The sequence below is a fragment of the Streptomyces sp. DF42 genome, assembly GCF_058267695.1.
The window spans coordinates 1,365,811-1,423,481 of record NZ_CM177859.1 but is presented as its reverse complement, the minus strand read 5'-3'; the positions used below and the strand labels follow the sequence as shown (position 1 = coordinate 1,423,481).

37 protein-coding genes and 7 pseudogenes (2 of these 44 only partly in view) are annotated in these 57,671 nt (G+C 68.6%); 25 read left to right on the top strand and 19 right to left on the bottom strand.

Going from position 1 to position 57,671, the window contains the following annotated elements; genetic code table 11:
• Together ACYUED_RS06525 and ACYUED_RS06520 are read left to right on the top strand one after the other, a co-directional pair.
• Nucleotides 1-58: the 3' portion of a ricin-type beta-trefoil lectin domain protein gene (locus tag ACYUED_RS06525; protein WP_491294158.1), read on the top strand. Its footprint begins 1,058 nt before the window's first position; only the last 58 of its 1,116 coding nucleotides appear in the window; its start codon lies beyond the left edge, outside the window; the stop codon is at nt 56-58.
• A 1,400-nt stretch (nt 59-1,458) separates the two neighbouring features.
• Nucleotides 1,459-1,602, top strand: coding sequence for a hypothetical protein (locus ACYUED_RS06520; protein ID WP_491291357.1), 144 nt, complete (start codon nt 1,459-1,461; stop codon nt 1,600-1,602).
• Nucleotides 1,603-1,638: 36 nt separating this feature from the next.
• Here the strand turns inward: ACYUED_RS06520 and ACYUED_RS06515 are convergent, their stop codons facing one another.
• Nucleotides 1,639-2,313, bottom strand: a complete 675-nt coding sequence (locus ACYUED_RS06515) for a hypothetical protein (protein WP_491291356.1) — start codon at nt 2,311-2,313, stop codon at nt 1,639-1,641.
• A 2,148-nt stretch (nt 2,314-4,461) separates the two neighbouring features.
• Here ACYUED_RS06515 and ACYUED_RS06510 point away from each other — a divergent pair.
• The 4 genes and pseudogenes from ACYUED_RS06510 (at nt 4,462) to tnpB (ending at nt 25,042) form a co-directional block, all read left to right on the top strand.
• Nucleotides 4,462-22,158, top strand: a complete 17,697-nt coding sequence (locus ACYUED_RS06510) for an EndoU domain-containing protein (RefSeq protein ID WP_491291355.1) — start codon at nt 4,462-4,464, stop codon at nt 22,156-22,158.
• An 846-nt stretch (nt 22,159-23,004) separates the two neighbouring features.
• On the top strand, nt 23,005-23,445 hold the full coding sequence (locus tag ACYUED_RS06505) for a ricin-type beta-trefoil lectin domain protein (RefSeq protein ID WP_491291354.1): 441 nt from the start codon (nt 23,005-23,007) through the stop codon (nt 23,443-23,445).
• Between the two features lie 20 nt (nt 23,446-23,465).
• A pseudogene (locus ACYUED_RS06500) lies at nt 23,466-23,588 on the top strand (IS607 family transposase); the annotation flags it as partial.
• Entirely contained in the window at nt 23,585-25,042 is a 1,458-nt protein-coding gene (tnpB, locus tag ACYUED_RS06495; RefSeq protein ID WP_491291353.1) for an IS607 family element RNA-guided endonuclease TnpB, read from the top strand. The pseudogene ACYUED_RS06500 and the gene tnpB, both read left to right, overlap by 4 nt.
• Nucleotides 25,043-25,124: 82 nt before the next feature.
• Here tnpB and ACYUED_RS06490 read toward each other — a convergent pair.
• Together ACYUED_RS06490 and ACYUED_RS06485 are read right to left on the bottom strand one after the other, a co-directional pair.
• Nucleotides 25,125-27,050 (bottom strand): annotated as a pseudogene (locus ACYUED_RS06490) (glycoside hydrolase family 3 protein); the annotation flags it as partial.
• 272 nt (nt 27,051-27,322) lie between these two features.
• The gene (locus ACYUED_RS06485) at nt 27,323-28,519 is read right to left on the bottom strand and encodes a GH12 family glycosyl hydrolase domain-containing protein (protein WP_491291352.1); all 1,197 of its coding nucleotides are present in this window, start codon (nt 28,517-28,519) and stop codon (nt 27,323-27,325) included.
• An 861-nt stretch (nt 28,520-29,380) separates the two neighbouring features.
• Here ACYUED_RS06485 and ACYUED_RS06480 point away from each other — a divergent pair.
• Both ACYUED_RS06480 and ACYUED_RS06475 read left to right on the top strand, forming a co-directional pair.
• A complete protein-coding gene (locus ACYUED_RS06480; RefSeq protein WP_491294157.1) occupies nt 29,381-30,028 on the top strand; it encodes a TetR/AcrR family transcriptional regulator in 648 nt (215 codons plus the stop codon).
• A gap of 417 nt (nt 30,029-30,445) precedes the next feature.
• A pseudogene (locus ACYUED_RS06475) lies at nt 30,446-30,592 on the top strand (IS110 family transposase); the annotation flags it as partial.
• Nucleotides 30,593-30,881: 289 nt separating this feature from the next.
• Here the strand turns inward: ACYUED_RS06475 and ACYUED_RS06470 are convergent.
• Nucleotides 30,882-30,977 (bottom strand): annotated as a pseudogene (locus ACYUED_RS06470) (undecaprenyl-diphosphatase); the annotation flags it as partial.
• A gap of 15 nt (nt 30,978-30,992) precedes the next feature.
• Here ACYUED_RS06470 and ACYUED_RS06465 point away from each other — a divergent pair.
• The 3 genes and pseudogenes from ACYUED_RS06465 to ACYUED_RS06455 form a co-directional block, all read left to right on the top strand.
• Complete coding sequence (locus tag ACYUED_RS06465; protein WP_491291351.1) at nt 30,993-31,436, top strand: Mu transposase domain-containing protein; 444 nt, start codon at nt 30,993-30,995, stop codon at nt 31,434-31,436.
• A 94-nt stretch (nt 31,437-31,530) separates the two neighbouring features.
• Nucleotides 31,531-31,773 carry a transposase family protein gene (locus ACYUED_RS06460; protein ID WP_491291350.1) on the top strand — a complete coding sequence of 81 codons (243 nt, stop codon included), beginning with the start codon at nt 31,531-31,533 and terminating at the stop codon, nt 31,771-31,773.
• A gap of 24 nt (nt 31,774-31,797) precedes the next feature.
• Nucleotides 31,798-32,523, top strand: a pseudogene (locus ACYUED_RS06455) (ISAs1 family transposase); the annotation flags it as partial.
• A 348-nt stretch (nt 32,524-32,871) separates the two neighbouring features.
• Here the strand turns inward: ACYUED_RS06455 and ACYUED_RS06450 are convergent.
• A complete protein-coding gene (locus ACYUED_RS06450; RefSeq protein ID WP_491291349.1) occupies nt 32,872-34,122 on the bottom strand; it encodes a glycosyltransferase in 1,251 nt (416 codons plus the stop codon).
• Between the two features lie 111 nt (nt 34,123-34,233).
• Here ACYUED_RS06450 and ACYUED_RS06445 point away from each other — a divergent pair, with 111 nt between their 5' ends.
• Entirely contained in the window at nt 34,234-34,398 is a 165-nt protein-coding gene (locus ACYUED_RS06445; protein WP_491291348.1) for a hypothetical protein, read from the top strand.
• Between the two features lie 57 nt (nt 34,399-34,455).
• Here ACYUED_RS06445 and ACYUED_RS06440 read toward each other — a convergent pair whose 3' ends face one another.
• The 10 genes and pseudogenes from ACYUED_RS06440 to ACYUED_RS06395 form a co-directional block, all read right to left on the bottom strand.
• Nucleotides 34,456-35,169 (bottom strand): histidine phosphatase family protein, encoded by a 714-nt coding sequence (locus tag ACYUED_RS06440; protein ID WP_491291347.1) that lies wholly within the window; start codon nt 35,167-35,169, stop codon nt 34,456-34,458.
• 280 nt (nt 35,170-35,449) lie between these two features.
• A complete protein-coding gene (locus ACYUED_RS06435) occupies nt 35,450-35,710 on the bottom strand; it encodes a hypothetical protein (RefSeq protein WP_491291346.1) in 261 nt (86 codons plus the stop codon).
• Complete coding sequence (locus tag ACYUED_RS06430) at nt 35,707-37,104, bottom strand: class I adenylate-forming enzyme family protein (RefSeq protein ID WP_491294156.1); 1,398 nt, start codon at nt 37,102-37,104, stop codon at nt 35,707-35,709. The genes ACYUED_RS06435 and ACYUED_RS06430 overlap by 4 nt, the downstream gene beginning before the upstream one ends.
• Nucleotides 37,101-38,144, bottom strand: coding sequence for a ketoacyl-ACP synthase III family protein (locus tag ACYUED_RS06425; RefSeq protein WP_491291345.1), 1,044 nt, complete (start codon nt 38,142-38,144; stop codon nt 37,101-37,103). The genes ACYUED_RS06430 and ACYUED_RS06425 overlap by 4 nt, the downstream gene beginning before the upstream one ends.
• Before the next feature lie 340 nt (nt 38,145-38,484).
• Nucleotides 38,485-39,720 (bottom strand): acyltransferase, encoded by a 1,236-nt coding sequence (locus tag ACYUED_RS06420; RefSeq protein WP_491291344.1) that lies wholly within the window; start codon nt 39,718-39,720, stop codon nt 38,485-38,487.
• A 473-nt stretch (nt 39,721-40,193) separates the two neighbouring features.
• Nucleotides 40,194-40,874 carry an O-methyltransferase gene (locus ACYUED_RS06415; protein ID WP_491291343.1) on the bottom strand — a complete coding sequence of 227 codons (681 nt, stop codon included), beginning with the start codon at nt 40,872-40,874 and terminating at the stop codon, nt 40,194-40,196.
• Nucleotides 40,875-40,884: 10 nt separating this feature from the next.
• Entirely contained in the window at nt 40,885-41,763 is an 879-nt protein-coding gene (locus ACYUED_RS06410; protein ID WP_491291342.1) for a 3-methyl-L-tyrosine peroxygenase-related protein, read from the bottom strand.
• 56 nt (nt 41,764-41,819) lie between these two features.
• Entirely contained in the window at nt 41,820-43,361 is a 1,542-nt protein-coding gene (locus tag ACYUED_RS06405; RefSeq protein ID WP_491291341.1) for an HAL/PAL/TAL family ammonia-lyase, read from the bottom strand.
• 309 nt (nt 43,362-43,670) lie between these two features.
• The gene (locus ACYUED_RS06400; RefSeq protein ID WP_491291340.1) at nt 43,671-44,252 is read right to left on the bottom strand and encodes an ATP-binding protein; all 582 of its coding nucleotides are present in this window, start codon (nt 44,250-44,252) and stop codon (nt 43,671-43,673) included.
• 214 nt (nt 44,253-44,466) lie between these two features.
• Nucleotides 44,467-44,790: pseudogene (locus ACYUED_RS06395) on the bottom strand (transposase); the annotation flags it as partial.
• A 75-nt stretch (nt 44,791-44,865) separates the two neighbouring features.
• Between ACYUED_RS06395 and ACYUED_RS06390 the strand changes: the two are divergent.
• The 3 genes and pseudogenes from ACYUED_RS06390 to ACYUED_RS06380 form a co-directional block, all read left to right on the top strand.
• Nucleotides 44,866-45,183 (top strand): annotated as a pseudogene (locus ACYUED_RS06390) (IS6 family transposase); the annotation flags it as partial.
• A gap of 28 nt (nt 45,184-45,211) precedes the next feature.
• Entirely contained in the window at nt 45,212-45,484 is a 273-nt protein-coding gene (locus ACYUED_RS06385) for a hypothetical protein (RefSeq protein WP_491294861.1), read from the top strand.
• A gap of 169 nt (nt 45,485-45,653) precedes the next feature.
• Nucleotides 45,654-46,004 carry a group II intron maturase-specific domain-containing protein gene (locus ACYUED_RS06380; protein WP_491291339.1) on the top strand — a complete coding sequence of 117 codons (351 nt, stop codon included), beginning with the start codon at nt 45,654-45,656 and terminating at the stop codon, nt 46,002-46,004.
• Between the two features lie 69 nt (nt 46,005-46,073).
• On the opposite strand, the gene ACYUED_RS06375 is transcribed toward ACYUED_RS06380, so the two are convergent.
• Nucleotides 46,074-47,741, bottom strand: a complete 1,668-nt coding sequence (locus ACYUED_RS06375) for a cholesterol oxidase substrate-binding domain-containing protein (protein ID WP_491294154.1) — start codon at nt 47,739-47,741, stop codon at nt 46,074-46,076.
• Between the two features lie 274 nt (nt 47,742-48,015).
• Between ACYUED_RS06375 and ACYUED_RS06370 the strand changes: the two genes are divergently transcribed.
• From ACYUED_RS06370 to ACYUED_RS06355, 4 genes are all read left to right on the top strand, one after another.
• Nucleotides 48,016-48,201 carry a hypothetical protein gene (locus ACYUED_RS06370; protein WP_491291338.1) on the top strand — a complete coding sequence of 62 codons (186 nt, stop codon included), beginning with the start codon at nt 48,016-48,018 and terminating at the stop codon, nt 48,199-48,201.
• A 23-nt stretch (nt 48,202-48,224) separates the two neighbouring features.
• On the top strand, nt 48,225-48,545 hold the full coding sequence (locus ACYUED_RS06365) for a hypothetical protein (RefSeq protein ID WP_491291337.1): 321 nt from the start codon (nt 48,225-48,227) through the stop codon (nt 48,543-48,545).
• 6 nt (nt 48,546-48,551) lie between these two features.
• On the top strand, nt 48,552-49,370 hold the full coding sequence (locus tag ACYUED_RS06360) for a cytochrome P450 (RefSeq protein WP_491294153.1): 819 nt from the start codon (nt 48,552-48,554) through the stop codon (nt 49,368-49,370).
• A gap of 182 nt (nt 49,371-49,552) precedes the next feature.
• Entirely contained in the window at nt 49,553-50,650 is a 1,098-nt protein-coding gene (locus ACYUED_RS06355) for a cytochrome P450 (RefSeq protein ID WP_491291336.1), read from the top strand.
• Here the strand turns inward: ACYUED_RS06355 and ACYUED_RS06350 are convergent.
• Entirely contained in the window at nt 50,638-51,045 is a 408-nt protein-coding gene (locus ACYUED_RS06350; RefSeq protein ID WP_491291335.1) for a hypothetical protein, read from the bottom strand. The two genes, ACYUED_RS06355 and ACYUED_RS06350, sit on opposite strands and share 13 nt — an antisense overlap.
• A gap of 47 nt (nt 51,046-51,092) precedes the next feature.
• On the opposite strand from ACYUED_RS06350, the gene ACYUED_RS06345 reads away from it, so the two are divergent.
• Nucleotides 51,093-51,359 (top strand): hypothetical protein, encoded by a 267-nt coding sequence (locus ACYUED_RS06345; protein WP_491291334.1) that lies wholly within the window; start codon nt 51,093-51,095, stop codon nt 51,357-51,359.
• 76 nt (nt 51,360-51,435) lie between these two features.
• On the opposite strand, the gene ACYUED_RS06340 is transcribed toward ACYUED_RS06345, so the two are convergent.
• On the bottom strand, nt 51,436-51,600 hold the full coding sequence (locus ACYUED_RS06340; protein ID WP_491291333.1) for a hypothetical protein: 165 nt from the start codon (nt 51,598-51,600) through the stop codon (nt 51,436-51,438).
• A 109-nt stretch (nt 51,601-51,709) separates the two neighbouring features.
• Here ACYUED_RS06340 and ACYUED_RS06335 point away from each other — a divergent pair, with 109 nt between their 5' ends.
• From ACYUED_RS06335 to ACYUED_RS06320, 4 genes are all read left to right on the top strand, one after another.
• Nucleotides 51,710-52,459 carry a hypothetical protein gene (locus ACYUED_RS06335; RefSeq protein ID WP_491291332.1) on the top strand — a complete coding sequence of 250 codons (750 nt, stop codon included), beginning with the start codon at nt 51,710-51,712 and terminating at the stop codon, nt 52,457-52,459.
• Between the two features lie 110 nt (nt 52,460-52,569).
• Nucleotides 52,570-53,961 carry a cytochrome P450 gene (locus ACYUED_RS06330; protein WP_491291331.1) on the top strand — a complete coding sequence of 464 codons (1,392 nt, stop codon included), beginning with the start codon at nt 52,570-52,572 and terminating at the stop codon, nt 53,959-53,961.
• Entirely contained in the window at nt 53,958-54,467 is a 510-nt protein-coding gene (locus ACYUED_RS06325) for a cholesterol oxidase substrate-binding domain-containing protein (protein ID WP_491291330.1), read from the top strand. The genes ACYUED_RS06330 and ACYUED_RS06325 overlap by 4 nt, the downstream gene beginning before the upstream one ends.
• Nucleotides 54,468-54,564: 97 nt before the next feature.
• Nucleotides 54,565-56,316, top strand: a complete 1,752-nt coding sequence (locus ACYUED_RS06320) for a cholesterol oxidase substrate-binding domain-containing protein (RefSeq protein WP_491291329.1) — start codon at nt 54,565-54,567, stop codon at nt 56,314-56,316.
• Here the strand turns inward: ACYUED_RS06320 and ACYUED_RS06315 are convergent.
• A complete protein-coding gene (locus ACYUED_RS06315) occupies nt 56,280-56,789 on the bottom strand; it encodes a nitroreductase/quinone reductase family protein (protein WP_491291328.1) in 510 nt (169 codons plus the stop codon). The two genes, ACYUED_RS06320 and ACYUED_RS06315, sit on opposite strands and share 37 nt — an antisense overlap.
• Before the next feature lie 129 nt (nt 56,790-56,918).
• Here ACYUED_RS06315 and ACYUED_RS06310 point away from each other — a divergent pair, with 129 nt between their 5' ends.
• Nucleotides 56,919-57,671: the 5' portion of an oxidoreductase gene (locus ACYUED_RS06310; protein WP_491291327.1), read on the top strand. It continues 165 nt past the right edge of the window; only the first 753 of its 918 coding nucleotides appear in the window; its start codon is at nt 56,919-56,921; its stop codon lies off the right edge, out of view.

The following is a 57,671-nucleotide window of genomic DNA, read 5'->3' as shown; positions in this document are numbered from 1 at the left end:
CCGCTTGCAGTTGTGGGACTGCAATGGCCAGGACAACCAGAAGTGGAGCACCGGCTGACCGGTCCTCCACCGGGCAACGCATTGCCCGTACCCCTGCGGCCGTGACGTCCAGCGGCCGGCCCGGCCGACTGCGCAGCGAGCCGACCCCTGCACCTTGGGCGCCGCCAACAAGCGCACAACTGCACGCCCGAACTCGTCGAGTTTGGCAGGAATTCCTCTGGCTGAACCGTTTTCATCCTGAAAAACGGTTCACTGACGCGACCTCCACTCCGCCCCCCTCAGCCGCCTCGCGGCACACTTGGTCGCCCGCGGGGAATCGCCGCCGTCCGTTCACCTCTTCCACTTCGGTGGCGAGGCCTTCTGTGAGGACCAGCGGTCCCTGATCGCCAAGGCGTTTTCCCACGCGGATGTCCGCTCACGGGGTACGCGTCGGTCGACGCCGGCGTCCTGGTCGCTCCGGTCGAGGGCGAAACGCACGCGAGGGCGCATCGGGTGCATCGTCCGCAGAAGCTGCTGGAGATTGTGGACGAGCACATCGGTGAGCCGATCCGTGAACCGATCCGTGAGCCGGGCCGACCGGGACTGTCGCCGGCCACCGATCTGCTCCGGCGCCTGATGCCGGTCATCCGGTATTGCCTGGGCGATAGGGCGCAATGGGGTGGACTACGAGGACGATGCTTCCGTCAACCGGAAGTCCTGGTCCCCAGGGATCCGACCGCTTCTGTACTCAGCTGCCGGAAGACCGACGTCCTGCCCCTGGTTCTGGAAGGAGCTCGGGCAACTCCAGCTTCCCGTCACAGTGTTGTGTGACTGAAGCCCACGGGCCTCTCGGCATAGTGATCGCGGGCCTTCCTCTGCGCCTCCCCGAGACGGGGAGCGGATCCCGGGGCGGCGTACCCGCACAATCATGTGACGCCCGCTGGGCCTTGGTGCGCCGTGCGGTAGCAAGGGCCGGAAGGGAAAGCTGTTGGTCCCTTTCGGGCATGACTGCGGGCGTCCGCTGTCCGGATGCCCATGATGGAGCGCACATTGTTGCCAGCCTTGGCTTCAGACCTGTTTGACGCACCGCAGGAGGAGGTGGGATGAGTCACGCTACCGAGCGCGGCATGGCCCTCGAGCGCGGGAAGCCGAGCGCACACGTGGCGAGTCGCCTTTTCTCGTCATCGCGGCAGTGTGGCCGCGATGGTGGGCAACATCCTGCTCGCCCCAATGTGCTTTTCGACCGGACATGCGGCGATGAGCCGACGCGTGGTGAATACCGGCGCTTTCTTGCCTGCATTGCCCGTTGCGCCTCCTTACGTTCCTCGTGTTCGTCGTCCGTGACGGGCCATCAGTAACGGTCTGTCACTTTCCACCGGGCTTGGTCGATCACCACTATCGGAGCGGCGTCGACGCCAGTTATGATGCCGCTGTCGCCGTGGCGGAAAAGATCGCCTAAGCGGTGTACAAGGCCGATCCGTGCGGCTCGACTTCCTCGCCGATGAGGACCTGTCCACCCTCGCCACCCCGGAGGGTTGGGGTGTGTCGCTGATCGTGGTCATGGTCTCGGACGACCACTCGGCATCGCGAGGGAACTACCCAAGTGAGCCCCTCTTCGCGTGATTCATCAGGCGCAGGACGATGGTGTCGTCGACACTATCAGTACGAAGACGGTGACTTTTTATGGCGATCCACGCCTCTCCGTCGGTGAACAACATGCTTTTCGTTCTCATCGGTGAGCGTTTGTTGCAGGCGAATGAGGATCTGGCTGGTGCCAGTCATGCGCCGTACCGGCGGTTGGCGAGGAATCTGGAGGAGTTGTCCGATCTCATCGAGCAGTCTGTTGCGGGTGCTGCGAGGTCGTTGCCGGCTCAGGTCGGGCGGGATTATGTCCGTGCGATGGGTACGTTCGTGGACGGCGGGGGGGCTGGTTTCCTGAGGCAGTTCGCGGCGGATCTGGACGGGATTGCCGATGACCGGGTGAGGGCTTCGTATCAGATCCTGGAGTCCAAGTGGCAGATCATTGCTGAGGTGATCCGGCTTCTGGTCGAGTTGGCTGTTGCTTTTGCGTTGTCCATGTTCAGTGGTGGGGCGGCTTTGGGTCGGGCGGCTGTGGCGAGGGCCCGTAGTCGTGCGGCGATCTTGGTGATTATGGCTGCGCTTGAGCGGCATGCGCTGCCGACGGTGAGTGAGGCGTTCGAGGAGGCTTTCGAGACGTTCGCGGTGCGTCTGGGCGTGATCGCTTTCACGTCTGGCGCGTTCAGTCCGAAGGGTTTCGACTGGAAGCAGATCGCGCAGGACGGGCTGGTCGGCGCGATCATGGGGGCTGTCCACTTGCCTTTGGCTGGTGTGTTGCAGGGTGCCACTGACGCGGCGAAGAAGGCTTTCAGGCGTGCGGCACCGGTGAAGGATTTCGCCGGTGATGTGGTTGCGAAGACCGCTACCAGGGCGGAGGCGGCGGGTGTCAACCGGTTGCCTGGTGGTGGGGATGGTGTGGGGTTGGAGGGGCATGCGCATGCGCATGCGCATGCGCATCCGGGAGTGGCGAGCAGTTCTCTTGCTGAGGGCGGTTCGGAGGCGTTGGCGGAGTTCGTGGGGAATGGGCTTTTCTATGGTGGGTGGTCGACTTCCTGGTCGACGTTCACCGGCGCGTCTCTCAGTGGTGTGAGTTCGCATGGGCTGCACTCGGGTGCGGTGGCGTCGGGTACGTGGATCAACAGTAATTTCGTGGTCAAGACCCCGCCTGTCATGGATGGTGTGATGAACACCGAGCCGGGCCCGGACATCGCGGAGGGGCAGGACGGCCGTGGTGCGGCTGGTGGTGTCGTGGGTGGTGTCCACGATGGCGGGGTTGGTGATGGTGGGGCCGGTTCGGAGTCGCTGACGGGGACTGTGTCCGTGGGTGTTTCGGGCGTGGGGGGTGCTGAGGCGGGAGTCGGTCCGGGCGAGGTTTTGGAGCAGCGGATCGATGGTGCTGCTTTCCCGGTTCCTGTGGTGGGCGGGTCCGGTGTGCGGGGGGCTGTTACGGGGTCTGTTGAGGGGGCGGCATCGCGTTCTGGTGGCGGTGACGGTTTGTCGGGTGTGGCTGGTGTGGCTGGTGTGGGTTCGGCGAGTGGTGTGGCGGGTGCCGGTGGTGGGCAGGCGCGTGCTGTTGCCGGGCGGGGTGAGGGCGTTGTTGACGGAGTGGGCCCTGGTGTGGTGGGGGCTGAGGGTGCGGGTGACGGTGTTGCCGCGGGTGTGGTGGGGGTTCCGGCTGCCGGGGGGCTTCCGGTAACGGCTGTTGAGAGTCTTCCGGTTCCGGCTGCTGGGGGGCTTCCGGTAGCGGCTGTTGGGGGGCTTCCGGTTCCGGCTGCTGGGCCTGTTGCGGGGGCTGCGGTGTCTGGTGCCGGTGTGGTCGGGGCTGAGGTGCCGCGCTCTGGTGCGGTCGTTTCGCAGGCTGCGCCGGCGGTTGGTCCTGTGTCGGTGTCGGGGCTGGTGGGGGCCGCTTCTGGGGATGCGGCTGTGGGTGTGGGCCGTGTGTACGACGGTGATGGTGTCGTTGTCGGTGAGTCGGCGGAGGGTCCTGCGGGGGCGGTGGCGGGGGCCCCGGTGGGTTTTGTGACGTCCGCGGAGGCGGTTTCCGGCTCTGTGGGTGGGGTGGAGCGGTCCGCGGGCGGGGCGGGGCCTGTGGGTGTCGGTGGTGGGGGCCGGCCTGGGGCGCGGCTCGATGGTTCGGGGGCCGGTGGTGGCACTGCCGTGCCTGCTGATTCTTCCGTGCCTGCTGATTCTTCCGTGCCTGTTGATTCTTCCGGTCGGTCGGTCCGGGGCGAGGTTGCTGCGGTCGCGCCCGCGGTTGTGGAATCTGCGGTGGATTCTGCGGTGGTGCCTGGGGGCCCGGGGAGTGCGGGTGGGCGGTTGCAGGCTGCGCCGGCGGTTGGTCCTGTGTCGGTGTCGGGGCTGGTGGGGGCCGCTTCTGGGGATGCGGCTGTGGGTGTGGGCCGTGTGTACGACGGTGATGGTGTCGTTGTCGGTGAGTCGGCGGAGGGTCCTGCGGGGACGGTGGCGGGGGCCCCGGCGGGTTTTGTGACGTCCGCGGAGGCGGTTTCCGGCTCTGTGGGTGGGGTGGAGCGGTCCACGGGCGGGGCGGGGCCTGTGGGTGTCGGTGGTGGGGGCCGGTCTGGGGTGCGGCTCGATGGTTCGGGGGCCGGTGGTGGCACTGCCGTGCCTGCTGATTCTTCCGTGCCTGTTGATTCTTCCGGTCGGTCGGTCCGGGGCGAGGTTGCTGCGGTCGCGCCCGCGGTTGTGGAATCTGCGGTGGATTCTGCGGTGGATTCTGCGGTGGTGCCTGGGGGCCCGGGGAGTGCGGGTGGGCGGTTGCCGGGTGTGCCGTTTGCTGCGGGGGAGGTGAGGAGTGAGCGGTGGAGTCCGTTCGGTGGCGGTGGTGTGGGGTCGAAGGAGGCGTTCGAGTTCACCTTCACCGGGGGTGAGGGGGGGCGGCCTGGGGTGCGGCAGCCTGAGGCTTCGGGGGAGCGGGTCCAGGTCGGGTACGCGTGGGCCTGGCATCGTGGGGAGACGCCGGGGCAGGACACGATCGAGCTGACGCGGCGGGTGCATCTGGTGCCGCCGGAGGGCGTGGGCGCGGAGCAGGTCACGGCGTTTAAAGGTGACGTGTCGCGGGTGTTGGAGGAGGTGGTGGTCAACAGCCGTGACCGCCGGCTTCCCGTCGACCAGGTCACCGGCCGGCGACAGCTCGATCCGCTGCTGTGGCTGGGGGTGGAGTGGGTCGACTCCCCCGAGGAGGCGGACACCGTGGTGCAGCTCCATGGCGGCTCGTCGGGCGATGGCCAGATGCGGCAGAGGATCTGGTACATCGGTGCGGGTCCTGCCGGCGCCGTCCACGAACTCCTCCATGGCTACGGTCTGCGGGACGACGAGTCCGACGATCGGGTGCTGCTCACTCCGGGTGGGCGGGCCGAGCAGGAGCTCACTCCGGGTGGGCGGGTCGAGCAGGAGCTCGGCCCGGATGAGTACAGTGCGGCGGCCGATCCCAGTAAGGTCCCCGCGGGTAGGCGGATCGTCCTGACGTCGGATCATCTCCGGCAGATCGCCGAGGTCTTCATTCCCTACTTCGGTCGTGTGGCGCCCGGCGGTGAGTATCTTCGTAAGGCGGGTTTGTTCGGCGACGAGTCACGCGCGGCCGATGTGGACCCGGCCATGGACCACCGTGCGGAACTCGTGGAACCGGCGCAGGACGAGGCCGGGGACGGAGACTGGGCCGGGGGGCTCGAGGCAGCGGATTTCGCCCAGTCCGTGGGACTGGACGGGGTGTTCGACGAGGCTTCGGCGGGCGAGGAGGAAGCGGACGGACAGCCTCCGGCCAAGAGACAGCGGCGGGACGATGCGGAGGGCGAGCGGTCCGGCGAGCAGGAGTTCGGCGAGCACGAGGTGGACCTTTGGGCAGCGGAGTTCGGGCCGCCTTCCAGCCCGGATCCCCGGGCGGTGTCGCCCAACGAGCGGTCCGGCACGGCCGAGGAGGAGGGGGCGAACCGGTGGGGCTGGTCGGGCTTGTCGCCTTCGGGGACGGAGGACGGGGCGGTGGACCGGGAGCCCGCGGCTTCGCCGCCCCGCGACGGAGCGTCGGCAGAGCGGCAGTTGTCGGAGAATCGGTTCGCCGGGCCGTTTCTCAGTGAATCGGACGGCGCGTTGGACGGGGATGGCCTGGCAAGGCCCGTGGCGGCCGATCCCGCCGCCGACGGCACCCGGTTTGTCGACGCCGGTGTGGAGTCCGGGGACGGGGCCGTGCAGAACCTGTCGGCCGCCGGCGCCGACCCGGATACGGCGCCTGCTGTCGATTACCGGGTGGCCGTCGGCGATGCCCGATCCGGGGCGGAGCGCGCGGACTCGACGGCGGAGGCAGTGCCTGCGCGGGGCGGACCACAAGTCCCCGCGGCCGCTGAGCCGACGCCGCCCGCCGTGGACGAGCCGGTGGTGCACCCTGCCGAGGACGCGCACCTGGTGCGGGATCCCATGGAAACCGGCTCCATGCTGGAGGACCGGGAATCCGAGGAAGACGCCGGGGATCTGGCACCCGCGGTGGACTACGACATTGAACGCCGGCATGTGGCGGAGCCCGAGGAAGCGGTACGCGCCGCCCCCGAGCGTGGTGCGTCGCCTGCCCGGGACACCGGATCCGAGCAGGGTGCCGAGGCCGAGTCCGCAGGCACGGCCGTGGTGTCACCGGTCGGGCGGGAGCCGTCGGGCTCGGAGCGGGCGGGGGAGGAGGCTCGGGAAGAGCAGGTCCTCCCGGACGTGGATCCCTCCGTGTGGGGTCGCCTGCGCGACTATGCGCTGGGCATCTGGGATCGGATCATCGCGCTGCGCGGGGTGGTCTGGGCGAGGCGCGTTTGGCAGTCCTTCATGGACTTGCTCGCCCTCAGCCGGCCTGCCACGCCGCGTGAACCCGAGCCCACGGACTCCGGCGCGCGGTTCGAGGACGGACTCGAACCGTTGGACGGTTCGACCGACTCGTCGACGGACGAGTCGGGAACGCGGGTGTCCGAGGCGGATGCGGAGATGGAGCCGGACGGGCTCGGCCTGTTGGACGGTTCGACCGCGGCACAGGGGGACGGTGCCGGTCGGGAGTCCGGGGACGAGTCGGGAACGGACGGTTCGACCGCGGCACAGGGGGACGGCGCCGGTCGGGAGTCCGGGTCCGAGTCGGGAACGCCGGTGTCCGAGGCGATGGCCTCCCGCCCCGGGACCGGCCCGGTCTTCGGCCAGCGCGTCGAGGAGATGACCATGTACGGTGACCGCCGCACCCGCAGCGGCGCCCACCACGAGCCCCAGGTGGACCCGCAGGTACAGGAAGATTCCTACGGCCTCCGGATCTTGCCTGGTGTCACGAATGACAACGGTACGTACGTGGCCGACGTCTTGTTTCTCGACCCGGCGCTGCGCCCGGGAGACCGCGAGGCGGACGATTGGCGCAACTGGGGTCGGCACCAGGACGGCGACGTCCACGTCATGTTTCCCAGAGAGTGGGGTCCGCGAGAGTTGCGGTCCGCCGTTGACTCGGCGCACGACGGGGCCATCGTCGCGGACACGTTCCGGGTGGTGGACGACCGCGGCACCTACCACTGGGTGGGTGTTTTCGAGGAGGTCCGTATGGAGGGCCTGGCGCGGGACGGCCAGCATGTCGCCTACCGGCCCACGCAGATGCAGCCGTACAGCAGTTGGCCCGACTTCGAGCCGGTCGGTGAGGCGGCCGGCTCTCCGTCGGCCACCCTTGAGGGACGGGTTGCCCTCTTCGCTGTCCGTCACGTGCTGTTCGAGAACGGGCAGCGGGGTCTCGACCTCGCCGCACGCTTCCACCTGGATGTCCCGTCCGGCACCCACGACCGCATGGCGGAGATGCTCTGGGGACAACTGGAGATGGCGGTGTACGTCGGATACGACGGCCGCTTGGCGCGCGGACCGCGGAGGGACGCGGCACTGGTGCGTCTGTCGGTGGCCCGTGCCGCGAGTTCCGCGGAGGCATACCACTCGTTCTCCGTCGATGACCTGCGCGTGCCGTTGGACGCCGTCCGCGACGTGCTGCCGGACGTAGAGGAGCTGCGAAGCCTCGCCGGGGATCTGCTGGACGAGGCGGTGCCGTCGGCCGACGAATGGGGGCCGTCAGCCGATACCGGTGAGGAGGACCTGCGGCGGGCCCTCGGCCTTCTCGGCCTGGCGGACCCCTTCAGCGGGCCTACCACACTCCGCGAACCCGAGCCCACGGACTCCGGCACGTGGCCGAAGGAAGCCGCCGCCCCTGAGTCCTCCGGGTCGGAGGACTCCGGCGCGTGGTCGGAGGAGTCCTCCGCCCCTGAGTCCTCCGCCCCTGAGTCCTCCGCCCCTGAGTCCTCCGACCCTGAGTCCTCCGACCCTGAGTCCTCCGACCCTGAGTCCTCCGCCCCTGAGTCCTCCGACCCTGAGTCCTCCGCCCCTGAGTCCTCCGCCCCTGAGTCCTCCGACCCTGACTCCTCCGCCCCTGAGTCCTCCGACCCTGAGTCCGCCGACCCTGGGTCCTCCGGGTCGGAGGACTCCGGCGCGCGGTCGGAGGAAGCCGGCGCGTGGTTCGAGGACGGACTCGGCCCGTTGGACGGTTCGACCGCGGCACAGGGGGACGGCGCAGGTCGGGAGTCCGGGTCCGAGTCGGGAACGGACGGTTCGACCGCGGCACAGGGGGACGGAGCCGGTCGGGAGTCCGGGGACGAGTCGGGAACGCCGGTGTCCGAGGCGGATGCGGAGATGGAGCCGGACGGGCTCTGGTTCGCCGGCGCGGTTGAGATCGGCGGACCCTGGGAGGTGCGGCCGCACGAGAAGATACGGTGGGTCGGGCGTTTGGGAGGCGCGCTCGGTATCAGGCGTTTCGAGGCGCGGCGGTACCGGCTTCGGGCGGGGGACTCCCTAACCCGCGTGGTACTCCGCATATTCCGCGACCCAAGAGACGGCGTCACCGAGGACCAGTTGGGCGAGCTGGCTCGGCGGGCCCAGGAGGGTGTCGACGAGCTGTTCAACGGCGGCCACCGTCTTGACAACGGGGACCTGTTCCGCGTCGACCTGGAGTTCGTCACCCGCGCCCGCGCTCATCACACCGTCACGGTGCACGCTAAGTACAAACGGGAGGACCACAAGAACTGGTCGGTCACCACAAATAAATTTGTCCTGGCCCACGAGGTGGGACACCTGCTGGGCCTGGAGGACGAGTACCGCGAGTTCGACTCGTACGGCGACCGCACGGCGTATCCGGACCAGTCGTTCATGGCCCGCCACCAGCGCCCGGCCAAAAAACGGGGCCGGTGGGGGATTCAGCCCCGTCATCTGCGCCAGTGGAGTTCGGCCATCGATCGTGCCTGGGGGACGGCCCGTCTGCGGGTGGACGGTCAGGTGGTGTTCTACACCGCCGACACACTGGAGCCGCGGGCGGACGGGCTGCCGACTCGCGCCCACTTCTCCCTGGAGACCCGGTCGGCCGTGTTGTATGGCAAGTCCCTGGAGACCTGGTTCATGTTGTATGGCGAGCCTCGCGCCGACATGCCACTGGGCGGCGGTCACCTGGCGCCCAGTGGCATGTCGGCGCGTCCGCGGCCGGTCGAGCTGGAGGGGACGGCCAATCCCAACGGGACCTACCGCGCCGAGTACCCGGGGCTCCCGGTGCGGCCGGAACTCGCGATGCGGCCGGAACTCGCGGACGGCTCGCATCCTGCGGGTGACCTGCACGTCCGGCCCAGGCAGCCGGGTCAGATGATGTTCCCCGCCGACTGGATCGAGGACGGTGCCGAATACGCCGCCGAGGTGGAGCGCCTCAACCCCCCGCCGGAACCGGCGGACTCCTCGCGCGGACAGATGATGTTCCCCGCCCACTGGGACGAGGACCACGTCGTCTACGCCGGTGAACAGGCCTACCTGCATGCCCTGCGGAAAGACAACGTCAAACCCGTCGAAGGCAGGCCTGGCGTCTATGTCTGGGAAGGCGAGTACGACGGAGTGCGTATCACGGGGGAACTCGTCATCGGCAAGCCGCGCACGCGCCTCTTCCGAGAGCGCGACAAGAAGAACGGCGCAATCGGTCTTTGGGCGGGAGACAGCAGCACGTTCACCGGATTCCGTCCCTCCGACGACCAGTCCGGTCTGGAAGCCCCCGCCCACGCGGCACCCCCGCCACCGGCAGAGCGTCCGCAGACCGGCCCGGTCGTCGGCCAGCGGGTCGAGGACATGACCAGGTACGGTGACCGCCGCACCCGCAGCGGCGCCCACCACGAGCCCAACGTGGATCCCTGGAAACAGGTGGTTTACTACGGCCTGGTGATCATGCCTGGCAGGGAGTATCCCAACGGTACGTACGAGGCCAGCGTCTTCTTTCGCGACCCCAAGCTGCGCCCGAGAAGCGACGAGGCGTTGAAGTGGCGCAATTGGCATCTGCACCAAGACGGGCATCGCCACGTCATGTTCCCCAAAAAGTGGGGTCCGCAACGGGTGCTGGATGCCGTCGGGCGGGCGCACGACGCGGGCGAGGCCGCGTACACGGTCCGGCCGGTGGACGACCGCGGCACCAAACACTGGTTCGGCTATGCCGAGGGGATCCGTATGGAGGGCCTGGAGCGGGACGGCCATCATCTCGCCTACCGGCCCACGCAGATGCAGCCGTACAGCAGCTGGCCCGGCCATGAGCCGGTCGGCGAGGCGGTCACCCGCGGGGAACGGGTCTTGCCTTTCGATGTCCGGCACGTGCTGTTCGACAACGGGCAGCAGGGCCTGGACTTCACGAAGCGGATCCACCTGGTCGTTCCGCCCGGCACCGACAACAACGAGCTCAACGAGGACTGGAGCCGACTGGCCCGCGCATACGGCCAAGTCGAGCTGGGATCGCGGAGGGACGGAGCACTGGTCCGTCTGTCGTTGGTGCGTGCCGCGAGTCCCGAGGAAGCCCACCACCCAACCCGCGAAGTACGGGAATTCTCGGACGGTGACCTGGATTTGCTGGGCGCTATGCACGACGTGCTGGACGTAGAGGAGCTGCGAAGCCTCGCCGAAGATCTGCTGGACGAGACGGCGCCGGCGGCCGTCGCATGGCGGCCGACCGACGGTACCGAGAAAAAGGCCCTGCAGAGGGCCCTCGAACTTCTCGACCTGGCGGACCCCTTCAGCGGGCCTACCACGCTGCGCGAACCCGACCCGGCGGACACTGGCGCCGGGCCCGATTCCGCCGGGAGTTTCGTCGTGTCCCCCCTGGTCAGAAATGCGTACAGGCAGGCGAACAAGGAGCTTCAGAAGAAGGCGGCCGAGGAGGCGGCCGACGAGCGTCGGAGGCGGGCGGCCGACGAGTTCCCGTCGCCGGGCGGTGATATTGAGGGGCCGGATACGGCGTTCTACGGCGCCGGCGCCGTGTCCGAGGAAGGTTCCGAGGGCGACCCGGATGAGTCGGAGTCGTCGTCCGGCTCGTCCGCCGCCTGGAGGCGGTCGAGAACCGAGTCGTGGGAGTCGATGTTCGACGCGGAGTCGGATCAAAGCGGCCTTCACGATTCGGACTTCTCGTCGCCGTTGGGTGATGGCTCTGAATCCGGTGATATTGAGGGGCCGGATACGGCGTTCTACGGCGCCGACGCCGCGGCTGACGCATCCCGGTCGGCGTCGGCCGAAGTGGTTTCCCCCGTCGCCTCGTCCGCCGATGCCACCAGCGGTGGGCCTGCTCGGCCCGGTGAGGTGACCGAGCGCTCTTCGGGACAGTCCGAGGACCGGGATCACGCGGCGTCCGAGGACGACGCCGAGGCCGCCCCCGAGGTTGATGAGCGGCGAAACACTTCGATCGAGTCGCAGTTCGACCGGCACCGGCCACCGCGTATTGACCGTTCGATGCCGGCACCGTCGCCGCAGGCGGGGCTGGTGGAGTTTGACGACGGCAGTCGGCTGCCGGAGCATTTCGGCCTCAGCCAGCAAACCCTGCGCGGCGTCGACAGCGTCGTACAGGAGATCGCCAACCGGCTCGGAGACACCCCCGGCCTGGGTGCGGCGCTGGAGGACCTGCGGCGCGCGCTCGGCGCCACCCCGCAGGTCTTCGACGGCGACGGGTACGAATCCCCCGCCTTCGGCCACGGCCGGGACCAGGTGCTCACCGTGACGGCGCGGCCTTACGGGAACTGGGAGCGGTTCGCCGATGTCCAGGGTGATCAGACCGTGCTGCAGGAGCAGGCAAGCGGGGTCACCACGGATGCCACCAAGAAGGTGTCCGGCAGTACGCAGCTCTCGGTCGGCGTAGCCCTCTGGCCGGGCGCGTCGGGAGTGTCCGCGCGCGTCGGTGCGGCCTTCGGCGTCAGCCGCGCGCAGCAGTACGTCATGTCGGACCGGACCAAGGTCACACTGGAGCAGTACTCCACGGAAGGGTCGCACCTTCACCTGGGCGACGTGTGGTACGAGGTCTCCGTCAGCGGTCCGCCGCGGCTCGCGAGTGCCGTCGGCGGGCATCACAGCAGCGTCCCGGGCGAGGACCCGTTCGGCTTCGCCGTGCGGCACGGGCTGGTGCTGCGGGTGCCTGGCAGTGTGACGGCACCCGGCGAACCAGGCCGCGTGCCGAGCAGGATCGAGCTGGGGCCGCAGTCCGAACAGACACCGTTGAGCCTGACGGTCCCCGACGCCCGCTCCGTCGCGGAGGGCGATCCCCTCGGCACGCCCACGCTGGACACGCCCGCGCGGTCGGTCAGGTTGCGGAAGCCGGGGGACATCTCCCAGCAGCGCATCGACGACTGGCGTTCCGTCACACGGTCCGACGGCACCAGGGCGCCCTTCGAGCCGCCGGCTCAGGGTTTCCAGGTCCGCCGCATCAGCGGCCTGCAGAACCTCAGAGAGGCCGCCGAACTGGCTGTCGCCGCGGCGTACGGCACCCGCGTCGACGCCATGACAGACCGCGCGCGCGAGCTGACCGGAGGCGCTCTGGACGCGGCCATGGGCAAGGCCCGTGACTCGGCGCTGACCCGGCCCGGCACGGTCTCGGCGCTCGCATTGGACAAGGCGATCAGCGACGCGGCGCTGGCCCCGTTCTTCGAGGAAAGCGGGACCCGGGACGGCCACCACGTTCTGGGACTGAATGACGACACGTCCGTGAACTGGGCCCACGGCCTGTACCGGCTCTACTCGAAGCCGGACTTTTCCCGGGCCACCATGCTGAAGGTGTTGCCCGGCAGCACCATGATCATCATGGACGGGGACGCCACCAGCGCGAGCACCGGGCTCTCGCACACCGCGAGCCAGGGCGTCTCGGCGACCCTGCAGCCGGTACTTTCCGCCGACCAGGCCGGCTCGGCGGTCCCGGCCGGCCCCGTGACGGCTCCCGTCTCCGGCGAGGCCGGCGGGCGTGCCGTCTCGGCCGCGCTGAGCGCCGGGAGTGGCGCGGAACGGGGCGGCCGCCACTTCCTGTTCGCCGTGCCGACCGCCTGGCTGGGCATCGCCGAGGTGCAGCGATGGATGGCGTTCGGCCGGGGCAGGCGCCTTCCGCAGGGTGCCCATGCGGATACCGTGCTCGAAGTGCTCGTGAGTGAGGACGTCGCCCGGGACCTGGGCCTCGTCGACGACGGGAACTTCCCGCCCGTGGTCCAGGACGCCTGGACGCAGGTCGTCAAGGCGGGCGATGCCTGGGCCGGTGCGGACAGCGCGTACCGGCAAACGCACCGGGAACTGGCGGAACTCCGGGAGAACACCCGGGATCCGAAGGACACCTCGGAGCCGGACGAGAGCGAGCTGGAAACTCTGCGCCGGCGTGCCGAGGACGCGGCCGGCGAGTATCACCGTGTGCGGGCGGAGGCCGACCGGCTCACCCGCTGGCACCGGCTGCCTGCCGAAGCACACCGACCGGGCGAACCGGAGACGCGCGCGGGCCTGACCGAACCGCCGGCCGTGGTGTTCACCGCGGCGGACCGCGTTCCGGACCCCGAGCACCCCGTGTACGTCGTCCGGGAGGGCGCGCCCGGCGATCCGGAGGTGCTCATGTCGCCGGAATCGCCGGAGGGTCGCCAGTCGTACACGCTGTACGACGTTCCCTTCGACGGGGACGGCTTCTACCACGCTCTCGCCGAAGGGCTGCACCACGTCGACCCGGAAAGGCTCGGCACCCGGGTGGACGTGACGGACCGGCAGACGACCGTCCGCGGTCTGCGACGTCTGCTCGCCGACGAGCTGAGCCGCCACGACGACCTGCTGGCGTTCACCTCGCCCGACACCGGGGACACGTTCAGCAGCGACGAGTTGAAGGCCGGCCGGATCATCACCACGAACACCGTCAGGTCCCGCGGCCTGGAGCGCGGCATGATTGGCTTGAGCAGGCCCGAGCGGCGTGAGCTCGCCGACTCGGGCCACATACCGCTGCACGCCGACCTACCGGAGAAGCAGCGTGCCGGTCTGGCCCGGGAGCAGTTGCTGCGCGCCGGTGACGCCGCTGATCGTGCGGGATGGGACCACGGCGCGGCGGACCTGCTGCCCACGCTGGTCGCCCGTGCCTTCGGTGTACGGGTCACCGTGGTCGGCGCGGACGGCCGGTTCCAGGACTTCCGGCCCGCGCACTCCGAGGCCGAAGACCCTACCGAGGACCGACTGCCGCACATCGTGCTGCAATTGAACGACCAGCACTACCGGCCGGCCCTGCCCTCCCTGGACCCCCGGCGGGAGCCCCCGCTTCCCGCGCCGGGCGAGGCGGCGGCGCAGGACCGCGAAACGCCGGCCGGCCGGCCGGCGCGGCCCGCCTACACCACCGCGCCGTGGGCAGTCGGTTCCGGTGCCTGGAGCACTGCCGGCGTCGGCGAGACGACGAGACTGACCGGGCCGGACGGCACCGCCCATACCCTCGTCGAGCCGACCGCTGACGGCAACGGCTTCTGGTCGGCAACCGGACTGGAACCGGCGGACGTCGCGCGGCGGCCTCTGCCCGAAGGGGCCCGGCTGGACCGGAGGACACCGTTCACGGACGAGGAACTCGCTCAGGCGGGGCTCTCCGAGGAGACGATCCGCTTCGCGCGCCTTGAACGGGCCGACGGCGGGCTCCCGCAGGACCTGGAGCTCACCGAACCGCAGGAAGAAGCCCTCATCCGCAGGCAGTTGCTCACCACCCGCGAATGGAACGACGCGACCGAGCGGATCGCCGTCCAGGTGGCGGCCTCCTACGGCGTGAAGGTGACCGTGGTCGGCGAGGACGGCACGTTCAGCACCACCTCGCCCCCAGGCGACACGTCCGACACGCCGGACCTGGTCCTGTACCGCAGGGGCAGGGAGTATCTACTGGCCGAGCCGTTGGCGGACGACGAGTCGGCCACGGCGCCCCAGAACGTCGCCACCCTTCAACCAGTGGGGGCCAGCGACCACGGCGTGCGCGCTGAGCGGGTGCTGCTGGGGATGGGGCAGGAGGACTCCGGCCGGTCGATTGCACCCGCGACCGAGTCCGCCGACGTGGTGCCCGCCGAGGACCACGCCCCGGTGGGCCCGGACGAACGCCGGCCTGCCACGCCGCCTGTCCACCCGGCCGATGCCGTCGGCCAGAACGGTGCCTCCGCCCGGATCGAGTCGGAACTCGACGTGCACCGGCCGCCGCGGATCGACCGTTCGATGTCCGTGCCGTCCCCCGAGGAGGGGGTCGTGGGGTTCACCGACGGCAGCCAACTGCTGGAGCACCTGACCGCCGGATACGGCACCGGCGACGCCCGGGGCCGCAGCTACGGCCACAGCCGGGTCACCCTGCGTGGCGCCGACCTGGTCGTGGGGGAGATCGTGCGGGAGATCACCGACCGCCTCGGCGGCCGGTTCGCCGTGCCCGGCCTGAGCGAGGCACTCGACGCCGTGCCCGGCCTGAGGCAGGCACTCGACGACCTCCGGCGGGCGCTCGGCACGACTCCCCAGATCTTCCACGGCGACGGATATGAATCCCCGCCCTTCGGCGATCCCGCGACTCAGGTGCTGCGTGTGGTCACCCACCCGCACGGCGACTGGGAACGGTTCGCCGACCTCCACGACGGCACGGTCAGGGTCGATTCGGCCCACCGCAGCCGGATCACCATGGGCACGGTCAGCACGGTGAGCATGAAGCGGCGGGCAACGGTGGGCCCCTCCCTCGGACCTCCGGGGGGCGTCGCCGGTTTCGGACGCCTCGGCGTGACCATGGGTGTCACTCGCTCGTACGAGTACGACATGCAGGACCAGACGCTCAGCCAGGTGGAAACCCGCGCGGCGGAGAAGTCCCACCTGCACCTGGATGACGTGAGTTACGAGGTCTTCCTCGGCAGCGCACGGTCCCCTCTCGCGGACGGGACGGAGTTCGACTTCACGGTGCGGAACGGGTTGGCGGTACGGCTGGCGGACAGTGATACCTCCACCGCCGAACCGGGCCGGGTGCCGAACAGGATGACGCTCGACGAGCGTTCCGACTACCGGCTGGTGCACACCGAGGGCTACGGACCGGTCAGGCACGTGCGGGACCGCCTCGTGGAAGAGCTGGGCATTGTCCCCGGAAGTCCCGCTCACGAGCATCTCACCGCGTTCTTCAGCTCGGAGAACTTCCTCCGGGCCGCGGATCGCCTGGCCAAGGGCGGCGTCCCGACGGACGTGTTGGTCGGTGAGGACGGATCGCTGCTCGGGGCGTTCGTCGTGGAGAGCGTCGTGCCCCGGGATGCCCTGCTCCTCACGGAGAGCCATGCCGCCGAGATACGCAGCACGATCCAGCAGACAGCCAAGAACGAAAGGGCACTGTCCAGGACGTCCACGCGGGGAGTGGATCTCACTGTCGGCCCGTCCGCCGACTTGGGTTTCTTCGGATTGGGTGTCCTCGGAAGGTGGATGGCTGGTTTCTCGTACGGCCTAGATCGAGGCATTACGCACAGCAGTGCGTTCGGCGGCTCGAGCGGTCGCAAGACCGTCGCTCGGGTCAAGAACATGCCCACCGTCCTCTATAGGGTCGACAAGACCGTCCATGTGCGCAGGATCGACACCGGTGAAGTCATCCCGTTCGACACCTGGAGCCTGGTCCGGATGACACACACCGAGGCCCGGCGGCTCGCCGGATGGCCCGACGGCACGACGCTGCGCATCCGGTCGGAGAACGAGCCCCACCCCCCGGCCTACCTGACCGCTGACCGGCCCGTCGTTCTGGGGGCGGCCAGACCGGAGGCTTTCGTCTGGGGGAACGCCGGTTTGCACAACGGCGTTCTGGTACCTGGCGAGGACCGGCCGCAGGACTGGCTGAAGGTGTTCACCGGCGAGGTGGTCCGCGCCGCTGCCGACAAATACCCGAAGGTCCTGGCTCCGCTGGAGGACTTCCGCGATCCGGCGGACGCCCGCTGGGACAGCCGGGAGCACTACGTCATGGCGTTGCGGAACACCCTGCGCGTGATGAACGCCCTGTCCCACCACAGCGTCGCCGCCAACCTCGAGGTGATCACCACAGCAGGGCTGTCGATCGGACTGGACGTTACTCCCGGAGTCTTCGGGCTCTCTCACATCACGCTCCGCATAGGTGGCGAGCTGACGGGGCGTCGTTACGAGGGCACCCAGAACGACCTCATCCTCCGTACCAGCGCCCCCGGCACGGAACGCCTCGACGGCGCTCAAAGCGTGACGCACACCCATGGCGGGGGGATCGAACTGCGGGGCGGTGCCGCGAACCCCGGCACCGGCTCACTCGGCGCCAGGTGGGGGTGGAGCCAGGGCCGCGGGACGCAGCACGGGGCCACCGTCTCGTACGAGTCGCTGGCCGCCAGTTCCCTTCCGTCCCATCTGTACAGCTACCAGTTGAGCCTGACGGCAGGGATCGAGGACTTCTCGCGTCACCACCCGGCGCCGAGGGCTCTGTCGCTGGGGCTGCTGGGCACGGGACCCCAGGTGAGCACGGACCTGGTCGGAGGCGACGCGGGCGAGGAGTTCACGGGCAGGGTCCTGCTGGCCGTACCGGGCGAGGACTCCCCCGCCACCAACCCGCAACCGGCGACGGCGGGCCGGGCGGAGCCCGTCGAGATGGAGGAAGCGCTGACCCAGGCCCTGCTGTCCGGGGACCCCCAGGTGGTGTCCGAGAGCCATGGGCAGGACCCGTTCAAGAACCACGCCTTCCAGACGGTCGGCGTCGGCTCTCCCATGGCCCTCGGCCGTGCCGTGCAGGACCTCATGGCAGAGGTGTCCGGCCACTCCTGGCACTTCAAGAACGCCGGCGCGGTCCCGCATGAAGCCCTGGTCCGGTTCTTCCAGTCGGATGCCCTCACCGCCCGCTTCGATCAGACGTCCGGCCCCGCCGGCTCCCGGATCTCCTTGTTCGCCGAGGGTCTTCTGCGGCACAGGGTGGGTGACGTGGTGCATCGCATGCGCATCGTGGGTCTGCGGGTGGAGACCAAGCCCGCCAAGATGGAGACCGAGCTCGCGGTCGCCAGTGATCTTCAGATGGCGGGGTCGGTGACCCGCGGCAGCAGCTTCAGCTGGGCACTGCTCGCCGGTGGCAGGGGCGACACACACGCCGGCGGAACCCAGCTGACCACCATCTCCGGCCTGCGGTACGGCAGGGGCGACACACACGCCGAGACCACGAAGGTGACCCGCATGGTCACCTCGGAGGTCAACCGTGACGACGGTGGCTACAAGGTCCTGGTGTCCGGGGACACCGAGCACGACCTCGCGGTCTCCCTCCGCCCCGAGGGACTGCTCGCCCCGGTGCTCTCCCCGTTCTACCGAAACAGCCGGGCCGGGAAGCACCTCACGCTTCCCTCGAGCTTCTTCGGCCGTGTGGGGGAGAAGGCCGCACACGAGCTCGGGCTCCTGGACGACGGCCTGGGCAAGGTGCCTCGGTACACGTCCCACGAATGGACACAGGCCGCGTGGTGGCACGACCACCCCTTCGCGTCGTATCCCGTCAACTCGCTGGACACCACCGCGGTGCTGGCCAAGTTCGACCAGCAGTTGCGGAACTGGAAGGTCGACGAGGCGGACCGTGAGCGAGTGCGCTCCCTGGTGACCCCGCGAGCGGTGCGGGCCCTGCGTGAGCAGATGACCTCCATCGGCGTGTCGGCGCGCGCCCGGACGGGCCGGTGGTTCTCGGGAATCCGCATCGGGAGCCGCACCGGCTCCCTGAAGGTGGAGCTCGTCGCCGAGGAGTCGCGGTTCGACGGCCTTGACCACGGCGTCTCCATAGAGGACAGCCGGATCGCCTCCGTGACCGAAGAGACGGGGGGATCCGAGGGCCTTTCCATTGCTCTCGGGCTGAACCTCACCCAGGGGGTGGCAACACCGCAGCTGGGAGATCTCCACTCCGTCCGTGCGGCGAACGAAGGGGGGGCCACCACATCCGGCCTGACGTCCTCCAGCCTTTCCCGGACGCGTACCAAGCGGCACACCTTCTGCGCGAGAGAGCCGCACGCCGAGTACCTCACCCACTACCGGCTGCGGCTGACGCTCGACCCCGGGAACGGCATACCCCTCGATGTGGAGGACTCCGTGGGTACGCTCCGTGAGCAGGTACCGCTCAGCCTGACCGCCCCGGAGCCGGGACCCGGCCGAGCGGACGACCGGCTCCGGCCGCCCACGCTGGAGCAACCGGCTCGTTCGGTCACCATGTGGGGACCGGGAGACCAACCGGACCTCAACGAATGGCGTTCCACAGAGCTGCCGGACGGCACCCGTGGCCCCTTCCAGCCGCCGGCCAGCGGCTACCTGGTCCGTCGGGTCGTCGGGATCGAAGGGCTGAGGCAGGCCGCCGTCCTTGCCCTGGCCGAGGCGTACGGCGCCCGCTCCGTGACCGCCGAGCAGCTGGACGATGCCCTCGAGAGGGCCCGCCGCACCGGCCAGGGCAAGGACCGCACCGTCGAGCTGACCGCCGAGCAGCTGGACGATGCCTTCGAGAGGGCCCGCCGCACCGGACTGACCCTGCCCGGCACCGCCTCGGCGCTCGCCCTGGACAACGCGACCAGCGATGCCGCACTGGCGGCGTTCTTCGAGGACAGCGGGACCGCTGAAGGCTACGTGGTCCCCGGGCTGAACGAGGCGGGAGGCTACGTGGTCCCCTGGCTGAACGAGGCGGGAGGCGCCTACGGCGAGTACCGGCTCCACTCCAGGCCGGACTTCACCAGGGCCGCACTGCTGGCGGTGGTCCCGGAGAGCATCATGGAGAGCGCCGAGCGGGACACCGCGGGCCAGAGCGCCGCCGACTCACGTGCGCAGGGGCACGACTCCGCCTTCGGCGCCCAACCATTGCTGGACGCCGGCGCTGCCGGCTCGGCCGTCCCCTCAGGCACTCTGACGGGCCCGAACGCCACCGAAGCCGACCGCCGGGTTCGGTCGCGCGAGGAGAGCGCCCAGCTCACCGACAAGCCAGCCGGCCGGAGCTTCGTGTTCGCGATCCCGACCGCCTGGCTCGGCGTCGCCGAAGTGGTAACGTCCAACGGTCCATTCGGCCGTATCAGGCGTATCCGGGCCGTCCAGACGCAGACCCAGCTCATCACCGTGGTCCACGAGGACGTGGCCCGCGAGTGGGGCCTTGTCGACGACGGGAACTTCCCGCCCCGGGTCGCGGACGCGTGGGCTGATGTCAGCAAGGCGGGCAAGGCCTGGGTTGCCGCGGACGACGCCTACTGGAAGAAGCGCCGTGAGGTGGCCGAACTCCAGGAGGAGGCTCCGGAGCTGAAGAACACGGTCCTGCAGCCTCTGCTCGACCGGGCCGAGGCCGCGGCCGGCGAGTTCCACCGGGTGCGGGCGGCGGCCGACCGGCTCACTCGCTGGCACCGGCTGCCCGCCGAGGCGCACCGGCCCGGTGAGCCGGAGTTGCGCGCGGGCCTGCCCGAACCGCCGGCCGTGGAGTTCACCGTGGCGGACGGCGAGGTGAAGGCCGGGCACCTCGTTTACGAGGTGCGGGACGGCGTGGCCGGCGATCCCGGGCTGCTCGTTTCGCCGGGTGGGGACCAGTCGTACACGCTGTACGACGTTCCTGAGGACGGGGACGGCTTCTTCCACGCCCTTGCCGAAGGGCTGCATCATGTCGACCCCGGCCTGCTTGTGCGGCGGGTGGACGTGACGGACCGGCAGGAGATGGTCTCGGGTCTGCGCCGGCTGCTTGCCGATGAGCTGAGCGATCCGCAGAACGCCGGCCTGCTGGACTTCACCTCGCCCGACACCAGGGACAAGTTCGGGGTTGAGGAGTTGGAGGCCGGCGGGGTGAACCCCGTGAAGACCATCAGTCTCCGCGGGCCGAAGCCCGCCAGGATGGACTGGAGCAGGTCCGAGCGCCTCGAGTTCGCGGAGTCCGGTCACATACCACTGCACGTGAAGCTCCTCGAAAGTCAGCGTGCCGGTCTCGCCCGCGAGCAGTTGCTGCGGGGGAGTGGCACCGCCGACAGGACGAATTGGGATCACGGCGCCGCCGACCTGTTGCCCGTGCTGGCCGCCCGGCACTTCGGCGCATGGGTCACCGTGGTCGGCGCGGACGGGCGGTTCCAGGACTTCCGGCCCCCGCTCTCCGAGGCCGGGGACCCCGGCCAGGAGCAATTGCCGCACGTTGTGCTGTATCTGAGTGACCGGCACTACCGGCCGGCCCTGCCTTCGGGCGATGCCCGGCGGCAGCCTGCTCTGCCCGAGGCACTGCCCCGGACCGCGGAGGCCGGCCGGGAGGCGGACGCCGCCGTGTCCGGCACGCCTCAGAACCGGGCGCCACGGCCCGCGTATGCCGTGGCGCCGTGGGCAGCCGGTTCGGGCGGCTGGGGCACCACCCGCGTCGGCGACGAGATGAGACTGATCGGACCAGACGGTACCGCCCACACCCTCCGTAAGCCGCAAGAGGACGGCAACGGCTTCTGGGAGTCCGTGCGCCGTTGGCGGGCGGATGGTGGGCTCGCGCAGGATCTGGAGCTCACCGAGCAGCAGGAAAGGGCCTGGAACGAGGCGACCGAGCGGACGGCCGTCGCGCAGGTGGCCTCCTACGGCGTGAACGTGACCGTGGTCGCAGAGGACGGCACCTCCACCAGCACCCGCGCTCCCGGCGGGGGATCGTCGAGGCCGGAACTGGTCCTGTACCGCAGGGGCAGGGAATACCTGCTGGCCGAGCCGGTGGCTGCCGACGACGGCCCGGGCATGGCGCCCACAGGCGCCGACACCCCGCCCCCGCTCCGAACAGACGCGGCCGTCGAGGTCGGGCCGGAGGGGGAGAGCGCGTTCGAGCAGTCGGCGCCGGTATCTGTCGTCAGTGGGTCGGGGTCGGTCGGTCTTGTGCCGTCTGCTGTTGCGGAAGGTGCTCCGGCTGGGGAGTTGGCCGGGGGGGATGCGGCGCGTGGGGTCGATTCGGGCGGTGCCGGGGGTGAGTCGGGCGGTGGTGAGGCAGTGTCAGGTTCGGGGGAGGGGACGGGGCATCGGCGTGATGTCGCGGATGGTACGGTGCCGTCCCGGAGACTCGATGAGCTGCTCGACTCTGCGGCGGTGCTTGACACTCGTGTGGGGCGCGAGCAGGTGCAAGGGCTGCCGTATTCAGCGGCGGCCGCGGCTACTTGGGATCTGGCGCCCGACGAGCGGCTTCCTGTGCGCGATGCGTTCCGTCGCGAGGATCTTGCGGAGTTGCTGCGTGGGCATTCGGAGCTCTTCCCGGTGGAGGTGGGGGAGGAGTGGGCCCTGCTGTCCGGCCGGGAGGGGGGCGGCCGGGAGGGGGGCGGTCTGCTGCCCGGGTAGTCGTCTTCCGTGTGCGTCGGGGTGCTGGGGGCGGGGTCACACGTGGCGTGTCCGTGTCGGCTGCCGGGCGGTTGTGACACCACTTCAGTGCATCATCTTTTGACCGTTGGAAAGGACATCATGAGCTCATCGGAGGCTCAGGGATCTCGGCAGGCGCTTCCCCAGGCGGTGGCGTCGGAGGTGGGCACGGTGGTGCCCCGTACTGGTCAGGCTGTGGGTTCGCCGGAGGGGGAGGCGGCTGCTGCGGTCGGTGGAACGGGTCGGGTTCCGTCGGCCGGCGGGGGTGTGGTCTCGTCGGTTTCCGGGTCGGAGTCCGTCTTCCCGCTCGCCGCGGAGGCGGGGGCGGGGGAGGTGGAGGTGGCGGGAGTGGCTGCCACCATTTCTGAAGCGGGGGAGGCGGGGGCGGATGGTTCGGCTGTTGATGTGGGGGAGGCGGAGGCGGGAGAGGCGCCTGAGGGGTTGGCCGAGGTCGCGCCGGCCGTTCCGCCGGGGAGGCCGCACAAGAGTCTGCTGGCCGGGGCGGCCATCGTGGGGGCGGTGTTGATGACCGTGCCGTTCCTGGTGGGTGGGGACGGTGAGGATGTTCATGCGGGTCCGGTCGGTGCGACGCCTGGCACGGTGCTGGGTTCTCCGGGGGGCGGAAGTGGCTTTGGTGCCATCCAATCGGCGTCGCCGACCGATGGCGGCAGTCCCGGGGCGAGTCATCCGGTCGGGCATTCCGCGGGATCACACGGTGCCGGGGGCCCGGGAGCGCACTCGTCGGCTTCCGGGAAGACACCGCCCCCCCGGCCGACGCCGTCGGCTTCCGGGAAGATGTCGCCCCCCCGGCCGACGCGGGGCAGGACCTTGTCCGCCGTCACCGGAGCGACGTCGTCCGGTGGTTCCTCAAAAAGCTCCTCGGCGGCCGCGGGCGTGTCCATCTGGAACCATGCCTCGGGCCGTTGCATCGATGTCACGGATGCCGGGGGCGATGGTACGCCGCTGCAGATCTGGGACTGCAACGGATTCGCGCAGCAGCGATGGCGCTTCATGAGTGACGGGACGGTGCGCGCGCTGGGGATGTGCATGGACGTCGCCTGGGGCGGTACCAGCGACGGTGCGGTGGTCCAGCTGGCCACCTGCAGTCATAATCCCGCCCAGCAGTTCCGGCTGAACTCCGCGCATGACCTGGTCAACCCGCAGGCGAACAAGTGCGTCGACGTGAAGGACCGGAAGACCGGTAACGGCACCCGCTTGCAGTTGTGGGACTGCAATGGCCAGGACAACCAGAAGTGGAGCAGCGGCTGACCCGGCCGATCCGTTCCGGTGACCTGGTGCGCGACATCACCGAGGTGCTCACGTCGATGTGCGCCCGCTTGTACGGGCGGCAGGCGGCGAAGAACCGCGCCGCCCGCGCGGTGGCCGTGGCGACCGGCGAGGCCGCCGAGTGAAGAAGTTCCAGGCGCAGCCCGGTTTCGTCGTGCAGGCGTTCCGGTTCGCGCTGGACCCGAAGGGCGCCCAGGAGGCCGCGCTGCGCTCGCACTGCGGTGCCGCCCGTGCCGCGTACAACTGGGCGGTCGCCTGGGTTGAGGCGTCGTGGTGGCAGCGCCGCGCGGAGGAGTCCTACGGGATCGCCGAGGAGCAGCTGACGCAGTGGCGGCCGTGGTCGCTGCCCGCGCTGCGGAAGGCGTTCAACTCCGCCAAGCACATCGATCCGCGGTTCGCCGCCTGGTGGGAGGACAACTCCAAGGAGGCGTACTCCACCGGCCTCGCGAGCGCCGCCGCCGCGTTCGACAACTACGCGAAGTCCAAGCGCGGACAGCGCAAGGGCAAGCGAGTCGGTATGCCCCGCTTCAAGTCGAAGCGGAAGGCGCGCCTGTCCTGCCGCTTCACCACCGGCACGATCCGCGTCGAGCCCGGCGGCCGGCATGTGACGCTGCCCCGCCTCGGCACGATCCGCACCCACGAGCCCACTGTGAAGCTCCTCGGCCGTGTCCAGGCCGGGACGGCCCGGATCCTGTCCGCGACCGTCCGCCACGAACGCGGACGCTGGTCCGTGTCCTTCCAGACCGAGGTCAAGCGCGACCTCGAACGGGTGGCGCGGCCGGACACGGCGGTCGGGATCGACCTCGGGGTGAAGACCCTCGCGGTCATGGCCGACAGCACCGGCGAGATCCGCACCGTGCCCAGCCCGAACCACTACGACCGGGCGCGCAAGCAGCTGCGCCGCGCCTCCCGCACCGTGTCCCGCAGACAGGGACCGGACCGGCGCACCGGACAGAAGCCATCGAAGCGGTGGGAGAAGGCCAACGCCGCCCGCAACAAGGTGCATCACCGGGTGGCGAACCTCCGCGAAGACGCCCTGCACAAGCTCACCACCGCCGTGGCCGCCGAGTACGGCGCCGTCGTGGTGGAAGACCTCAACGTCGCCGGGATGCTCCGCAACCGGCGCCTGGCCCGACGGATCGCCGACGCCGGATTCGGCGAGATCCGCCGCCAGCTCGACTACAAGACCCGCCAGCGCCACGCCACCCGCCTCGTGGTCGCGGACCGCTGGTACCCCTCCTCCAAGACCTGTTCCGGGTGCGGCGCGGTGAAAGCCAAACTGCCGCTGCACATCCGGACCTACGAATGCGACGCCTGCGGTCTGGTCATCGACCGGGACGACAACGCCGCACTCAACCTCGCCGCTCTCGCGGCAGCCGTAGTAACTGGTACCGGAGTGGCCGGAGACCAGGACACCGCCCCGGCGGTGTCGAAGCCTCGTGGAGCCGACCAGAAGACCCGCGCCACCCGCACCCGCCGCAAGGCGAGCGCGGGGCGGGCAGGTGGCGCAACCCTGCCGCACCAGCGGCAGACGGAAACGAGAGACCGTACTCAAGCCGAGCCCCTGACGCTCTGGTGATGAGACGGACCTTCCGGGCCGAAATACCCGGAATGCTGAGACCTGACTACAGTCTCGGCAACGGTAGGTGGGTTCAGTGCTTGGTGGTCAGGCCGAATCCGTAGGGGAACAGCGGGTCGTAGTGGGCGTCGCCGATGTTGATCGGTTCCTGGGCCTGGCTGCGGGGCCAGGTGACGGGGAGTTTCCCGGTGAAGGGGCGCTTGCCGAACAGGACATCGGCCACTCCTTCTCCTTCACTGCCGGGAAGCCAGGACATGACGAAAGCGTCTGCCTTGGGCAGTTGGTCGGTGATGATCTGGGGGCGGCCCGCGACGTCCAGGACGATGCAGGTGGTGATGGCCGAGCAGACGCGGTCAATGTTCGCCCGGTCGGTGGCGGAGAGATTCAGGGTGTGGCCGCCCGCGCCGACGTCACCGACGCCTTCGGCGTAGGGGGTTTCGCCGACGACAACGATGCCGACGTCGTAGCCGCTGGTGGGCGCGGCGGCATCGGCGCTGTAGGTGACACTCTCCGCGTCCTGCTGGATTCCCTGGAGGAGGGTGGTACCGGGGATGACGTTCCCGGACTGGCCCTGCCAGCTCACGGTCCAGCCGCCGGCCTGGTTGCCGAGGTCGTCGGCGTTGGCTCCGGCGACGTAGATGCGTTGGGAGGGCTTGAGCGGCAGCGCGTGGTGGTCATTCTTCAGCAGGACTTGCGACTCGGCGACAGCGCGGCGGGCCACGGCCCGGTGGGCAGGCGAGCCGACGGTGCCGATGTTGGTGCGGTCGGTGTAGGGGTGTTCGAACAGGCCGAGTTCGAACTTCGCGCGCAGAATGCGGGACACCGCGTCATTGATGCGGGACATCGGGACGCGGCCGGCCCTGACCTCGGCGGTGAGAGTCTGCTCGAACCGGGGCGCATCGTAGGGCTGCATGAACATGTCCATGCCTGCGTTGACGGAGGTACGGACCTGGGTCGCGAAGTCCCCGGGGAGCTGGGTGATGGCGTCCCAGTCACTGATGAGGAACCCGTCGAAGCCGATCTTCTGCTTCAGGACGTCGGTGAGCAGTTCCTTGCTGGCGCTCATCTTGACGGGCTCGCTGCCGGGCACGTCGGTCCACTGGACGGACGAGTAGGACGGCATGATGCTGCCGACGTGGTGGGCGTGGACGGCGGTGACGTAAGGGGCCAGGTCGACGGCGTCGAAACGCCGGTGGCTGGTGATCGTCACACCGCGGTCGATGGTGTAGTCGTTGGTGGTGGAGGTGCCGTACGTGGTGTCGCCGTCACCGGCGTAGTGCTTGGCGGTGGCCAGTACGTGGTCCGGTTTCGCGAGGTCCTTCTTACGGGTGCCCTGGAAGCCGTCGATGGCGCTCTCCATGCGCCGGACCAGTGCGGGGTCCTCGCCGAAGCTCTCGTAGGTGCGGCCCCAGCGGTCGTCGCGGGCGACGCACACGCACGGGGCGAAGACCCACTGCGGGCCGGTCGCGCGGGTCTCGTTGGCGGTGATGTGCTCCTCTTCGCGCACCAGCCCGGGGTCCCGGGTGGCGCCCATGCCGATGTTGTGCGGGAAGATCGTCGCGCCGACGAGGTTGCCGTCGCCGTGCACGGAGTCGATCCCGTACAGCAGCGGGATGTGCAGACGGGTGGCCAGCGCGTGCGCCTGGTAGCCGTCGATCATGTCCGCCCACGCGGCGGGGGTGTTGGGGGTCGGGGCGGAGCCGCCGCCGGACAGGAGCGAGCCGAGGGCGAGGTCCGTGATCTGCGTTCGGTCGGCGTCGACCGAGCCGCGTTCGGCCTGGGTCATCTGGCCTATCTTCTCTGCCGGCGTCATGCGGCCGAGCAGGTCGGAGACGCGGCGAGGTACCGGCAGCTTCGGGTTGAGGTACGGCGGGGTCCGGCTCTCGGCAGGCCGTGATGCGGCGGTGTCGGTGCCGGCCAGGGCCGATGAGGCCGGGACCGCCGTGGCGACCAGCGCGGCCGCGGCCAGCAGTGCGCCCGCCGTACGTCGTCGGCTGATGGTGAGTTTTGGCGGCAGGGCGCCGCGTACAGGCTGATGTCTCACGTCGATGCTCCTTGGATGCGATCGCCCCTCAGGCAACGGCCACGGGGGTGGTGCCGAAGTGGTGTCCGGGACGGCACCCCGCAGCCGCGTTGCCTTCGCGGGGTGCCGGCCGTCGCCGTCGGGCTCACTGAAGCCGTGCGACCGGGAGGGTGACCTGACACAACAGGCCGCCCCGCCCAGGCGGCAGCCCGGTCACGCAGGCCAGGCGGCGCGAGCTCTGCCACGCCGAGACCGTGCTACTTCTGTGTCCAGACCTGGTTGGGCTGTGTGCCGCCGCCGTAGCAGTCCCATATCTGCAGCAGCGCGCCGTTGCCGGAGCCGTCGGCGTCCAGGCATTTCCCGGACCGGGGGTTGGTGACGGTGCCGTTGGCGTTGAACTGCCACTGCTGGGCGCCGGTGCCGTTGCACGACCAGAGTTGCACTTTGGCGCCGTTGGCCGTGGAACCGGCGGTCACGTCGAGGCACTTGCCGGTCTGCGGGTTGACGAGGGTGCCGTCGGCCCGCGTCCACCTCTGGTTCCAGCCGGTTCCGCAGTCCCACAGCTGGACGGGGGTGCCGTCGGCCGTGCCCCAGTCCTTCAGGTCCAGGCAGCGGCGGCTCTGCTGACCGGCGATCGTGCCGGACGTACCGCCGCCTCCTCCGCTACCGCCGGAGCCGTTGGAGTCGTAGGAGAAGGAGTTCACGGCCAGGCCGGGGCCACCGACCCAGGGCTCGAAGCCGAACTGCACGCTGGTCATGTACCACGCCGGCGACAGGTAGCCGCGGCTGATCGAGTCGTTGGTGAAGTCCTTGATGTTCACCGTGATCGCGTTGGTGGGCTGCTGGCGTACGTAGGAGACGGTGTTCCAGGCGATGCCGCTGCCTTGGCGGCCGTACCACACGTCCCAGTTGGCGCCCTCGATTGACACCGTGCCGACCTTGGTGCCGAACGGCGTGGGCGAGCCGGAGTGGTTGGCCCAGATCATCATCTCCTCGCCGTTGTTCTGGCCGGAGGGGTTGGAGCTGGTGTCGAACCAGATGTCGTACGCGGCGTCCCACTGGCCGTCGGCGGTCGAGAAGTCGACGCTGGACTGCGGGTTGCCGAAGGCCGACACCTGCAGCGGCAGACCGTTGCCACTGGAGCAGTTGCCGTAGTGGCAGCCGGCGTAGATCGACGGATACGCCGCGGGCGCGCCGCTGGTGCCCACGTCGTGCCAGCCGGTGGTGACCTTGAAGCCGTCGTCCGACACATCGATGCACTGGGGGATCGAGTCACCCCACTCGTTGTTCTGGACGACGTACGTGCCGCCCGAGACCTTCATGCTGTCGGTCTTGCCGCAGAGGCTCGTGTTCGCGGACGCCGGCGCAGCGCCGGCCAGGGAGAGGGCAACCAGGAACAGGGCAGCGACGACCGCCGCAGCTCCATTGCGCAGCTTCAGGCTCGATCTGGGCATGGGGATCCTTTCGAGGGCCGGAGCGGCTTGTGCGGCGCCCGGGCCGTGAGGGATGGACCGGAGAGCGAGGCGTCGATTGGGAGCGCTCCCACATTGCGGAGCGCCGACGTCGGGACCTTCCGGAAATGAAATGAGGGGGGTGTGCCCAAACGGCAAACCAGCGCCGCCGTGAGGCGGGATCAGCGCGGGGCATGCGAGCTCGCCCAGCTCGTTGCCGCTGCGACACATGAAGCCAGCGAGGCTGATTGGCTGTCAAGCGGTCTGCATCTGTTCACTTTGTGAAGACAGCGCAGATGCTGCTGGCCAGCGGGGACGGGTCCGTCTCGGACGGGCAGCTACCGCACCGGGACTTGTCGAGGGCAACGCCTCACCGGAAGTTCTGCGCCTTCGAGTCGATGTCCCTTTGGCGGTGGGCGGGGCGGGCGTTGCGTCGTCCTCGCACGGCGACGTGTCCGACCTCGGCACCCTATGAACTCGCGGGTCCGGCATCACCTCTGTCGGAACGTCATGGCCATCGCACCTCCCTTCGTACGACGTGGACGCACCCCTTGTCGATAGATCCGGGCGGGGCTAGGGTGCCGTCCCAGCTAAGTCACTAGCTAGTAGCTACTAACGAACTCGCCCTGGTAGCCACTGGCGGACCTTCGGCCCGGGAGTGAAAGTGGGTGATGTCCGAACCGGTTCGGCGACTGACGAGGGTTTGTGCTCCACACCGGGCGCGCCGCGACCCCGCGGTGCGGATCAACTCCTGGACAGCCAGGCTGCCTTCCCGTGTGACACTGACCATCGCTCGGGGAACTCACTGTCCCGCAGCGCTGTACCGGAACCACGGCGACACCCGACGGAGAGGTCTTGGCGAACATGACTGAGGGGGTGCCCTCGTACCGACGCGACCGGCCGCGACTGCCGGCCGCCGAGCGAAGGCGCCAGATCATCGACGTCACCTCCGCGCTTATCGCAGATCGCGGTTTCTGGGGTCTGTCGATGCAGGACGTGGCCGATCGGTGCGGGCTCACCGTTCCGGGTGTGCTGCGTCATGTCGGTTCCAAAACCGGTTTGCTCATCGCCGTGCTGGAACACCGAGATGCCGAGGATGCACGATCTCTTCGCGCGCATCTCGGCGTCGGTGAGGAGGAGGTCCCGGACGAGTGGTCCGCCGGCGGCCCCCACGGAGTCGGTCTGCCGCAATTGTGCTCGGCGACGATGCAGCGCAACTCGAAACAACCGGAGTTCGTCCGGCTCTTCACGGTGCTTGAAGCCGAGTCGCTGACACCAAGCCATCCCGCGCACGCCTACTTCGTGAAGCGCCAAGACCAAGCGATGGCCGCCTTCGCATCCTTGGCCAGGGACATCAGCGACCATCCCGAATCGCTCGCCCGGCACATCGTGGCGATGATGGACGGCCTGCAGATTCAGTGGCTGCGAGCACCGGAGGCGGTCGACCTGGTCCGGGAATGGGAGTCCGCCGCCGAGGCGCTGTTCGGCGAACGGGGGGCGACGCGTGCATGAAGAAGCGGAGCGATTGACGGGGGCGGCCACGCGCAGGGACCGAAGCGCAGAGAACCACAACGGCGTCATACCCTCGTGCCCTTCCACCCCTGTGGATGGTGCCAGGAAGTTGGGAGTTCATGTCCCGTTCCTGCGGGTCGGCAGGTTCGGCCCCCCGTTATCTTCTTCGCGGTCCTGCAAGAGGGCCGCTGGCCTCCGGGCCCGGCATGGCTGTTCCCCCTTGTCGAACCGATGACCTGGGGAGTGGTGCCACCGGGCCCGGGAGGCGCCGTTGAGACGCTGACGAGAGGTCCGACTACCGCCCGGCCTGGCGCAATGCGCGGCCCCTTGCGGGCAGCAGGTCTGCATAACGTGGATGCGCGCATACGACGCCAACGCCCTGGCCGGCACCGCACGAACCCTGTTCGGGAGGATGGGTTGGACGACATCGACGACGTGGGCGTCTTCCTCGGCCTGGACGTCGGCAAGAGCGCCCACCACGGGCACGGCCTCACCCCGGCCGGCAAGAAGGTCTTCGACAAGCAGCTGCCCAACAGCGAGCCGAAACTGCGAGCCGTCTTCGAGGGAAGACTCCAAGGCTCTTGCATACCGCCCACGCCCTCCGCAGCTGTCGTGTGTTCGTCCATGGCAGTGGTCAGCTTGCTCGCGGCCGCCAACGCGTGTTGCCTACGGCAGGGCACGAGGAGTGCCGGGTTCCTCACTTTTCGACCGTCCGAAGGTGGTAGCCGTGAAAGTGCCGGTGTCGGTGAGCCAGCGCTGCCACTGCCGACCCGCCCGACCGGCAGGCTGATCCAGGCCTGTCAGCCGTCAACCCCCGTGCCACGGAGGGACGTTGACGGCCGATGGGCCCCGGTCAGCCCGCCGACTCCGCCGCGTGCGGGCTCAGCGTGCCCGTCGTGACGAACGCGATGATGACGATGCCCAGCGCGACGCGGTACCAGACGAAGGGGCCACCGAGAAGCCGTTGCTCAAGCCGCTGCCGACCGAGCTGTTTGAAACCGGGCGGCTCTTCACGCCGAGGGTGGACCGCTACAGCCAGATCGCCGTCCAGACCAACCGCTACTCGGTTCCGGTCCGGCTGATCGGCCGGACGGTGAGGGTAATGCTGCACGCCAATCACCTCATCGTCTACGACCAGGGCCAGGAAGTCGCCCGCCACGAACGGCTGAGCGCGAAGGCCGGCTCACGCCTGGACCTGGACCACTACCTGGAGCCGCTGATCCGCAAGCCCGGTGCCTTCCCCGGAGCCACCGCCCTCGAACAGGCCCGCTCCGCCGGGAAGTTCACGCCCGTGCATGACGACTGGAGGGACGCGGCCCGGGCGGCCCACGGCGACAAGGACGGCACCAAGGCACTGATCGAAGGATCGCCCAACTGGCGTGAGGGTGCCGCGGGTTGGGGTGGATGACATGGCGGACACGGGATCCGTGATCATTCAGGTGTCTAGCCAAGTGATCAAGAAGGTTCCCGTGTCCGCTGTCTCATCTTCCCCGATCCCTGCCGTGTTGGCCAAGTTGGGTCCGCTCCATCCGGACAGCACGTCTGACCTGCGGTTCTTCCTGGAGGCGGTGCCCGATCCTCGCTCCCGGCGGGGCCGCTGGTACGCGCTGACCCCGATCCTGCTGGTCTGCGCGGCCGCCGCGGTCTCGGGAGCCCGGACCATCGACGAACTCGCCGAGTGGGGAGCCCGCGCCGACGCAGGGCTGCTCGCCACGCTCGGCGTGCGCCGTCACCTGCTGCGCTGACGGCATGCACCGTCCAGGTCGGCGATCGGGAGGGTCCTCGAGCGTCTCGACACCAACGCACTCGACGCGGCCGTGGGAGCCTGGCTCGCTCACCGCCATACCGCCGCAGCCCCGGGCAGGCGACGGGTGATCGCCGTGGACGGCAAGGCACTGCGCGGCTCCGCCCGCCTGGACCAGCCCCGCCGGCACCTGCTGTCAGCCGTCGCCCACGGCTGCCCGGTCACCCTCGCCCAGGATGAGGTTAGGGCCAAGACCAACGAGACACGGCACTTCCAGCCCCTGCTTGCACCGCTCGACCTGGACGCAGACGTGGTCACCTTCGACGCGCTGCACTCCGTGAAGGTCAATCTCGCCTGGCTGGCCGAGACCAAGAAAGCGCACTACGTGGCCGTGATCAAGCCCAATCAGCCCACCGCCTGGGCCCAACTGGACGGACTGGACTGGCATGCGGTGGCCATCCAGCACACCGCCTCGAACAAGGGACACGGCCGTTGCGAGTCCCGCTCGATCAAGACTCTCGCCATCGCCGACAACCTTGGCGGCATCGCCTTCCCCCACGCGAAGCTCGCCCTCCGCGTCCACCGCCGCCGCAAAGAAACCGGCAGGAAGGAGACCCGCGAGACCGTCTACGCGGTCACCAGCCTCGACGCCCACCAGGCGAAACCGGCCGAACTCGCCTCCCACCTGCGCGGACACTGGACCGTGGAAGCCCAGCATCACATCCGCGACCGTACCTTCGCCGAAGACGCCTCCACTGTCCACGCCGGCAACGCACCCCGCGTCATGGCCACCCTCCGCAACCTCGCGATCGGAGCCCTCAAAACCTCGGCGCGACCAACACCGCGAAGGCCACCCGCGCCATCCGCGACCAACCCGAACGAGCTCTCCCCATCCTGGGCATCACCTACAAGCCCGACCTCAACGGAACTTGATCAAGCCCTGGGCACGGACGACACCAGCGATCCCCTCCCAGCAGACCAACCCCAAGATCACCCCACCCCCGTCGGCCAACGTGACAATGCCGGGCATCTGGCTGACCAACGTCATCCACAGGCCCGCCTCGGAAAGTCTAGAAGTCCGACTGGAGTACCAGCGAGGTCACTTATCTACCTTCGAACTCCTTTCCGCGCGCCCAGGGGGGGCTGCGGAATCAAGCCGACGCACTGCGCGATATACGTCCAGAATTCCGTTTATCCACATCTCGGTGGTGAAATGTGCAGACACGTGATCCAGGCATGCCCGATGAAAATGATCGCGTCCCAAACGGAGCACTGTCCGCAAGGCATTGCCCAAGGCGGCTTGGTCGTGTACGGGCACGAGGACACCGACACTTTCCTTCCCCACAGTCCACGACAGGCCGCCTACACGAGTGGCGACCACAGGGGTCCCACAAGCCATGGACTCGATCGCAACCAGGCCGAAAGGTTCGTAGTGCGAGGGGACGGCGGTGACATCCGCAGCACTGTAGTACAGAGCAGTCCTGTCATGAGGTACGGATCCATGCAGTTCGACGCTACCCGCAAGACCGTGCCGCTCGACCAAAGCAACGGCATCTTTATCGTTCCCGCCGACGATGAGCAGGCGGGCCTGCGGATGATGCCGACGGACCTGTGAGAACGCACCCAGGAGTTCCTCCCACCCTTTGCGTCGTTCCAGCCGCCCGAGGAACAGGACCACGGGAATGTTGGGAGGGACGCCAATTGCAGCGCGGGCGTCGATTTGCGGTATAGGCCGCATGATGGAGGCGTCGAGTCCTGGGGGTACAAGGTGCATCCGGTTCACGGGAGCCCCGAGCAGGTGCCGCAGATCGTGTGCCTCGCTGGGGCAACTCACCACCAGGGCATCGGCTCTTTGTGCGATGCGTTGTTCCGCGTCATGCCGCGCTTCGAACAAGGCTGACGTGGCTGTCGGCCCCGTGCGGGCGAGAGCGGCCCTGCGCACGGCTCCCAGAGAATGGTAGGTGTGCACGACCGGTACGCCGTGCTGTTCCGAGAGGCGCAGGGCCGCTTGTCCGGAGTACCAATAGTGGCTGTGCACGATGTCATAGCCTCCGACCTGCTTGTACAGCGTGCCGACCCCTCGCGAGAACTCGGCCAGGACATCGCCGAACCGATCCCGGGGAAGCGGCGCCGGCAGTCCGGCCTGGATGCGGAACAGCCGTGCCCGTGCCGCGATCGGTTCCCGATCCGGCAGCTCGGGCGACTCCCACCTGGTCGCGACGTCCACCGCGCACCCGGCGGCTGCGAGCGAAGTGGCGAGTCCGCGGACGTAAACATTCTGCCCCCCATTAAAGTCGGTGCCGGGCCTCGCCAGTGGGTCGGCGTGGTCAGAAATGAGAAGTACACGCATGGTTGTTGCGTCCTGTTCTAAACGTCTCCAGGTTGCGAAGGGAACTTTCGCCAGACGACGATCCGGCGCCTCCGCGCCGGCGAATGCGCGCTTCGACCGGTCAAGACCCAGGTGAAAATTTCCGGCTGCCACCAGTCCGACCACGGTGCCGCGGCCTGGCTCGCCGTGCGCTCCTACCTCGGCTCCGCCCGCAAGCACGGCCTGAGCGCCTTAGAGGCGATCCACCGCGCCTTCACCGCCAACCTCTGGATGCCACCCATCCCCCTGCCCGCCTGACCAGCGAACACTACGCAGCATCAGAATTCAGAGCCATTGCTTCTGAATGCGTACCTCCTACGCGCCACCGCGTGCGGCCGCCGTCGGCGGACGGCGCGAGCCGGTGCCGCGCCAGGGCGTGGTGAGGTGGGCGGCGTCATTATGTACGTGAAGGTTCCAGCGCATGCCCAGGAAGGGCCGATGATAATCCCACGGCTCCTTGCGCCAGCGTGTGATGGCGGTGTTGGAGATCGTGAGCGGCAGCGGTCCCGGCCATCGTGGGGGAAGGCCGAGAAAGATATGGTGAGCGGCGTTGACCGCCTCACCATGAGTGACGATCACGAGCCGTTGCCCGTCGTTCTCCCGGGTCAGGTCATCGAGGGCCTGCCTGACCCGTTCCACGTAGGCGGACCAGGATTCGGCACGGGCCGCGGGTTCGCGCCAGGGCTCCAGTACCGGGTTGCCCTCGTACGTGGAGTGCAGCACGCTGCGGGGCTGACCGTCAGCGTCCCCGAGATCCTGTTCACGCAAGTCGGGAGCGACCCGGATGGGTAGATCCAGAAATTCGGCGATTGGTTCAGCGGTCTGCATAGCCCGCAAGCGGGGACTGGAGTACAGAGCGTCCACGCGTTGCTCGCCGCTCGAATGCGACGCCAGCAGCCGCGTCGCCAGGATATCCGCCTGTATTCGGCCGTGTGGTGTCAGGCCGTGACAACCAAGAGGCCCGCCGACCACGTCCTCGACATTGCACCACGCCTGCGCGTGACGGATAAGGACCAGCTCGCTCTTCATAGATATGGATCCTTACCGGGCACGCGTCCACGCCGTGTGCCCGCACGGCTCCCAGTGACACAGCCACTGCGAAGCCTTCGTGTACGGCCCGCGCACCCCAGGTGCTGTGCGGACGAGCAGGCAGGGAACGACCGGTCACAGCGCCACGGGTCGTCATGGACGCCGACGACGTATTGAACGGGCGAAGACGGGTGATGCCCGAGCTGGCAACCGGTGGCCCGTTGGGCTCTGGAGGCTCGAGCATGATGAACCCGGCCCTGCGGGAGCACCTCTTGGTGGTTCATGCGGGTGGGCTGCATCGGAGGAGATGTTGATGGATGGCGTTGACCGACTGGAGCACGGACACGGAAACCTGCTGCGAGACAGGTATGCCGGTGCGTCGTTCCAGCTGAGTGATGAGCCAGACCATGGTCAGCGAGTCGAGGGCAAGGTCGGCGTCGTCGAGACGGTCATCACTGGAGGAGGTCAGTGAGCTGCCCAGGTAACTGACGTCCCACAGCAGAGCTCTGATGTCGCGTTTGCTGAGATCTGGCGTGGTCATCGCTGCGCCCTTCGGTCAGCCTTGCCCGAGGCGGTACGGGGAAGGTCGGTGCCTATGTGCCACAGGCGTGGGATCTTGAAGTCGCTGAGTCTGTCCCGGCACCACGAAGTGACTTCTTCAGCGGTCAAGGCTCCGGAGGCAGCCACGTACGCCTCAAGGAAGGGAGGGCGGTCGATCCCCCCGGGGCCGGCGGCACGGCATACCGCCATCACGTCTCTCACCTGGGGATGACCGCGCAGGATTGTCTCGACTTCTGTGAGGTCGACCTTGAGCCCCCCGATGTTGCAGACGGAGTCGGTGCGGCCGAGTAGGGACAGCACACCGGATCGAGGGTCGAGTTCGGCGCGGTCGAAGGTGCGGAGCCAGCCGTCGCTGTACCGGTCCGAATCATCGGCATACAGGTAGGGGTTGCGTTCCACCCTGATGAAGAGTTCGCCGTCAGCGATGCGTACGTCCACGCCGGGCAGCACCCTTCCGACCGCCGGCGGCTGAAGACCGCCGCTCAGGTCCATGGCCACCGCGCCGACCTCGGTCATCCCATAGCCCTGCCCGATCGGTACTCCGTAGCGCTGGACGAATCGCTTCTTGACGGTGACGGGCAAGGCATCACCGCAGGAGATCGCGAGCCGCAGGGACGGTAGGCGGTCGTTTCCGGCTGCCTGTCCGAGCAGGTCGAAGTGGGCCGGTACGCCGAAGACGGCGTGTACGTTCGCGTGACGGGCTCGGCTGAGCAGATCGTCGGGATGCATTCGGCCGGGCAGTACGAGCGAGGCACCGACCCGCAGACTCTGCAGGACGCCGGCTGCCAGCCCGAAGGCGTGGGTGAGTGAACCGAGGAGAAAGACCCGTTCGCCTTGCGTAGGCATCCCGGGGTTGCGGGTGTGCCGGTCCACGTCGGCCAGGAGCGACCGACCGGTCCGCGCGACGATCTTCGGCTGTCCCGTCGTGCCTGAACTGCACTGCACCAGCGCGACGTCCGGATCTCCCGGCAACCCGTCGCCGAGCCGTTCCATCGACGCGTCGACCTCGTCTGCGAAACCCGCGAGCGGGTCAGCCGACGCCGTGGACGTCACCCAGTGACCGGGCCGGACCCGGTCGAGCACGGCGCGAGCTTCGGCCTGCTTCAACCGGGTGTCCAACAGCAAGACCTGAGCACCTTCCGACCACAAGGCGAAGAGCCACCACAGCATGGTCAAACTGGGCGGCAACTGCACCGCGACCAGGCTTCTGGCACCGACTCCTCGGTTACGCAGCACCGACCGTAGAGCATCGATCTCGTGCCGCAGCCGGGCGTACGTGACTTCGCTGGCACCCTGCGCCCATACGGCGTCCGGGTGCGCAGCCGCAATCGACTCCAGCCCCCACCACGGCACGTCGGCCCGCACGCCCGTCATCGCTGCCACGCCGATCCGGCCTCGACGACGATCGTCGACCACGTTGTTCCGCCGCCCCCAGCCACGAGCACTGCGATCTCCCCTGGTTGGAGCATTCCCCGGTCGCGCAGTTCGGCGATATTCGCGATGGGGTCCCCAGGGCCAAGATGGCCTGTGTGCTCACCCAAGATCAATACCTCGGCATGTGCGATACCGTCGAAGGCGCCGCAGTACATGGCCCCGACGGCTATCGCATCGCCGCGCGGCAGGAGTACATAACGAATGCGTCTGTCGGCCGGTTCGACCTCTGCTTCGGCCAAGGCCCGCATAAGGCACTGCCGCACCCGCTCCTTGCTGCCGAGAGCCGCATCAACAAGGACCTTCTGGTCTACCGTCTCGCTACCGAAGAAGACAGTCTTCTGCCACATGGGTGCCGGTGTGAAGTCGGGTTCACCGCGATACATCTCCTCGAGTGACGGATCCGAGATCTGCGTCACTGACAGCAGAGCGAGCGTTGTGGGTGTGTCCCCGCGCCGACGCAGCAGCAGGGCCGTGGCGCCATCGCCGAATCCGCTCGGCATGCCCTTGCCAGGGTGCGCCCACCGAAGCCAGCCCGGAGGGATGAAGCGGTCAGCAGTCGTCAGCAGAATCGGGCCCGCACCAGGATCGGCCAGTAGCGTGGCGGCTGCGACCTCCATGGAGGCCACGGCGCCGTTGCAGGCCTGCTGAAAGGTCACGGGCGTGGTGTGCGGGAGCGTTTCCAGTTGCCGGGCGATGTAGTGGGCCGCGCTCCAGTAGTCGTGACCTTGGTGGTACAGATGGCTGTGGTACAGCGCGTGCAGCGAGGAGGAAGCGCACTCGGCCTGCTTCAGACAGTCACGGGCCGCGCGGACCGCCATCTCGGGGGCAGCGAGCTCGTGGGAGACGGGTAGCGACTTCACGCTCACCAGCGGCAGACCGAAATCCAGAACGCCCAGCCCGTCGTAGGCCGGGGGCAGTTCGAAATCCTCGGGAATCCAAGTGGCGGCCGATGTGATCTCGACCCTTCCGGCTATCTTCATAGAATGCTTCCTCCTACACAGGCAATCACGGTCAGACCGGAAAAGAGAATTCTCGCGCAGATCCGGGGCGTCCTCCCGGACACGGAAGCCGGACAGCGGCCCAAATCCAGTGGTAGCGCCGTATACCGGACGGCCGCGTCCGATCCCGCGTAGAGCGAACTCGTGGCAGACGGCGATCGAGCTGATCTGTATTCACGACGAGTGGAAGGAACAACTAGGAGGCGTCAGCCAATGAGGCTGCACCCGTTCGCATTAACCTCGGCGCAAGTCTGCAACCTCGGCGCAAGTCTGCTCAGCCACTTCTTCGGTTGCGGTTCGTGTGCATGGCAGCTCCTAAGAATCAGTGGACCCAGGGCAAACGACGCGCAAGTGACGGTGTTTCCAGGCCTGCAGGTCGGTAACGATGCACTCGGGAGAGTCCCTCTCGAGAGGTGAGCCGTTCGGTGATATTGCGGGGCAGGCGACCGATGAGAAGCTTACCCTTGTTCTCGAACCCATCGAATATAGTCGTCATCCAGGGCAGTGGCGGAAGCACATCAGTGCCGAAGAAGACGGGGGCCGATCCGCCGAATGTTACGTCGTAAGCACCGCGGCCCCAGTTGTTCACGCAAAGGTTGCCTCGAAGAGGATCGAAGCCTCTCGGCAGCATCCGAGGCAGTTTTCGAATGCCACCGTTCTCCTGCACGAATCGCATATTCGCGTGGTAGTCAAAATGATCGCTCGCGAAGTGATCAAGCCCATGGCGGAGGTCCCGCGCAACGGTTCGCGCAGGCGTGCCCGGTTCGCACCGGACGTCCAGGCTGTTGACGAAGTTACCAACCAGCTCATCAGGCAGCCCTGTACGAGATCGGTAGTTGACGATGACGGAGAGGTGCCTCGGGCGAACCAGTGGATCCTGGTCGGCAACGAGTGATAGCACGTGCGCGCAGACCACGTCGTTTGCTGAAAGTCGCCCACCACCGGCCGACTGAAACTCGCTGCGCATGGCCTCAATTTCTTCCGGCATGAAGAGGATCGCGACGGCGGTTTTCTCCGGTGCCTCGCGCAGCCTGTAGAGATTCAAGCGCATCATTTCCATTGCCGAGAGGCGACGGAATGAGGCGCCCGCCTTGCTTGCCCTGCTCAACTGTTGTTCCTCGTAGCGACCTCGATCCTCCACTATGAGCGGACGCTGATACGCTGATCCAGCAACCTGATCGGACCAGGCCTTCACGAGCATCATAAAGCTATGCAAATCACCGACCACGTGATTCCAGCACATGCCGATACTGGTCTTGCCGTCGCTGAAGTGAGTAACTTTGACGGTGAGGGCGGGATTTCCTTTCGCCAGCGCCTGCCGCGTATTCAGCCTCTCGGTGAGTTGCTGCGCTTCGCCGTCGAAGAGGCTGCTCATTGCGTCGACCATCGAACATGCGCGATGTTCGACGATAAACAAGGCGCCGGCTTCTCCGCACTCAAGAAGCAGCTCGTCATTCTTGACGCGCACCCGAGCAGTGAATGGATCATACTCCCCGAGGACCGCTTCAAGAGCGCTGGCCAAAGCGCGATCGTCGAGCTTCCTGTCGTAGAAGAACACAGCCGAAGGTCCCATGCCATGGGCTGTGATAAAAAACCTGTCGAATGTGGCGCATCGAATCGAGCGTCGATCGACATTGGGTGGTAGGATCCGTTCTTCCATTTTTCTCTGACTCTCCAACTTCGCCTGTGATCCACTGACGTCTTAGCTATACCTCTTACTCGCCGACAAGGTCTCGCGCCGTAATGCGACTCCCGCCAACACGCGCTCAATGGCCCAAGAACGACACTACTCGTCGCAAAAGGCCGCAAGCTGGAGACGTGTCTCCTGCCCCGCTTGGTAAACACGTTCACATAATTTATGGGCCGCCCACGGGCCCATATCGGTAGCTTCTTTGCGGAGCCGAGGGCCGGCGAGCGCTTCGCGAGCGGCGTCGTAGCCGCTGGCGCCCCAGAGGGTGGCGCCGTCAAGGCTCGGTACTCCTCGGTTGTGCCGAGGTACTTGACGCCCCCTCTGCTGGAGGAGGGTGGTGTTCACTGCTGTTCCTGGGCTGAAACAGGGTGTTTGAGGGCGATGGTGAGGCCGTCGGCGATGGGGAGCATGACGGCTTGTACTCGGTGGTCGGCGCGGACATGGTCGTTGAAGTCGCGGATGGCGCGGGCGTTGCCGGTGGCTTGTTCCTCGGCGGCTTCCCCTCCGTACAGGACGTTGTCTGCCAGCAGCACGCCTCCCGGCCGTATCCGGGGAACGAGTTCCTCCCAATAGGTGGTGTAGCCGGGCTTGTCGGCGTCGATGAAGGCCAGGTCGATGACAGGGCGGTCAGGCAGTTCCCGCAGGGTCTGGGCTGCGGGCCCGATACGGGTCTCGATGCGGTCCGCGACCTTTGCCTCCTGCCAGGCGTCCGCGGCGATGGCTGTCCATTCCTGGGAGATGTCGCAGGTGATGATGCGGCCTTCAGGTCCGGCCCCCGCGGCCAGGCACAGGGTGGAATAGCCGGTGAAGGTGCCGACCTCGACGATGTGCCGCGCACCGAGCATCCGGGCCAGCAGGGTGAGGAACGCTCCTTGTTCGGGGGGAATCTGCATTTCGGCGGGGCCGCCGAGGTCTCGGGTGCGCTGGATGAGGCGGGCCTGGGCGGGGCTGGGCTGAGGGGTGTGGCCCAGGAGGTAGTCGTAGATGCCAGGAGTCATGGCGACGGTCTTGCAATAGTCCACAGAAGGTCCTTCAGCGTGAGGGCACGGTGCGCGTGGCAGGCCGGTCAGTGCGGTTCGGGGGGGCAAGCATGGACTCGGCGAGCCGAAGCAGGATGCCGGAGGCGTCGCGAGAGATGCGGTCCACCGTGTGTGCCTTCGGGTCGGGCAGGCACGGAGCCGGAACGCTGGGCGGTTGCAGCCCGTGGAGGGCCAGGTCACAGCTGATCTGCGCCAGGCGGCGCAGCAGCTGGGCGTTGCGGCCACGATGGCAGACGGTTCTTCGGGCGACGAGGAAGAACCCGTCGTAGCAGTTGTATTCGCCGGTCGAGGGCCCACCGCCCGGGCGGCGCCCTGCGAGCTGGAGCAGCGATGTCCCACCGGGGACGAGAGCTTTGGCGACAGCCATGTGCACGCGGTTGTTGGCCCGGTGGGCTTCGGTCAACGACGCGGTGAGAGCCTGGGGATATTTGGTCCGGACTTTCTGAAGCAGCTCGGGAATCTGTTCGTGGTCTCGGGCCCATTCTCCGCTGAAAGCCGGGTGGCAGCGGTTCATGGCCGTGCGCAGCGTGACGGCATAGCGGTCGGCCGAGCAGCTTCCGGTGTAGAGCAGGAGGGCTGAGTAGGCGTCGTACATGGTTGCCGCTTGTGCCACCGCGTGGCGAGAGAGTGTCGAAGCACGCAGCATGGCGGCGAGGGACTCGGCCAGCAACTGCCAGACCACGAAGGCCGCTTGGTGGCCGACCCACCAGCGGTAGGGGACGCGGTGCTCCTGGTCCTCGGGTGGGGTGAGCGCCTGGAGGATGCCTTCCTGCGCTTGGCGGACCAGGGCGATATCGGCGGCCGTAGGCTGCTCGCAGCCTGTGCATGGTACGAGGGGGCGGCCCGGTAGAGGCAGGAAGAGAGGTTGCACCGCTCCTCGCGGTGCGGGTGATTGCACGATGTGGCACATGTTCGGCTCGCGAGCAGTCACGGCAGTTCCTTCGTTCCCGGTTGGCCGCTGGGTAGGTGGTCCCGGTCGACGATGTAGTCGAGGAGGTCCGCCGCCCGCCGTACATCACCGTCCAGCGGTCGGTCGGGATCGGCGGGTGCGATGAGCTCTTCGAGCTGCTCGAAGACGGCGGCGCATGCCGGGGCAGTAGGCTTGCGCGTGCTGACGTGGAGGGCCTGGCGCAGGGCGACGGCGAGGGAGCCGTGCAGCAGGCGCAACGACTCCGCTTGGTCCAGGGCGGCGAGAGCGGCCTGGGTGCCGAAGGGCACGATGTCCTGGTTGTGGAGGTTGGTCGGCAGGCTCTGGATGCTGGCTGGGTTCGCGGTCCGGCGCATGGCCGCCACGATGGCCGTGGCGGCGAGTTGGACCCCCTGCACGCCGTGCTGGCGTCCCGGGTCGGTGGCCAGCATCGGAGGCAGGCCGCTGCTGCGGTGGGGGTCGATGAGCAGATCGAGTTGGCGCTCGGCCAGGTTGGCGGTCTGCACCGCCACCAAGGAGAGCAGGTCAGAGGTGAACGCGGCGGGCTGTCCGAAAAAGTTCCCGCCGTGGGCCACTTCTCCCCGTTCCGGAAAGAACAGCGGATTGTCACTGACACCGTTCAGATCGGAATCGAGTACCTCGGCTGCATGGCGCAGACTCGCTCCCGCGGCGCCCAGGAGCTGTGGGAGGCAGCGGATCGAGTAGGGCTCCTGGAGTCCCCGGTCTCCACTCGGTTTTGTACCGTCAAGCAGCTCGCGGAGTCTGCTGCCGACCTGCCCGGCCTCCGAGTGGCCGAACGCTTCGAGGAGGGAGGGGGACAGGAAGTCGGTGGAGCAGCCCAGCAGGTCGGCCAGGAGCGCGCTCAGGACAAGGGCCACACGGTGGGACCGTTGCAGCCTGGCCAGTGCCAGTCCCGCCGATGCCGCCGTGACCGAAGTGCCGTTGACCAGAGCCAGGGCGTCGCGTCCGTCCAGTTGAAGCGGTCGCAGGCCGGCTCGGCGCAGGGCTTCGTCGGCCGGTAGACGGTCCGCGCCGAGATAGGCGTGGCCCTGACCGCGCAGGGCGCGGGCGACGTAGGCCAAGGGGATGAGATCGCCGCTGGCGCCGACAGATCCCATGGTGGGCACTGCAGGAGCAAAGGGAGTGCGCAGCGCGGCGATAAGCGAGTCGACCACTTCCGGGGATACCCCGGAGTGTCCCTGAGCGAGAGAGGAAAGACGAACCAGCAGTGTGGCCCGGACCACCGGGACCGCAAGGTCCGGGCCCTGGCCTGCGGTCAGGTGGGCGAGAGCATTTTCGCACTGATCGGCGGCCTCGTCCCGCCCGGGATACCCGATCAGGGGGCCGAAGCCAGTGGTTGCACCGTAGATGGGTGTTCCGCTGGCTATGCAGCCGAGCATGAAGGCGCGACAGGTGGTGATCCCGTCCCTTGCCTCCTGGTTGATCACGACCTCCATGGGGAGGGCTGCTTGCTCCAGGGCGCGGGGAGTGATCCGCCCCGGGACGGTCAGCGCCGTGGAAGCTTTCACATTGGCGAGCATGGAATTCCTCAACTGGTACGGGCTGCTGCAAGGTGGACCAAGATTGTGATTGCTGTGCGGGCGTCCATGGGACGCGGTGGCTATGCGTGACAAGGAAAGTTCAGTCGCCCGATCGAAGATCACCGACCAAGGGGGCGCTGTCTATTTTGACTAACCATCAGTTGAGCAATCACTCGATCACCAACGTAAGCATTCACGAGGTTGACCTGCTGGTGGTGAGTTGACAATGCGACAGGTCGTCCTGGTGGCGCGGCCTGGCTCGCCGTGCGCTCCTACCTCGACCATCACACCGTCACCCCTGTTGAACAGCTACGTGTTGGCGGGGAGGCTAGCCCAGTGATTGGTGCCGTGGAGGTGGGTGTGAGTGCCGTGGGCGGTCGTGAGGGCGTCGATGATGATCATCCCGCGTCCGTGTTCGTCGGCCTCGCCGGTGGTTGCCCATGCGCCTTCTGCTGAGGCCGGTCCGCCGTCGGCGACCTCCACGCGCAGCTGCTGGCGGTCGGGCTCGCGGTTCAGGCGCACGGTGAGCGGAGGTTGTGCGTGTTCGACGGCGTTGGCGATCAGCTCGGACACCACCCGCAGCGCGGCCTCGGCGGCCTCCTCGTCCACCTTCCGGTCGTCGAGAAGTGCGGCGGCGATCTCACGTGCGATACCGGGCGCGTGCGGATCGTGAGCAAGTGGCCACATGACGTCATCGATCGCCTCACGCCGGCACGGCGTGATCAGTGACCCCCGTAACGGCGTTCCCCGTCCATCCCCAATGCCGGTTGCTACAGCGCCAGGCTGGTATCTGGTGGCGCCACCGGACTGTTCGGTGAGACCGCCGTACGTTGCGTACATGATGATCACTTCCTGCTCTACCGGTTCCTCTCCTTCACCCTGCGCCTCCACCAGTCACCGCACCTCGGTGGGATTACCGACGTAGCTGCGTATTTCGCTGTCACGTCCCCTTACGTAACCCGCATGCGACGACGCCGAGCCCGGTCTGGTGGGGATGGTGCCCCGCCAGTTGGTGCAGCCGATCACGCTGAGGGCGTGTTGGTGGTGCTGGGTAGTGCTGGGGCGCTTTCGGGGAGCTCGGCGGGGTAGATGTCCATGCTCCCCTCAGGTAGCGGCGTGGAAAGGCGATCCACTCGTCGTGGAGTTCGAAGAGCACGGCGGTGACCAGCCGCAGGAGCGCGTCGTCGTTGGGAAAGACCTGGACGACGTCGGTGCGGCGCTTGATCTCGCGGTAGAGCCGCTCGAGTGGGTTCGTCGATTGGATCTTTTTCCAGTGGCGCTCGGGGAACGCTGCGAACGCGCTCAGGTCGTCCTTTGCCTCCAGCAGCATCGCCTTGACCTTGGGGAACTGGGGGCCGAGCATGTCGGCGTCGGCGACGGCGTCGGCGGTGGGCTGGGCGAAGATCGTGCGGATCGTTGCGGCGACCAGGCATTGTCACGTTGGCTGACGGGGGTGGGATGATCTTGGGGTTGGTCTGCCGGGAGGGGATCGCTGGCGTCGTCCGTGCCGCCGTCGTACAAGGGGCACCGGTACCCGGTGGAGGTCATCTCGCACTGCGCGTGGCTGTACTTCCGGTTTCCGCTGAGCTTCCGCGAGGTCGAGGAGCTGATGCTCGAGCGCGGTGTGATCGTCTCCTATGAGACCGTCCGGCGGTGGTGCCTAAAGTTCGGGCAGGACTACGCCAACGCTCTACGCCGCCGGCGCCCGAGGCCGGGCGACAAGTGGCATCTGGACGAGGTCTTCTTGAAGATCAACGGCGAGTGGAAGTACCTGTGGCGCGCGGTCGACCAGGACGGCAACGTGCTGGACATCCTCGTGCAAAACGGAGCGGGTCCTCTTCCGCAGCTTCTTGAAGAAACGCCTGGCCGCGGCCGTGTCCCGGCGGTTCAAGCGCCGTCGTCGCGGACTGTCGAACTACCGGCTGATCCGTTACGCCGACGACTGGTGCCTGGTCGTGTCGGGCACCCGTGCCTACGCGGAGGCGCTCAAGGAAGAGGCCGCCGGGGTCCTCGCCACGATCGGCCTGCGCCTGTCGCCTGAGAAGACCCTGATCACCCACATCGACGATGGCCTCGACTTCTCGGTGCGACACGAAGTCGCATGGTTCGAGCGAGCACGCTGATCGGAGGGCTGAGACCAATGACAGCAGCGTAGCTCCGGATAAGTGTTCACAGATCCGTCCCCGCTCTGACGTGCGTTGCTGGTAACGGCAGGGTGCGAAGCTCAGGGAAGACGCCCAAGGGCTCCCGCTCCATCCGGGAGCCACAGGCAAGGGAACCTCGGCAACGGCGATGCAGCATGCCCGCGACCGGATCCGTGAACTCAGGGACCGACGCAGGCTGTTGCGGCCGGTCAAGGTGATCGTGGAGGACGTGAACGCGTTCCTGCGCGGATGGGCTGCGTATTTCCGGTTCGGGAATTCGGCCCATGTCTTTGACCAGATCGGCTCGTACGCGCGGATGCGGATCGGCGGGTTCCTCGCCAAGAAGCACCGGAGCACAGGGAAGTTCGGCTGGGCGGTGGTTGCCTTCGCCGCCCAGGACTCCCTGGGACTGATCGCCCTGCACGGAACCGTTGTTGCACCCAGACCCTTCCGGGACTGGCGGGGCAGGCCGAATGCCGGTGGTGCACGGCGTCGGTGAGCGGCTCCTGGCGAGCGAGTACAGCACCGGTCCAGTGACGAATCGCCCTTGTGCGCCGCCGTGGTCTGCTTATGCCAGCAGCTTGTCGAGGAAATCGCTGCTGAAGACGCCGACAGGGTCGAGGGCGTTGAGTGTCGCGACCGCCGTGTCCCAGTTGTCGTCCTGGGCCTGCCCGGTGCGATACGAATCGGGAATGGCGCCGCCGGTCACCTCGCCGTCGGTCCATGCTCCTGCGGAGGTGTGGGCCCAATCCTTGGGCCACTCGGGGTGCGCGGCGCCGTAGGCTCCGGTGTAGTTGGACCTGATCCACCGCTCCATGTCGGCGTAGAAGGCGTGGCAGTCGGGTGTGATCGGCACGGTGGTCATGTCGAACCAGACCGCCACGTCCCATTCGGGGCGGTCTGGGCGTGGGCGCAACGGGGAAAGCTGTGCGCTGAGGGCGCCCGCGACACCGCAGTCGGCCGACTGGTCCAGGCCGGTCACACGGATTTCCAGGGGACCGTTGATCGGGTAGCTGCCACGGGCCCTGTATTCCTCCAGCCGCGTGGTGTAGGCAGCGTAGAATTCGCTGACGACCTGCTGGATACGGGAACGGCTGGTAACGACGTTCCAGCAGGCCGAGGTGATCCGCAAGGTGGTCGGACGGACGTTCAGCAGTGTGTCGCTCGACGCCCCCCAGATATCCCGAGCCCTGCTGAGCAGCAGACCGGCCCTGATGGCGCCGAGTTGTGCCCGCGTGAACCGTGGTGTGCTTGAACCGGCCCGGGCGGCGATCTTGCTCAGCACGTCTGAGACGTTTTTGGGGACGATGTCGTTGAACGTGAAGGCATACGGGCCCGTCACCTGTCTGGACTGCCGCGGCTTGGACGGGGCAGGGGTGAACACCCGCAGCCACGGCGTGGTGGTGAAGGGAAACCAAATGCACACCACCCGGCCGGAACGCTCAATGTAGGAGGCGAGCGACTGAGCACCAGCGACGGCCGGCGGTGCGAAGAGGGTGTCCGCGCTGATGTCGCACCTGCTCTGGCAGCGCAGCCACTGGTCGGCGCCGACACGCAGCGTCACCTCGGTGACGAAGGCACGGCCCAGGTTCACCAGCAAGGCCTGGATCTGAGGGTCGTCGCGCCGGAAGGTCCGAAGGACGTAGCTTCCCGAGGCCTTGTCCCACACCACGGCGGTGAGGCTGATAACGAGGTTGGCCACCGAGCCGTAGGTGTGGCCGTCGAGTTGCGTCTCCCCGCTAGCGGGAACTCCCGTGCCACGTCCCCCTGTCGCCAGCACCCCTCCCAGCGACGCCGCGCCGAGGACGGGGAAGGCCGTGAGCCCGAATCCAGCGGTTTTGAGGGTGCCGAGCAGGTCATCCATGGTGACGCCCGGCTGCGCGGTGACGCTTGCGGGGCTCCCCTTGTGCACGGTGACCGCCGTCAGATGCCGAGTGGTGTCCACCAGCAGCACGTTGGCCGGGCTGCCCGAGGGTTCCAGGAGCGGTGACCAACTGAAGCCTGCGCCGCGCGGGCGCAGCCGCCAGCCGTTGGCATACGCCCAGTTGGCGAGCATCACCACCTCGGCGGGGGTGGTAGGCGCGCATGTCCACACTCCCTCGACGACCACCGTCCCCGCCCAGTTCGTGAACGTCTTCCGGTAGGGCCGGATGCCGCTGGGAAGTTCTGGGGGCTCGGCGACGGTGCTTGCCGTGCTCGCGGTCGTTTGCTTCAGGGATCTGCTCTCGTCAGGCATGCCGGCTCCCCTCAGGATGGTGGTACGCGAACCGGAAACCCGGAGGGGCCCAGTGGCCCAGCCGACTGTTTTTCGCCACCCCGTGACTGCGTCAGTTCGGTCATTTCGGCGACGATGCTCCTGTTCCTGACCGGCTTTCGGAACTGTCGACGGCTGACCGCAGTATGTCCTGCGACCGGGCATGGCCAACACTGGGGTCGTGGCCAACGGCCCACGCGCAAAGGAGAGAAGGAACGTCCAGGTCGACGGTCGGCAATGTGAGAATGGGGTGCGCATGCCGGGAGGGCTGCCGTTGCTCGGGCATTCCGTGGCGTTCGCCCGTGACCCCGCCGCCTTCCTGGTCGCGGCTCACGAGCAGGTCGGCGACGTGTTCACGGTGCGGATCGCCGCTCGCAAGTTCACGGTCCTGTGCGGCCCGGCGGCCAGTGACGCCGTCTTTCACGCCCCGGACAGCCCTTGAGGCGCCGACGCGCCTACGAGTCGATGACACCGATTTTCGGTGAGGGGATCCCGTTCGACGCCTCAACCTCGGTTTTCGACGAGCACATGGCACTGATCCAGCCCGCGCCGACGGGAAGCGCGGTGGGTGAGTACGCCGGGACCATGGTCCAGGAGATCGATGCCTATCTCGCCGGGTGGGGCGATGAGGGGCAGGTGGATCTGGTCGAGGCGATGAGCGAGTTGTCCGTGAACATCGCCGCCGCGTGCCTGATCGGGCCGGAGTTTCGACGACTCGTAGGCGATGACCTGGTCCGGCTGTTCCACGACCTGAAGGCCGCCGGGCGCTTGGCATGGCTGGTCTGACCGAACCTGCCGCTCCCCGCGTTCCGGAGGCGGGACCAGGCGCGTCGAGAGCTGATTGACGTCATTCTCCAGGTGGCCCGGGCGATTCACCGGGAGGCTCCTGGCAGTGAGCGCTTCATCGTCTCGTTGATGGAATCCCGGTACAGTGACGGCCGTCCGGTGCCCGAGGAGGTCGCGGCGTCCCTGCTGCCGGCCATCATCGTGGCGGGGGAGCACAACACCGCCGCGCTGGCCAACTGGACGGGGACGCTGATGCTGCAGCATCCTGAGTGGGCGTCCGCCGTCCTCCAAGAGCAGGACGCACTCGCCGTCCGCGGCGCTCAGCCCACGGCCCGGGACGTGAGCGAGATGCGCGTGTTGCGCAGGCGTGTCACCGAGGCGGCACGGCTCCACCCACCTACCACAGTGCTGCTCAGGGACGCGGAGGAGGACTTCTTCTACAACGGATACCGGATTCCCCGGGGAAGCAGGGTGATGATCTCGCCCACCGCCTCGCACCGCCTGCCCGGGGTGTTCTCGCAACCCGGACTCTACGACCCGGACCGCTTCTCCCCGGAGCGCGCCGAGCACCGCGCCACGCCCAGCCCGCTGAAGGCCTTCGGCGGTGGACGCCACCGGTGCACAGGAACGGGCTTCGCCTATCAGGAAATCATGCTCAGCTGGAGCCGACTGCTGCGCTCCTTCGAGCTTGAGCTCCTGGACACCCCGGTACGACCCGACTACGCGGCGGTCGTCGCGGTACCGCGTTCGCCCTGCCGACTGCGGTACCGCCGGCGAACCGGGGTGTCCGAAGAAGGCACGCCGGCGGACGCAGCGTGTTCTTGACCATGCGGAAGAACCAAGAGGAGAAGGATCCCATGCACCCAGACGTCGGCATCCCGCCGCTGTTCCCGCTGCCTCATCCTGCCGAGCAGCGGTGCCCGTTCGCCCCCGCCTCGCTTGCCCCGCCCAGTGGGAGCGGGAGGATCCCAAGGGTCCTCTGTCCCTCCGGCATCGAGGCGTGGCTGGTGACCCGGTATGACGATGCGCGCGATGTCCTCGGCGACCGCGATCGCTTCAGCAGCAAATGCGGTACGGGTGCCTATGTGCTGACGCATACTCCCCCCGATGCACCAGTGCAGGACGGCGAGTTCGTCCGGATGGACGGTTCGCCGCACCGGCGCCTTCGCGGGTTGATCAGTCCTGAGCTGTCTGCGGCTTTCGTGGAGCAACTGCGGCCTGGGGTGCGGCGGATCGTCGACGAGCAGGTGGACGCACTGGCTGGCATGGCATCACCTGTGGAGCTGAGCGCGCAGTTCGCCGCGCCGGTCACGGCGTCTGTCATCGCCCTGGCGTTCGACCTGCCTCGGGAACTGCACACCACGGTGTCCGAATCCGCAGCGGCGTTCAACGCCGATGTGGCCGCTGAGCAGATGATCGCGGCCCAGATGCCGCTGTTCGAGTACCTGTACGGTCTTGTGCTCGATCCCGGCACCGCGTCCGGCGATGGCCCGCTGAGCCGGATGATCGCACGCTCCCACCAGGACCCCGAACCGTTCACCCCCGCCGAGCTGGTGGCCACCGCCGTCATCTCGATCGTCGCGGGTCTGGAAGGGACCGCCACCGCCATCAGCAACGCATTGCTCGCCTTGTTCCTGCATCCGGAGTCGGCCGCAGCCCTGCGAGCCGCCCCTGATTCCCTACCGGATGCCGTCGAGGAACTGCTGCGCTATACGGGTGTGAACTCCGGCCTGCTGCGGGTCGCCACGAAGGGCACCGAGATCGCCGGACAACCTGTCTCCGAGGGCGACTACGTACTCGTCGTCCCGCACGCGACCGGTTGGGATCCGTTCCGCTTTGCCGAGCCTGACGCGCTGGACCTGACACGGCGGCCAAACCGGCACCTGGCCTTCGGCCACGGACCCCATGCCTGCTACGGACAGCACCTGGCGCGCTTGATACTCCAGACCGTGCTGAGCGTCATACTGGAGCGCATACCGACCCTCCGCCTGGCCGTGCCCGTCGACCAGATCGCCTTCACCACCCGGGCCACGACGCGCGGCCCGGTGGCTCTGCCTGTTGCCTGGGACTCTGTAAACGACCGGTCCCCGAGTCACAGCGGATAGCACACCCCGGTCAGGCGCTCCGATTCCTCCCAGAGCAGTCGTCCGACCCGGGCATGGCGGGCCCAGGGGGCCCGCCATGCCGACGTGGACGTTCCGCGGGAGACAACTCGGGGGCCGATGTAGGCGTCCGGCGCGACCCCGGGTGTGCAGGCAGCTTGCAGTACTGGCAAGGCGCCGACCTCCGGCGAAGCGGCTACGAAGCGGTTGCCGAGCGTCGGCATCCGGTCGATGAGGGAGGTTCCATCCGGCCCCACGGCCTTGGCCTGCAGTTCTGTCGCCGCCAGGAGATCGTCGCCAAGGGCTACCGCGGTCACTACCAGCGGGTCAAGATGGCCATCGCGCCGCTGCGTCGCGGCCTGCCCGCCGCCGAGGCGCTCGGGCGGCTGCTCGAGCACTGCCCGGACTGGACCGAACTCACGATCTGGTGCGTCAGTTCGCCGCGATGCTCGACGCCCAGGACGCAGCCCCGCTGGCGGACTGGCTCGAACAACCTGCAACCTCCGGGCTGCCCGCTCTGGCCAGCCTGGGCAAAGTCATTCGCGAGGACCGGCACGCGGTCGTGCAGGGCATCACCATGCCGTTCAACTCCGGCGTCAACGAAGGCCGCATCACCGATCTGAAGCTCCAGAAACGGATCATGGCCGGGCGCGCGGGAGTCCCGCTGCTCCGTCACCGGGTGATCCTCATGGCTCACCTCCGTCGCCACTAGGCGGTGCACGCCTTCCCGCCCGATGCGCGGCCTTTCGGACGCGTGTGACGGGCCGTGAGTGAATCCTTCGGACGGTTTACCGGGCCGGCACCACCGGGCCCGGCAGACCGGGTGACCGGGTCGTCGTCGGGGCATGGACGAGGAAGTACGCGTACTCGAAGTCCACGCGGCCGCCGGTCAGTTGCTTCTTCTCGGTACTGCGGCGGATCAGCATCTGGTGGGCGAAGCCGTCGGCCGGCATCTCACCCTCGCGGCCATGGCCGCCGGGCTCCCCGTCCTGCCGTCCTGAGTGCCTGAACGAACGAACCAGGGCAATTTCTTTCTGAGCTACGTCTGTTACGTTTGCCCACGTGCAGCTGGAACGTCAATTTCTGCTTTCTGCCGCGACCGACGCCACGGGTCTCACTGACTTCGGCGAGGCCGGCTGGTCGGAGGGGCTCGACCGACTACTCGGCGCGCTCGACGAGGAGGCCGGGCTCAGCGATCTCGGCCGGATGATCGCCGCGCACGAGATCGGCACCCTTCTGGGCAACCGGCTGCGGATCGTGGACTGGCGCTCGCGCGTCCCGGAGACGGCCCTGCATGAAGTGAAGGCCCCGCTCGTGATCGCGGGCCTGCCCCGTACCGGCACCACGATCCTCCATGACCCGCTCGCCCAGGACCGTGAGTCGCACCGGGCGCCGTTGACCTGGGAAGGTCGCCTCGGTGAGCGGCCTGGTCACCTACCTGCGCGTGGCGGTGAGCGAGGGCCGGACGCCCGCGGAGACCGCCGCCGAGTACGTCGAGCCGCTGCTGGACGCCCTCGCCCGGGCCGAACGGGCCCGCAGCGACGGTCTGCTGGCGCCGCATCAGGTCATCGACATCCGCTACCTGGACTTCGTCACCGATCCGCTGCGGGCAATCCGGGGGATCTACGACGGCTGGGCGCCGAGCTCTGCCCGGCCGCGGAGCAGGCGATGCGCGAGTTCCTCGCGGCCCACCCCGCGGACACCGGCCCCCAGTACAGCTTCGCGGAGACCGGTCTGGACCCGGGCGCCCTGCGGGAGCGGGTCCGGGGCTACCAGGAGCGGTTCGGCGTGGCGGACGAACCGCTCGTCTGACCGGCGCATCCCGGCCCCAGGCCCATGATCCGCGCGGGCATCCGTGTCATGCCTGCAACCAGCACCGAAACGACGCGACGGCGGCCCGGCACCGTCGTATGGAGGGCACCATGACCGAGCCCCAGACGGCCGCACTGATGGAACCGCCCGCGCTGGGGGGTGGGATGCCTCTGCTGGGACACACCGTGGCGTTCGCCCAGGACCCGGTCGCCCTGCTCGTCGAGGGCCACAAGCGGCTGGGCGAGGTCTTCACGATCCGCATCGCCGGACGGAAGTTCATCGTCCTGAGCGGCCCCGCCGCGACCGACGCCGTCTTCCGTGCCTCCGACGAGACCGTGGGTCGCCGCCGGGCTTACCGGTCGATGACGCCCGTCTTGGGCGAGGGCATGCTGTTCGACGCATCCCCGGAGCAGTTCGATGAGCAGATCGCGCTGATCCTGCCGGCCCTGCGCGGGGGCGCGGTGGAGAAGTACGGCCCGGTGATGCAGCGGGAGCTCGAGCACTACCTCTCCGGTTGGGGCGAGCGGGGGCGTATCGACCTGGTCGAGGCGATGAGCGAGCTCTCGGTCAACATCGCCGCCGAGTGCCTGATCGGCGCGGAGTTCCGCCGCCGGGTCGGCTCCGACCTGGTACGGCTGTTCCGCGACCTGAAGTCGGCGGGCCGGGCCTCCTGGCTGATCCACCCCTACCTCCCGCTCCCGGCCTTCCGCCGCCGCGACCGGGCGCGCCGGGAGCTGATCGAGCTGATCTTGGACGCGGCCCGGTCCATCAAGCACGACGGCCCGGAGGCCGGACGTTTCGTCAGCACCCTGATGTCCTCCCGACTGCCGGACGGCTCGCCGGTGCCGGAGGAGGTCGCCGCCTCCCTGCTGCTGGCGATCATCGTGGCGGGCGAGCACAACACGGCGGCACTGGCCTCCTGGACCGGCACCCTGCTGCTCCAGAACCCCGAGTGGTTGGCCGCCGTCCGCCGCGAGCAGGAGGAACTCGCCGGCGCCGCCGACGGTCCCTGGCCCGTCCACCGGGACCTGCGCCGGATGGAGACGCTGCGCCGGTGCATGGTCGAGGCGGAGCGCTTGCACCCGCCGACGACCGTGCTGCTGCGCGACGCGGAGCAGGAGTTCAGCTACGGCGGCTACCGGATCGCCCGCGGCAGCAGGGTGATGGTGTCGCCCACCGCATCGCACCGCCTGCCGGACGTCTTCACCGAGCCGGAACGCTACGACCCCGACCGCTTCTCGCCCGAACGCGCCGAGCACCGCGGGACGCCCCAGCCGATGCTCGCCTTCGGCGGCGGCCGCCACCGGTGCACCGGGATGGCCTTCGCCTACCAGGAGATCCAGATCATCTGGAGCTGCCTACTGCGCTCCTACGACCTCGAACTCGTGGACCGTGCGCCGCGCCCGGACTACTCCGCGGTCACCGCCGTGCCGCGCAGCCCCTGTCAGATCCGCTACACCCGCCGGAGCGGCCCGCAGGCGCAGCAGGGCCAGGAGCCGTGACACCCGAGGAGACCCCCGCACCGCCGCACTTCCCCAGCGGCATCCCGCTGCGCCGGGAGACCTTCGTCAACTGGTCCGGGCAGGTCGCCGCCGAGGGGCTGTGGACGTGCGCGCCCGCCACCCCCTCCGACGTCGTCACGCTCGCCAACTGGGCCCACGCCAACGGCGGGCGGCTGCGCCCGCGCGGCGGCGGCTACAGCTGGTCGCCGCTGGTGGCGCCCCCGGGCCGTCGGGGGTTCGACCTGACCACCGTGCCGATCACCCCCAACTGCAGCGCCTTCTACGCCGACATGGAGCAGTGGATCAGGTCCCACTTCACCGGTGCCTACGCGTTCGCGCGCCCCGAGTGGCCCAAGGAATGGGCCGCCACTTCCGCCGGGGCATGGACCGACCGCACGGCGATCCGCGGCGCGATCCCCCCTCCTACCGGGCCGGGCAGCCGCGCGACGACAACTGGGACACGGCCGTCGCCACCCTCCGCGCCCTCGACCCCGCCGACGTCTTAGGCAGCGACTTCTTGGACGAACTCATGGCCTGAGCAGACGACACGCCCCGGCCAGCACGACCCGTACCGGCCTACCCCACCCCGGCCCGCGCCGGCCGTTGAAAGGCAGTCACATTCAGCACGAATCCAGGCCCGGGCTCTCCCGCCGGACCCTCCTCGGCGCGGCTGCGGCCGGTGCCGTCCTCAGCGGGGCGGAGTGGACGCCCGCCTTCACCGTCACCGCGGCCCAGGCCGCCACCGCGCCGCCACCGGACTTCCCCGCCGGCATCAGCGCCTACCAGCAGGCATGGACCAACTGGTCCGGCGAGATCCGCCTCAGCCCGCTGTGGACCTGCGCGCCCGCGACCCCCGAGGACGTCGTCACCCTCGCCAACTGGGCGCACGCACACGGCTGGCGGCTGCGCGCCCGCGGCGCGGGCCACGGCTGGTCGCCGTTGCTCGCGGCGGACGGGGCCACCGGCGACATCCTCATCGTCGACACCACCCGGCACCTGACCGCGATCAGCGTCACCAGCGGATCCCCCGCCTCCGTCACCGCGCAGTCCGGCGCCACCATGCTTTGCCTGCTCAGCGAGATCGAGGCGGCCGGCTACGGTCTCACCAACGTCCCCGCTCCCGGAGACGTCACCCTCGGCGGGGTGCTCGCCATCGGCGGCCACGGCACCTCCGTACCCGCCGAGGGAGAGCAGCTGCCGGCCGGACACACCTATGGGTCCGTCAGCAATCTCGTCGTCACGCTCACCGCCGTCGTCTGGGACTCCGCCGCCGGCGCCTACGTGCTCAAGACCTTCGAGCGCAGCGACCCGGACATCGGCGCCTTCCTCGTCAACCTCGGCCGCGCCTTCGTCACCGAAGCCACTCTCCGGGTCGGGCCGAACACCCGGCTGCGCTGCCGAAGCAGCTTCAGCACCCCGGCCGACACCCTGTTCGCGCCCCCGGCGAGCGCGGGTGACGACTCGTTCGGAGCGCTGGTGAAGCGCACCGGACGGGTGGAGACGATCTGGTTCCCCTTCACCGCGTCCCCCTGGCTCAAGGTCTGGAGCGTCGCCCCGACCAGGCCGCCGCTGTCCAGGGAGGTCGACAGCCCCTTCAACTACGCCTTCGCCGACTCGGTCAGCCCGCAGATGTCGCGGTTCATCTCGGCCATCGTGCGCGGCAACGTCTCGCTCACCCCCGCCTTCGAGACCTTCGAGATCGGCGTCTGCGGCTTGGGATCGATCGCCACAGCCACCCGGGACATCTGGGGCTGGGCGAAGAACACCCAGCTGTACGTGCGCCCTACCACCCTGCGGGTCACCGCCAACGGGTACGCCGTGCTGTGCGCGCGCTCCGACGTCCAACGGGTCGTCAGTGAGTTCTACGGCTACCTCAAGACCGCGCTGGCCGACTACCGCAAGGCCGGGCAGTACCCCATGAACGGCCCCTGGGAGGTCCGCGTCACCGGCCTCGACGAGCCGGCGGACTGCGGCGTCCCTGGAGCGGTACCCCCGCTGCTCAGCGCGGTGCGGACCCGTCCGGACCGGCCCTCGTGGGACACCGCGGTCTGGATGGACGTGCTCGCCCTCCCCGGCACCCCGCAGTCCCAGAGGTTCTTTCGCGAGACCGAGCAGTGGGTGCTGTCGAACTATACCGGCGACTACGCCGCGGTCCGCGCCGAATGGTCTAAGGGCTGGGGCTACTCCGGCACCGCCGCCTGGTCCGACCCCGCGATGCTCACCGGCACCGTCCCCGCCTCCTACCGGGAGGGGCAGCCCGCGGGCAGTACCTGGGACACCGCGCGGGAGACTCTCGACCGCTACGACCCGGCCCGAATCTACTCCTCCGCCCTGCTGGACACGCTCCTGCCCTGACCGCCGACCGCGGCGCCGCGCGGACGCAGCACGACTACCGGCACCGGGCGGCGGGTCTTCTCGGCGAGGTCGTCGTACCGGCCGCGGTTGGCCGCGTTGACGAGGGCCCACAGCCGCGGGTAGTCGGGATGCTCGGGGGTGACGGCGTGTGCGGTGACGGCGGTGCGAACGCGGGCGACCTGGATCTCCGCCTCTGGCTGGGCGCGCAGGTTGTGAAGCCAGTCCGGGGAGTGGTCGGCGCCGTAGTTGGAGGCGACGACGAGCCACGCGGCACCGTCCCGCGCGTAGACCAGGACGGTGCTACGCGGTATTCCCGAGCGACGGCCGACGGTGCGCAGCAGAAGGCAGGGCACGCCGACGAGACGGTGGCCAAGCCGGCCACCGGTGCGCTCGTATAGCCGGCGGTGCAGCCCGAGCAGGCGTCGACCGGCCGGCACGCGCCGCCTGCCGCCCCGGTCAGCGTTTCTCACCATGGTGGGACTCCTCGACGTCCGACGACGGCCGGAAGCCCTGCACAGGTCCGGCCATTGATCAACAGTATTCTGGCCATTCGAACGCCCGGGCCTCACAGCCCATCGGCCGACCACAGGAGGAGCCGGAGCGTGGCAGCCTGGACAGCGGACGACATCCCGGACCAGAACGGACGCGTCGCACTCGTCACCGGGGCCAACAGCGGCCTCGGCTACTGTACGGCGCGCGAACTCGCCCTGCGCGGAGCAAAGGTGCTGCTCGCCTGCCGCAGCCCCGAGCGCGGGGCGGAGGCGGTCCGCCGCCTGCGCGCACAGCAGCCGGGCGCGGACGTCGAGTACCGGCCGCTGGATCTGGCCGATCTGGCCTCCGTACGGGCGCTCGCCGCGGAACTGGACACGGAGCGTCTCGACCTGCTAGTCAACAACGCCGGGGTCGGCGGAGTGCCGTTCGGCAGGACGGCCGACGGATTCGAGACCCACCTGGGCACCAACCATCTGGGCCACTTCGCCCTGACCGGCCTGCTGCTGCCCCGACTGCTGGCCACGCCCGGATCCCGCGTCGTCACCGTCTCCAGCGTGATGCACTTCGCGGCCCGCTGCGCGCCGGACGACCTCCAGCGCCGGCCCCGCCGCTACCAGCGCTGGCTGGCCTACGGCCGCTCCAAGACCGCGAACCTGCTCTTCACCCACGAACTGGCACGCCGGCTGTCAGCGGCAGGCGCCCCCACCACCGCCGTAGCCGCCCATCCGGGCTACGCGAACACCGGCCTCCAGCGCAACGCCGTCGGGCCAGGCGGCCCCGACCTCATCGACAGACTCCTCGTGCTGGGTAACCGCTTCGTCGCCCAACCCCCGGAGACCGGCGCCCTCCCCACGCTCTACGCC

What these genes read in the sequence shown, in the direction of transcription:
- ACYUED_RS06485 (WP_491291352.1), bottom strand. Translation starts at nt 28,519, where the DNA reads ATGCCCAGATCGAGCCTGAAGCTGCGCAATGGAGCTGCGGCGGTCGTC.
- ACYUED_RS06480 (WP_491294157.1), top strand. Translation starts at nt 29,381, where the DNA reads ATGACTGAGGGGGTGCCCTCGTACCGACGCGACCGGCCGCGACTGCCG.
- ACYUED_RS06450 (WP_491291349.1), bottom strand. Translation starts at nt 34,122, where the DNA reads ATGCGTGTACTTCTCATTTCTGACCACGCCGACCCACTGGCGAGGCCC.
- ACYUED_RS06440 (WP_491291347.1), bottom strand. Translation starts at nt 35,169, where the DNA reads ATGAAGAGCGAGCTGGTCCTTATCCGTCACGCGCAGGCGTGGTGCAAT.
- ACYUED_RS06435 (WP_491291346.1), bottom strand. Translation starts at nt 35,710, where the DNA reads ATGACCACGCCAGATCTCAGCAAACGCGACATCAGAGCTCTGCTGTGG.
- ACYUED_RS06430 (WP_491294156.1), bottom strand. Translation starts at nt 37,104, where the DNA reads ATGACGGGCGTGCGGGCCGACGTGCCGTGGTGGGGGCTGGAGTCGATT.
- ACYUED_RS06425 (WP_491291345.1), bottom strand. Translation starts at nt 38,144, where the DNA reads ATGAAGATAGCCGGAAGGGTCGAGATCACATCGGCCGCCACTTGGATT.
- ACYUED_RS06405 (WP_491291341.1), bottom strand. Translation starts at nt 43,361, where the DNA reads ATGCTCGCCAATGTGAAAGCTTCCACGGCGCTGACCGTCCCGGGGCGG.
- ACYUED_RS06380 (WP_491291339.1), top strand. Translation starts at nt 45,654, where the DNA reads ATGCAGCATGCCCGCGACCGGATCCGTGAACTCAGGGACCGACGCAGG.
- ACYUED_RS06375 (WP_491294154.1), bottom strand. Translation starts at nt 47,741, where the DNA reads ATGCCTGACGAGAGCAGATCCCTGAAGCAAACGACCGCGAGCACGGCA.
- ACYUED_RS06370 (WP_491291338.1), top strand. Translation starts at nt 48,016, where the DNA reads ATGCCGGGAGGGCTGCCGTTGCTCGGGCATTCCGTGGCGTTCGCCCGT.
- ACYUED_RS06365 (WP_491291337.1), top strand. Translation starts at nt 48,225, where the DNA reads ATGACACCGATTTTCGGTGAGGGGATCCCGTTCGACGCCTCAACCTCG.
- ACYUED_RS06345 (WP_491291334.1), top strand. Translation starts at nt 51,093, where the DNA reads ATGCTCGACGCCCAGGACGCAGCCCCGCTGGCGGACTGGCTCGAACAA.
- ACYUED_RS06340 (WP_491291333.1), bottom strand. Translation starts at nt 51,600, where the DNA reads ATGCCGGCCGACGGCTTCGCCCACCAGATGCTGATCCGCCGCAGTACC.
- ACYUED_RS06330 (WP_491291331.1), top strand. Translation starts at nt 52,570, where the DNA reads ATGACCGAGCCCCAGACGGCCGCACTGATGGAACCGCCCGCGCTGGGG.
- ACYUED_RS06315 (WP_491291328.1), bottom strand. Translation starts at nt 56,789, where the DNA reads ATGGTGAGAAACGCTGACCGGGGCGGCAGGCGGCGCGTGCCGGCCGGT.